Annotated in this window: 47 protein-coding genes and 10 pseudogenes (1 of these 57 cut by a window edge); 27 read left to right on the top strand and 30 right to left on the bottom strand. The window is 69.1% G+C overall.

Going from position 1 to position 55,138, the window contains the following annotated elements; translation table 11 throughout:
• Positions 1–209: the 3' portion of a hypothetical protein gene (locus ACZ7HQ_RS10960; RefSeq protein WP_470987214.1), read on the top strand. Its footprint begins 145 nt before the window's first position; only the last 209 of its 354 coding nucleotides appear in the window; its start codon lies beyond the left edge, outside the window; the stop codon is at positions 207–209.
• Positions 210–317: 108 nt separating this feature from the next.
• On the opposite strand, the gene katG is transcribed toward ACZ7HQ_RS10960, so the two are convergent.
• A complete protein-coding gene (gene katG, locus ACZ7HQ_RS10955) occupies positions 318–2,510 on the bottom strand; it encodes a catalase/peroxidase HPI (RefSeq protein WP_470987213.1) in 2,193 nt (730 codons plus the stop codon).
• 237 nt (positions 2,511–2,747) lie between these two features.
• Between katG and ACZ7HQ_RS10950 the strand changes: the two genes are divergently transcribed.
• Positions 2,748–2,894, top strand: a complete 147-nt coding sequence (locus ACZ7HQ_RS10950; RefSeq protein ID WP_470987211.1) for a hypothetical protein — start codon at positions 2,748–2,750, stop codon at positions 2,892–2,894.
• A 387-nt stretch (positions 2,895–3,281) separates the two neighbouring features.
• Here the strand turns inward: ACZ7HQ_RS10950 and ACZ7HQ_RS10945 are convergent, their stop codons facing one another.
• From ACZ7HQ_RS10945 to ACZ7HQ_RS10930, 4 genes are all read right to left on the bottom strand, one after another.
• Positions 3,282–4,088, bottom strand: a complete 807-nt coding sequence (locus ACZ7HQ_RS10945) for a beta-ketoacyl-[acyl-carrier-protein] synthase family protein (RefSeq protein WP_470988876.1) — start codon at positions 4,086–4,088, stop codon at positions 3,282–3,284.
• Positions 4,088–4,261, bottom strand: coding sequence for a hypothetical protein (locus ACZ7HQ_RS10940; protein WP_470988872.1), 174 nt, complete (start codon positions 4,259–4,261; stop codon positions 4,088–4,090). The genes ACZ7HQ_RS10945 and ACZ7HQ_RS10940 overlap by 1 nt, the downstream gene beginning before the upstream one ends.
• Before the next feature lie 517 nt (positions 4,262–4,778).
• Entirely contained in the window at positions 4,779–5,483 is a 705-nt protein-coding gene (locus ACZ7HQ_RS10935) for a Clp protease N-terminal domain-containing protein (protein ID WP_470987209.1), read from the bottom strand.
• A gap of 507 nt (positions 5,484–5,990) precedes the next feature.
• The gene (locus ACZ7HQ_RS10930) at positions 5,991–6,518 is read right to left on the bottom strand and encodes a DinB family protein (protein WP_470987208.1); all 528 of its coding nucleotides are present in this window, start codon (positions 6,516–6,518) and stop codon (positions 5,991–5,993) included.
• A 222-nt stretch (positions 6,519–6,740) separates the two neighbouring features.
• Between ACZ7HQ_RS10930 and ACZ7HQ_RS10925 the strand changes: the two genes are divergently transcribed.
• The gene (locus tag ACZ7HQ_RS10925) at positions 6,741–7,298 is read left to right on the top strand and encodes a hypothetical protein (RefSeq protein ID WP_470987206.1); all 558 of its coding nucleotides are present in this window, start codon (positions 6,741–6,743) and stop codon (positions 7,296–7,298) included.
• A 71-nt stretch (positions 7,299–7,369) separates the two neighbouring features.
• Here the strand turns inward: ACZ7HQ_RS10925 and ACZ7HQ_RS10920 are convergent.
• Both ACZ7HQ_RS10920 and ACZ7HQ_RS10915 read right to left on the bottom strand, forming a co-directional pair.
• Positions 7,370–7,810: pseudogene (locus ACZ7HQ_RS10920) on the bottom strand (transposase family protein); the annotation flags it as partial.
• Positions 7,811–7,976: 166 nt separating this feature from the next.
• Positions 7,977–8,756, bottom strand: a complete 780-nt coding sequence (locus ACZ7HQ_RS10915) for an NAD(P)H-dependent oxidoreductase (RefSeq protein ID WP_470987204.1) — start codon at positions 8,754–8,756, stop codon at positions 7,977–7,979.
• Positions 8,757–8,898: 142 nt separating this feature from the next.
• On the opposite strand from ACZ7HQ_RS10915, the gene ACZ7HQ_RS10910 reads away from it, so the two are divergent.
• From ACZ7HQ_RS10910 to ACZ7HQ_RS10895, 4 genes and pseudogenes are all read left to right on the top strand, one after another.
• Positions 8,899–9,747 (top strand): helix-turn-helix transcriptional regulator, encoded by an 849-nt coding sequence (locus ACZ7HQ_RS10910; protein WP_470987202.1) that lies wholly within the window; start codon positions 8,899–8,901, stop codon positions 9,745–9,747.
• A 462-nt stretch (positions 9,748–10,209) separates the two neighbouring features.
• Positions 10,210–10,629: a YciI family protein gene (locus ACZ7HQ_RS10905; RefSeq protein WP_470987201.1), complete on the top strand. Its 420-nt coding sequence runs from the start codon at positions 10,210–10,212 to the stop codon at positions 10,627–10,629.
• Positions 10,626–11,771 (top strand): RNA polymerase sigma factor, encoded by a 1,146-nt coding sequence (locus tag ACZ7HQ_RS10900; RefSeq protein ID WP_470987199.1) that lies wholly within the window; start codon positions 10,626–10,628, stop codon positions 11,769–11,771. Before ACZ7HQ_RS10905 ends, ACZ7HQ_RS10900 begins: the two co-directional genes overlap by 4 nt.
• A gap of 139 nt (positions 11,772–11,910) precedes the next feature.
• Positions 11,911–12,003: pseudogene (locus ACZ7HQ_RS10895) on the top strand (IS5/IS1182 family transposase); the annotation flags it as partial.
• Between the two features lie 41 nt (positions 12,004–12,044).
• Here the strand turns inward: ACZ7HQ_RS10895 and ACZ7HQ_RS10890 are convergent.
• Positions 12,045–12,572, bottom strand: coding sequence for an EF-hand domain-containing protein (locus tag ACZ7HQ_RS10890; RefSeq protein ID WP_470987197.1), 528 nt, complete (start codon positions 12,570–12,572; stop codon positions 12,045–12,047).
• Between the two features lie 336 nt (positions 12,573–12,908).
• Here ACZ7HQ_RS10890 and ACZ7HQ_RS10885 point away from each other — a divergent pair, with 336 nt between their 5' ends.
• Together ACZ7HQ_RS10885 and ACZ7HQ_RS10880 are read left to right on the top strand one after the other, a co-directional pair.
• Positions 12,909–13,328: a hypothetical protein gene (locus tag ACZ7HQ_RS10885; RefSeq protein ID WP_470987195.1), complete on the top strand. Its 420-nt coding sequence runs from the start codon at positions 12,909–12,911 to the stop codon at positions 13,326–13,328.
• Positions 13,325–14,404, top strand: a complete 1,080-nt coding sequence (locus ACZ7HQ_RS10880) for a cobalamin-independent methionine synthase II family protein (RefSeq protein ID WP_470987194.1) — start codon at positions 13,325–13,327, stop codon at positions 14,402–14,404. The genes ACZ7HQ_RS10885 and ACZ7HQ_RS10880 overlap by 4 nt, the downstream gene beginning before the upstream one ends.
• A gap of 264 nt (positions 14,405–14,668) precedes the next feature.
• Here the strand turns inward: ACZ7HQ_RS10880 and ACZ7HQ_RS10875 are convergent.
• Positions 14,669–14,880: pseudogene (locus ACZ7HQ_RS10875) on the bottom strand (VOC family protein); the annotation flags it as partial.
• An 865-nt stretch (positions 14,881–15,745) separates the two neighbouring features.
• Between ACZ7HQ_RS10875 and ACZ7HQ_RS10870 the strand changes: the two are divergent.
• On the top strand, positions 15,746–16,483 hold the full coding sequence (locus ACZ7HQ_RS10870; protein WP_470987193.1) for a hypothetical protein: 738 nt from the start codon (positions 15,746–15,748) through the stop codon (positions 16,481–16,483).
• Positions 16,484–16,541: 58 nt separating this feature from the next.
• On the opposite strand, the gene ACZ7HQ_RS10865 is transcribed toward ACZ7HQ_RS10870, so the two are convergent.
• The 5 genes from ACZ7HQ_RS10865 to ACZ7HQ_RS10845 form a co-directional block, all read right to left on the bottom strand.
• A complete protein-coding gene (locus ACZ7HQ_RS10865) occupies positions 16,542–16,874 on the bottom strand; it encodes a helix-turn-helix domain-containing protein (protein ID WP_470987192.1) in 333 nt (110 codons plus the stop codon).
• 248 nt (positions 16,875–17,122) lie between these two features.
• Entirely contained in the window at positions 17,123–17,956 is an 834-nt protein-coding gene (locus tag ACZ7HQ_RS10860; protein WP_470987191.1) for a GNAT family N-acetyltransferase, read from the bottom strand.
• Positions 17,957–18,022: 66 nt separating this feature from the next.
• Positions 18,023–19,195 (bottom strand): bifunctional class I SAM-dependent methyltransferase/NUDIX hydrolase, encoded by a 1,173-nt coding sequence (locus tag ACZ7HQ_RS10855; protein ID WP_470987190.1) that lies wholly within the window; start codon positions 19,193–19,195, stop codon positions 18,023–18,025.
• Between the two features lie 22 nt (positions 19,196–19,217).
• Positions 19,218–19,790: a class I SAM-dependent methyltransferase gene (locus tag ACZ7HQ_RS10850; protein ID WP_470987189.1), complete on the bottom strand. Its 573-nt coding sequence runs from the start codon at positions 19,788–19,790 to the stop codon at positions 19,218–19,220.
• Between the two features lie 176 nt (positions 19,791–19,966).
• The gene (locus ACZ7HQ_RS10845; RefSeq protein ID WP_470987188.1) at positions 19,967–21,958 is read right to left on the bottom strand and encodes an ABC transporter ATP-binding protein; all 1,992 of its coding nucleotides are present in this window, start codon (positions 21,956–21,958) and stop codon (positions 19,967–19,969) included.
• Between the two features lie 654 nt (positions 21,959–22,612).
• On the opposite strand from ACZ7HQ_RS10845, the gene ACZ7HQ_RS10840 reads away from it, so the two are divergent.
• Both ACZ7HQ_RS10840 and ACZ7HQ_RS10835 read left to right on the top strand, forming a co-directional pair.
• Entirely contained in the window at positions 22,613–24,067 is a 1,455-nt protein-coding gene (locus tag ACZ7HQ_RS10840) for an FG-GAP-like repeat-containing protein (protein ID WP_470987186.1), read from the top strand.
• A 452-nt stretch (positions 24,068–24,519) separates the two neighbouring features.
• Positions 24,520–24,816, top strand: a pseudogene (locus tag ACZ7HQ_RS10835) (IS5/IS1182 family transposase); the annotation flags it as partial.
• Between the two features lie 225 nt (positions 24,817–25,041).
• Here ACZ7HQ_RS10835 and ACZ7HQ_RS10830 read toward each other — a convergent pair.
• Positions 25,042–25,692 (bottom strand): response regulator transcription factor, encoded by a 651-nt coding sequence (locus tag ACZ7HQ_RS10830; protein ID WP_067360243.1) that lies wholly within the window; start codon positions 25,690–25,692, stop codon positions 25,042–25,044.
• Entirely contained in the window at positions 25,680–26,954 is a 1,275-nt protein-coding gene (locus tag ACZ7HQ_RS10825; protein ID WP_470987184.1) for a sensor histidine kinase, read from the bottom strand. The genes ACZ7HQ_RS10830 and ACZ7HQ_RS10825 overlap by 13 nt, the downstream gene beginning before the upstream one ends.
• Before the next feature lie 135 nt (positions 26,955–27,089).
• Between ACZ7HQ_RS10825 and ACZ7HQ_RS10820 the strand changes: the two genes are divergently transcribed.
• From ACZ7HQ_RS10820 to ACZ7HQ_RS10810, 3 genes and pseudogenes are all read left to right on the top strand, one after another.
• The gene (locus ACZ7HQ_RS10820; protein ID WP_470987183.1) at positions 27,090–27,605 is read left to right on the top strand and encodes a hypothetical protein; all 516 of its coding nucleotides are present in this window, start codon (positions 27,090–27,092) and stop codon (positions 27,603–27,605) included.
• A 53-nt stretch (positions 27,606–27,658) separates the two neighbouring features.
• Entirely contained in the window at positions 27,659–28,402 is a 744-nt protein-coding gene (locus ACZ7HQ_RS10815; protein ID WP_470987181.1) for a class I SAM-dependent methyltransferase, read from the top strand.
• A gap of 448 nt (positions 28,403–28,850) precedes the next feature.
• A pseudogene (locus ACZ7HQ_RS10810) lies at positions 28,851–29,487 on the top strand (IS5 family transposase); the annotation flags it as partial.
• Positions 29,488–29,501: 14 nt separating this feature from the next.
• Here ACZ7HQ_RS10810 and ACZ7HQ_RS10805 read toward each other — a convergent pair.
• The 4 genes from ACZ7HQ_RS10805 to ACZ7HQ_RS10790 form a co-directional block, all read right to left on the bottom strand.
• Entirely contained in the window at positions 29,502–29,912 is a 411-nt protein-coding gene (locus tag ACZ7HQ_RS10805; protein WP_470988869.1) for a VOC family protein, read from the bottom strand.
• 306 nt (positions 29,913–30,218) lie between these two features.
• Positions 30,219–30,350 (bottom strand): hypothetical protein, encoded by a 132-nt coding sequence (locus ACZ7HQ_RS10800; RefSeq protein WP_470987180.1) that lies wholly within the window; start codon positions 30,348–30,350, stop codon positions 30,219–30,221.
• Between the two features lie 73 nt (positions 30,351–30,423).
• A complete protein-coding gene (locus ACZ7HQ_RS10795; protein ID WP_470987178.1) occupies positions 30,424–31,299 on the bottom strand; it encodes a PhzF family phenazine biosynthesis isomerase in 876 nt (291 codons plus the stop codon).
• A gap of 381 nt (positions 31,300–31,680) precedes the next feature.
• On the bottom strand, positions 31,681–32,538 hold the full coding sequence (locus ACZ7HQ_RS10790) for a LysR family transcriptional regulator (RefSeq protein ID WP_470987176.1): 858 nt from the start codon (positions 32,536–32,538) through the stop codon (positions 31,681–31,683).
• Positions 32,539–32,639: 101 nt separating this feature from the next.
• On the opposite strand from ACZ7HQ_RS10790, the gene ACZ7HQ_RS10785 reads away from it, so the two are divergent.
• From ACZ7HQ_RS10785 to ACZ7HQ_RS10770, 4 genes and pseudogenes are all read left to right on the top strand, one after another.
• Complete coding sequence (locus ACZ7HQ_RS10785; protein WP_470987174.1) at positions 32,640–32,993, top strand: YciI family protein; 354 nt, start codon at positions 32,640–32,642, stop codon at positions 32,991–32,993.
• Between the two features lie 48 nt (positions 32,994–33,041).
• Positions 33,042–34,080 (top strand): annotated as a pseudogene (locus tag ACZ7HQ_RS10780) (DMT family transporter).
• Complete coding sequence (locus tag ACZ7HQ_RS10775) at positions 34,050–34,757, top strand: SDR family oxidoreductase (RefSeq protein WP_470987173.1); 708 nt, start codon at positions 34,050–34,052, stop codon at positions 34,755–34,757. The pseudogene ACZ7HQ_RS10780 and the gene ACZ7HQ_RS10775 overlap by 31 nt, the downstream one beginning before the upstream one ends.
• A gap of 101 nt (positions 34,758–34,858) precedes the next feature.
• On the top strand, positions 34,859–35,386 hold the full coding sequence (locus ACZ7HQ_RS10770; protein ID WP_470987172.1) for a hypothetical protein: 528 nt from the start codon (positions 34,859–34,861) through the stop codon (positions 35,384–35,386).
• A gap of 636 nt (positions 35,387–36,022) precedes the next feature.
• On the opposite strand, the gene ACZ7HQ_RS10765 is transcribed toward ACZ7HQ_RS10770, so the two are convergent.
• Together ACZ7HQ_RS10765 and ACZ7HQ_RS10760 are read right to left on the bottom strand one after the other, a co-directional pair.
• Positions 36,023–37,237, bottom strand: coding sequence for a L,D-transpeptidase (locus tag ACZ7HQ_RS10765; protein ID WP_470988866.1), 1,215 nt, complete (start codon positions 37,235–37,237; stop codon positions 36,023–36,025).
• A gap of 753 nt (positions 37,238–37,990) precedes the next feature.
• Positions 37,991–38,203: pseudogene (locus tag ACZ7HQ_RS10760) on the bottom strand (transposase); the annotation flags it as partial.
• Between the two features lie 902 nt (positions 38,204–39,105).
• On the opposite strand from ACZ7HQ_RS10760, the gene snpA reads away from it, so the two are divergent.
• Positions 39,106–39,915 (top strand): snapalysin, encoded by an 810-nt coding sequence (gene snpA, locus ACZ7HQ_RS10755; protein WP_470987171.1) that lies wholly within the window; start codon positions 39,106–39,108, stop codon positions 39,913–39,915.
• Between the two features lie 536 nt (positions 39,916–40,451).
• Here snpA and ACZ7HQ_RS10750 read toward each other — a convergent pair.
• Together ACZ7HQ_RS10750 and ACZ7HQ_RS10745 are read right to left on the bottom strand one after the other, a co-directional pair.
• Complete coding sequence (locus ACZ7HQ_RS10750) at positions 40,452–40,697, bottom strand: MarR family winged helix-turn-helix transcriptional regulator (RefSeq protein WP_470987170.1); 246 nt, start codon at positions 40,695–40,697, stop codon at positions 40,452–40,454.
• Between the two features lie 321 nt (positions 40,698–41,018).
• Entirely contained in the window at positions 41,019–41,945 is a 927-nt protein-coding gene (locus ACZ7HQ_RS10745) for an aminoglycoside phosphotransferase family protein (protein ID WP_470987168.1), read from the bottom strand.
• Between the two features lie 133 nt (positions 41,946–42,078).
• Here ACZ7HQ_RS10745 and ACZ7HQ_RS10740 point away from each other — a divergent pair.
• Both ACZ7HQ_RS10740 and ACZ7HQ_RS10735 read left to right on the top strand, forming a co-directional pair.
• A pseudogene (locus ACZ7HQ_RS10740) lies at positions 42,079–42,219 on the top strand (XRE family transcriptional regulator); the annotation flags it as partial.
• 140 nt (positions 42,220–42,359) lie between these two features.
• The gene (locus ACZ7HQ_RS10735) at positions 42,360–43,058 is read left to right on the top strand and encodes an SDR family oxidoreductase (RefSeq protein WP_470987167.1); all 699 of its coding nucleotides are present in this window, start codon (positions 42,360–42,362) and stop codon (positions 43,056–43,058) included.
• Positions 43,059–43,544: 486 nt separating this feature from the next.
• Here the strand turns inward: ACZ7HQ_RS10735 and ACZ7HQ_RS10730 are convergent, their stop codons facing one another.
• Positions 43,545–44,213 (bottom strand): response regulator, encoded by a 669-nt coding sequence (locus ACZ7HQ_RS10730; RefSeq protein ID WP_470987165.1) that lies wholly within the window; start codon positions 44,211–44,213, stop codon positions 43,545–43,547.
• Positions 44,210–45,388, bottom strand: coding sequence for a sensor histidine kinase (locus ACZ7HQ_RS10725; protein ID WP_470987164.1), 1,179 nt, complete (start codon positions 45,386–45,388; stop codon positions 44,210–44,212). The genes ACZ7HQ_RS10730 and ACZ7HQ_RS10725 overlap by 4 nt, the downstream gene beginning before the upstream one ends.
• Before the next feature lie 245 nt (positions 45,389–45,633).
• On the opposite strand from ACZ7HQ_RS10725, the gene ACZ7HQ_RS10720 reads away from it, so the two are divergent.
• Together ACZ7HQ_RS10720 and ACZ7HQ_RS10715 are read left to right on the top strand one after the other, a co-directional pair.
• Positions 45,634–46,182 (top strand): rhomboid-like protein, encoded by a 549-nt coding sequence (locus ACZ7HQ_RS10720; RefSeq protein WP_470987162.1) that lies wholly within the window; start codon positions 45,634–45,636, stop codon positions 46,180–46,182.
• A 59-nt stretch (positions 46,183–46,241) separates the two neighbouring features.
• Positions 46,242–46,769: pseudogene (locus ACZ7HQ_RS10715) on the top strand (IS701 family transposase); the annotation flags it as partial.
• Between the two features lie 30 nt (positions 46,770–46,799).
• Here ACZ7HQ_RS10715 and ACZ7HQ_RS10710 read toward each other — a convergent pair.
• The 3 genes from ACZ7HQ_RS10710 to ACZ7HQ_RS10700 all read right to left on the bottom strand — a co-directional run bounded on the left by ACZ7HQ_RS10710 (position 46,800) and on the right by ACZ7HQ_RS10700 (position 48,466).
• Positions 46,800–47,144: an ArsR/SmtB family transcription factor gene (locus ACZ7HQ_RS10710; RefSeq protein ID WP_470987161.1), complete on the bottom strand. Its 345-nt coding sequence runs from the start codon at positions 47,142–47,144 to the stop codon at positions 46,800–46,802.
• Positions 47,141–47,599 carry an SRPBCC domain-containing protein gene (locus tag ACZ7HQ_RS10705; protein ID WP_470987160.1) on the bottom strand — a complete coding sequence of 153 codons (459 nt, stop codon included), beginning with the start codon at positions 47,597–47,599 and terminating at the stop codon, positions 47,141–47,143. The genes ACZ7HQ_RS10710 and ACZ7HQ_RS10705 overlap by 4 nt, the downstream gene beginning before the upstream one ends.
• A 387-nt stretch (positions 47,600–47,986) precedes the next feature.
• Positions 47,987–48,466 carry a hypothetical protein gene (locus ACZ7HQ_RS10700; RefSeq protein ID WP_470987159.1) on the bottom strand — a complete coding sequence of 160 codons (480 nt, stop codon included), beginning with the start codon at positions 48,464–48,466 and terminating at the stop codon, positions 47,987–47,989.
• Between the two features lie 306 nt (positions 48,467–48,772).
• On the opposite strand from ACZ7HQ_RS10700, the gene ACZ7HQ_RS10695 reads away from it, so the two are divergent.
• Entirely contained in the window at positions 48,773–49,135 is a 363-nt protein-coding gene (locus ACZ7HQ_RS10695; RefSeq protein WP_470987158.1) for a hypothetical protein, read from the top strand.
• 601 nt (positions 49,136–49,736) lie between these two features.
• On the opposite strand, the pseudogene ACZ7HQ_RS10690 reads toward ACZ7HQ_RS10695, so the two are convergent.
• Positions 49,737–49,862, bottom strand: a pseudogene (locus tag ACZ7HQ_RS10690) (IS5/IS1182 family transposase); the annotation flags it as partial.
• Positions 49,863–49,983: 121 nt separating this feature from the next.
• Here ACZ7HQ_RS10690 and ACZ7HQ_RS10685 point away from each other — a divergent pair.
• A complete protein-coding gene (locus tag ACZ7HQ_RS10685) occupies positions 49,984–53,541 on the top strand; it encodes an NB-ARC domain-containing protein (RefSeq protein ID WP_470987157.1) in 3,558 nt (1,185 codons plus the stop codon).
• A 1,140-nt stretch (positions 53,542–54,681) separates the two neighbouring features.
• The gene (locus ACZ7HQ_RS10680) at positions 54,682–55,083 is read left to right on the top strand and encodes a pyridoxamine 5'-phosphate oxidase family protein (protein ID WP_470987156.1); all 402 of its coding nucleotides are present in this window, start codon (positions 54,682–54,684) and stop codon (positions 55,081–55,083) included.
• Positions 55,084–55,138: the final 55 nt, after the last annotated feature.

Raw genomic sequence — 55,138 nt, 5'->3', positions numbered from 1 at the left:
AGTACTTCGAGCACGAGCCCCTGACCGCGCTCTACGTCGGGTCCTTCGTACAGTCAATGCTGTTCGGCACGCCGTTCGGCGTCGAGCGGTACGTGCCGGTAACGACACTGAAGTACGGCGCGGCATCCGCCTTGCGACCCCGCATGCTCCAAGACAGCCGCCTCGTCCAAGAAGTCGCTGACCTCTCCCTTCAGCTCTTGCACGACTGACAGAAACTCCGCGACGGCCGCCTCACGCAGGCACCTGGCTCAGCGCCGCAGCGTGCCGCACTCCGCCACGTCCCGGTCGGCCGATGAGGGCCGACCGGGACGCCGGGCTCAGGCGAGGTCGAACCGGTCGAGGTTCATCACCTTGTTCCACGCCGCCACGAAGTCACCTACGAACTTCTCTCCCGCATCATGCGACGCGTAGACCTCCGAGATGGCCCTGAGCTGGGAGTGCGCACCGAAGATCAGGTCGACGGCGGTGGCGGTCCACTTGACCTCGCCGGTGGCGCGGTCCCGGCCTTCGAACACGTTCTCGTCCGTGGCCGACGCCTTCCACTCCGTGCCCATGTCGAGCAGGTTGACGAAGAAGTCGTTGGTCAGGGTTCCCGGCCGGTCGGTGAAGACACCGTGGGGGGACCCCTTGAAGCCGGTGTTCAGGGCCCGCATTCCGCCGATCAGCACCGTCATCTCGGGAGCGGTCAGCGTCAGCAGGTTGGCGCGGTCCAGCATGAGGGTCTCCGGCGACAGCTTCTCGCCCGCCGGAAGGTAGTTGCGGAAGGCATCCGCCTTGGGCTCCAGCACGGCGAACGACGCCGCGTCGGTCTGCTCCTGCGAGGCGTCCGTACGCCCCGGTGCGAACGGAACCGTGATGTCGTGCCCGGCGTTCCTCGCGGCCTGCTCGACGGCCGCGCACCCGCCGAGGACGATCAGGTCGGCGAGGGAGACCCGCGTTCCGCCGGTCTGGGAGAGGTTGAAGTCCTGCTGGATCCGCTCGAGCGTGTGCAGTACCTCCGTCACCTCGGGGAGGTTGTTGAGTTCCCAGTCCTTCTGCGGCGCGAGCCGGATCCGTGCTCCGTTCGCCCCGCCGCGCTTGTCGGTGCCGCGGAAGCTTGCCGCCGACGCCCAGGCGGTGGTGACCAGCTGGGAGGCGGAAAGGCCCGAGGCGAGGATCGTGCTCTTGAGAGCAGCGATGTCCGCGTCCCCGACCAGTTCGTGATCGACGTCGGGAACGGGGTCCTGCCACAGCTGCGGCTCGGGAATCCACGGGCCGAGGTAGCGCGAGAGGGGCCCCATGTCGCGGTGCAGCAGTTTGTACCACGCCTTGCCGAACGCCACCGCGAGCTCGTCCGGGTTCTCGTGGAACCTCTTCGTGATCGGGCCGTAAACCGGGTCCACCTTCAGCGCGAGGTCCGTCGTCAGCATCATGGGGGCGTGCCGCTTCGACGGATCATGTGCGTCGCGTACGGTGTTCCGGGCCGCGGGATCCGAGGGAGTCCACTGGTGGGCGCCGGCGGGGCTGCTCGTCAGCTCCCACTCGTACCCGTAGAGATTGTCCAGGTAGCCGTTGTCCCACTTGGTCGGCTCGGTTGTCCATGCGCCCTCCAGTCCACTGGTGAGCGTGTGGGGACCGGTGCCGCTGTCGTATGTGTTCCGCCAGCCGAGGCCCTGCTGCTCGATGGGGGCGGCCTCGGGTTCCGGGCCGATGTAACTGGCGTCGACCGCGCCATGACACTTGCCGAAGGTGTGGCCGCCGACGATGAGTGCGACCGTCTCCTCGTCATTCATCGCCATGCGACCGAACGTCTCCCGAACGTCCCGTGCGGCGGCCATGGGGTCCGGGTTTCCGTTGGGCCCCTCCGGATTGACGTAGATCAGTCCCATCTGTACGGCGGCGAAAGGACCGGTGAGTTCCCTGTCGCCGCTGTAGCGCTCATCTCCGAGCCACGTGTCCTCGGGCCCCCAGAAGATCTCCTCGGGTTCCCAGATGTCATGTCGTCCGAAACCGAACCCGAACGTCTTGAACCCCATGGATTCCATGGCGCAGTTTCCGGCGAAGACCAGAAGATCGGCCCAGGAGATCTTCCGGCCGTACTTCTGTTTGACCGGCCACAGCAGACGGCGCGCCTTGTCGAGGCTCGCGTTGTCCGGCCAGCTGTTGAGGGGGGCGAAGCGCTGTGCGCCGCTGCCGCCACCGCCGCGGCCGTCCTCGATGCGGTACGTTCCCGCGGCATGCCAGCTCATCCGGATGAAGAGCGGACCGTAGTGACCGTAGTCGGCAGGCCACCAGTCCTGGGAGGTCGTCATCACCTCGAAGACGTCACGCTTCAGCGCGTCGACGTCGAGGGTCGCGAACTCTTCCGCGTAGTCGAAGTCCTCGTCCATCGGGTTGGATCGGGGTGAGTGCTGATGGAGCACCTGAAGGTCCAGCTGATTCGGCCACCAGTCCCGGTTCGTCCTGGGCCGCCGAGTCGGCGTGGGCGTCGGTGAAGGGATTGCAGGATTCTCGCTTTCACTGCCGGACATGCCCGTCCTTCTTCCTGTCTCGATTTTCCTTCTGCCGGCTGCCGCTCTCGACGTCGTTGGCTTTGCTGGGGAGAGCACCTCGACCCACACAATCAGCGCGCCATGGCGCCCACCGGCTGGAAAATGTGCTGTCTCGTGTCCGTATGGTGACGCACCGCGGACCACACCTCTGTGAAACACGCAGAGCACCCCGCGTGACAGACGTGAGAGAGGGGTCGGCTTTTCTGCTTCTGCGCCGTGACGAACGGCCTGAGTGAGCAGTTGTCGATCCCGATCGTCATCTGTGGACCGGTGGCGGGCTACGACGTGTCGTTCGGTGCCCCGGACGTACCGTCGACACCTGCCGGGCCGTCCCTCACGCCGATCGTGGTCGAGCGCGGCTGACCCCGATGGGGTCAGGGACAAGCAGACGAGCCACAGCGTCGTCGGCGCCCGGGGGACCACATCGCCGGCCAGATCCGGACCGGCGAGGAGCCCGTCTGCGCACACTTACGCAGAAGGGGGACCTTGACGCCCCGTGTCATCGCGTGCTCATCCTGCCCTGTTCACCCAGCGGACTCCACCGTCTGACCGTCTGGGGCCGTCTCGAGCGAGTGCCGGCGCAGGGCGCGAGCTGTGGTCCTGGGCGTCTTTGGTGATCGGCTGATCGAGCACTGAGGGCCCGTCAGCGAGCCGACGGGCCCCGGAAGCGGCGAGTCCGGACATCACGAGTGGGCGGCAACCGGGCCTGAGGGGCCCATGCCGCTCAGCGTGGCGGTCAGGGCCTCGTCGTCACTTGGTGAAGACGAGACTGACGTTGTGTCCGCCGAACCCGAACGAGTTCGCCAGCGCAGCAGACCACTGACCGGTGCGCCGCTCGCCACGCACCATGTCCAGTTCCACGCGCGGGTCGAGTTCGTCGAGGTTGCGCGTGGCCGGCGCCGTGCCGTCCTTGAGTGCGAACAGAGCCGCCATAGCGCCAACCGTTCCGGAAGCGCCCATCATGTGACCCGTCATCGACTTCGTGGCCGTCACCGCAGCGTGGCTGCCGATCACCCGGCCGATCGCCTCGGCCTCCGCCAGGTCACCGGACTCCGTCGAGGTGGCGTGGGCGTGCACGATCCCCATGTCCGCCGGGGTCAGGCCGGCGTCGCGCAGCGCCAGTTCCATGGCGACGGCCTGGCCTTCCGCGTCCGAGGCCGTGATGTGGTTCGCGCTCGGACCCACGGCTCTGCCGGCCAGCGTGCCCTGGGCACGTGCTCCACGGGCCCGGGCGAACTCGGGGCGTTCGAGGACCATCATTGCCCCGCCTTCGCCCATGACGAACCCGGACCGCTTGACGTCGAACGGGCGGGATATGGTCTCCGGGTCCACGGACCGCGTCGACAGGGCCTTCATCTGGGCGAATGCCGCGATGGTGAAGGGATGCAGGCATGCCTCCACCCCGCCTGCGACGACCACGTCCGCCCGCCCGCTGCGGATCAGATCCTGCCCCAGGGCGAGTGCCTCTGCCCCGGACGCACAGGCACTCACCGGAGTCCTGGCGCCTCCCTTCGCCCCCAGGTCCATGCTCACCCAAGCAGCCGGCCCGTTGGGCATCAGCATGGGGACCGTGAACTGGGACAACCGGCGAATCCCGGTGCGTTCGAAGACGTCGTCCTGCCCAGCGTGGTGAGGACACCACCGGTGCCGGTGCCAATGACGACGGCGAATCGTTCCGGCTCGACCTGCGGAGCGCCGGCGTCCTGCCAAGCTTCCCGCGCACTGAGGATGGCGACCTGCTCACCGCGGTCCAGCTTCCTGGCCTCGGCGCAACCTGGACTTCCGGGGAGGCGATCTGCGTGAGGCAGATCCGCGGGCTGCGGACTTGAGGGAGGCTAGGTTCGACCAGCGTGAGCACCCCGAGAACCGGTCACACCAGTCCCCTGACATACGTCTTCAAGTTGGCGGAGGCTCAGTGGACGGATCACGCGCCCGCGCGACGCACTGTCGCCTGGTCAAGCCGCTGAGCTTGAACAAGCCCGCCCTGCATGCCCGGACATCGCCCGGGCATGCAACCTCGCCCGCCCCGTCACCGGCACGGTCCGATATCGCCGCGGCTTTCTGCTCGCCCCATGGATCCGCCAGGCGGAACCGCGTAACCAGGCACCCATGAGGTCCTTGGCCGGCTTCCTCCGGCAGGACTTCGATCCGTTACCACCGGCCTCTCCCTCGCCTCAGTCCTGGCGTAGTCGAAGGCCCCTGGGGTGGCTGTGCCGGTCCATTCCTTCGCAGCGGCTGCTCGTATCGTTACCGCATGTCGCGCGCGGTCAGCCGCTTGGTGATCTCGGTCTTGACCGTCTCGTACAGTTCGTCTGCCGTGAAGCCGAGGTTGCGCAGGATCTGCGCGGCCGGGCTCTCCTCGGTGCGGATCAGGCCGAGCAGCGTGTGTTCTGTGCCGACCCAGTCGTGCCCGAGGTCGGCCGATGAGCGGCGTGCCTGCTCGATGGCCTCCTTGCTCTCCGGCCGGAACGCGATGTGACCGCGCAGCGCCTTTTTTCCGGCCGGCGGCAGCGCTTCCTCGATCGCGGCACGGATGCGTTGCTCCGATTCCGTTTTCGCCACCAGCACCTCGTACGCAAGGCCCCGCGGTTCGCCGAGCAGGCCGAGCAGCATGTGTTCGGTGCCAATGAAGTCGTGCTTGTGTGTTCGGGCGGCCTCCTGCGCCAGCACGATGCTGTGACGGTTCAGGTTGGTGAACCGCTCGAAGGCGGCGGGCGCGTGGCGTTGCTGGGCGGCCTGCTTGGACACCCCGATGGCGTCGCCGATCTCGGTCCATGACGCGCCGGTCTGCTTGGCCTTGCTGACGTAGTGGTCGATGAGCTGGTCACCGAGGTCGGACAGGGTCTGGGCCCGCAGTCGTGCTTCGCTGATGCGGGCCAGTTCGCTGGCGTCGGGGAGTTCCTCGTCGAGCCGGGCGATCAGGTCGGCGAGGCTGATGTCGAGTGGGCTCATGCGTCAAGTTTAAGTTGACGACCGCCCGTCGTCAACTTGTAATTGACGCCCACTTCTTGGTGCGCCCCGTAGTGGCGTGCGATGGTCCGGTGCAGCAGCTGGGCCCGATCGCGACCGACTAGATGGCTTTGGAATTGGGCTGTGAGGCTTGACGGTTGAACGCCGATTCGCCACGACTTGTCGCGATCTGTTGGAGTGCGTGGCGCAGTTGCTGCCTGTCCGTCCGCCGAAGGTGATATCGGCATCAAGCCCGACTGCCCGCCGGTGACCGTGCTGCGGCCCGTTCCCGCCGACCAGTGGGGCCACTGGCGGACTTGCGCGGCGCGAGATGGGTGGGGGGCGGGGTGTTCTGCAGCCGCACTCCGAGGAGGACGCCTCACCAGGCGGCGTGAACGTAGCGACATGACACACGCGGGAGAACTCCACAATCACGAGGAACTCATGCCCGAATCCGATGGTCATCCCATTGCCAGGGCACCTGTTGCCGGACCAGTCTCAGAGCGAAGCTCAGTCACCCGTCCTCCCGTCGGTCCGCTCCCGCAGGAAGTCGGCGTGGCCGTTGTGGCGGGCGTACTCCTGGATCATCAACACGTAGACCCAGCGCAGGCTGAGAGGAACTCCACGGGAGGACGCGAAGACCTCGTCGAGGTCGCGCCCGGCCGCCGCCGCATCGCACGCTTTGATCTCGGCCCGGAACAATCCGAAGTCCCTCTCCGCATCTGCTGCGTGAACTCCGTCGAGTCCCTCGTTGCCGTCCGACGGACCGGTGAAGACATCGCCGATGGCCTCACCTGCGAAGCTTCGCCGGAACCACCATCGTTCTATCTCCGCCATGTGCCGGACCAAGCCAAGCAGGGTGAGGTTCGAGGGTTCCACGGTCGTCCGCGCCAATTGGGTCGGTTCAAGCCCGGCGCACTTGGCCAGCAACGTTTGCCGGTGCCAGTTCAGCCAACCCTCCAGCATCTGGCGCTCAGTTACGGTGCCCAGATCACCCAACTGCTGGGTACGCTCGACCGATGGGGCTGTCCATGTCATAGATCCACTCTGCACCGCCAGGGTTTGAGCTGGCAAAAGGGCGCCGCGGTCAGGCCGTCCTTCGTGAGGGCTGTCCCATACTGATCTTTCTGTCGGCGGTGGTGAGGCGTTGCCTCAGCCGCATCGGGCTTGGTGCCCTCGCGCGCCGGGTATCGCAGGCACATGCAGGCATGGGGAGAGGCCGTGGGGGCGGGACCCCGGTGGGAGACTTTTCTGCGGGGCGTGGAGAAGCGGGCGCTGGCGGGAAATGAGCCGCAACCGTGGTGGATGCCGCGGCGCCTGCTGACCGTGGTGTCAGCCGATGTCGACGACACTGCCGGTGTCGGAGCGATCTGGATCCTGTGGCGTCCGAAGTCATCACGGATGCGTGAGCACATTGCGCTTCTGGAGTGGTTCGGCGAGCAGTGGAGGTACGTGGGGGGCAGCATTGGCTCCGGAGACGATCCTGTCGACGTCGATGTGCTCGACGTGAGCAGCGGCGGAGCCGTGCTCAGCCTCACCCGCAGCCTTGACCCTCCGCACTCCATCACCGCGGCCCCATGGATCAGTTGCGTCAAAGTGCGACTCGGGCGGGATGTGAGGCAGGTTCTCATCGGTGTCCGCCGGATCGAGGTTCCCGAGCAGCGCAGTCTCATCGCTGTTTGGAAGTCTCCCCATATCAGCCGCGGAGTCCGTCCCGTGATCGTGGCCCTGGGACACGACGGCGCCGAACTCTCCCGCATGGGACCCCATGACAGTCTGGACACTCATACGTGGGCGCGATTGGGAGAGGAGTTATAGCCGGCCTGCTTCCTGGTCTCTGTCGTACTGGCTGTCCTGGCTGTTGCCTGCCGGTCACCCAGTGAGGCGCCCTGACCTGGTTCCCGTCGGTGCGGGATGATCAGGCCGGTGCCTCGGTCGCCGCCGTTGGCTATCACCGTGAGGTGGCCGACAGCTGCCTTGGCGCCGGACAGGTGGGGATCAGGGTGCCGTCCACGATCAGCACGGTCTCCTTGCGGAACCGCTTGCGTGGTCGCAGGGCGAGTAGCGGCCCGAGATGATCGACGACCGGGCGGCAGCAGACTTTGACACCCCGAACAGCGGGGCGAGCTGCCGCAGCGTCAGGTTCGTCCGCCAGTATGCGGTGACCAGCAGAACCCGGTCCTGCAGCGGCGGGCTCCACGGCCTGCCCTTGCAGGTCGGGGCCACACCTTCGCGGTGTAGCGCGGTGACCAACTTGCCGAACTGCTGGGGGCTCAATCCAGTGAACGGGGCTATCCAGACGGCTCCGACGCCGCGATCACACCAGACATGGCAAGCTCATGGCACCCGACCAGCGGTTACGGGACAACCCTTGGTGAGAGCAGAGAACCCGAGGACGACGCGGCCAACTACGCTCCTCGGGCCGCCCCTCGGGTTGCTCCCCGGGCTGCGTGCGCCTCGGGTTCGCGCCCCGGGTCGCACGTCCGTCGTCGTTGGTCAGCCTCGCACGTGCAGTCCGAAACCCGTACGGCCCGCGGGCTCCAGTCCCTCCTTCAGGTGCAGCGAGGGAATCTCGTAGTCGCCGAAGTTCTGCCGCCGGAACGCGATCGGCTCGGTCGACTCCAGGGTGAGCAGCCGCTGCTGCCAGGCCCTCGCGACGTTCGGGTAGTCCTCGCCGGTCATCCGGTCGGCGCCGTACAGCACGAACGGCGGCAGCACCTCGATGCCCGGGTAGTAGAGGATGCCGTGGTGGATCGGGAACAGCAGATCGTCGATGGGCCCATTGATCCCGCGAGCGGCATAGTGCGACTCCGGGCCGCCGACGGTCACCGACAGCAGGGCCTTCCTGCCCGCCAGGGTGCCCTCGCCGAAGCGCTCGCCATACCTGGTGTCGCTGTGCTCGCCGACGCCGTACGCGAAGTGGTAGGTGAACACCCGGTCCACCCAGCCCTTGAGGATCGCGGGCATCGTGTACCACCACAGCGGGAACTGGAAGATGATCGTGTCGGCCCACAGGAGCTTCCGCTGCTCGGCGAGGACGTCCGGGGTGAGCGTCCCGGCGTCGAAGGCCCGGCCCGAGTCCAGGGCGACCTTCAGCGGACTTGAGGCGGCGGGACCGTAGTCCGCGGCGTCCACGACCGCCTTCCAGTTCATCGCGTACAGGTCACTGACCCGTACGTCGTGCCCGGCGGTCTCCAATGTGGACACCGCGAGGTCCTTCAGCGAGCTGTTGAGTGACTTCGGCTCCGGGTGGGCGTAGACGATCAGCGTCTTCATGGGAACGAACTCCTTCGGATCGGGTGCCTTCGATCCTGGGTGCCGCGGCGCCCGGCGTTCAGGGGCGCCTCTTCCGTAGGACGGGACTTCCTGGTAACGGCAGGACCACCTTCACGGGCGCCACCGAGGCCATACTGGGGGTATGGACGATCTTGCGAGCTTCCTGCGGACCCGGCGTTCCCGGGTCGACCCGGCGGCCGTTGGAATCCCCACCGACAGCCGCCGCCGGGTCGCAGGGCTGCGCCGCGAAGAGGTCGCACACCTGTCCGGAGTCAGCGTCGACTACTACGTACGCCTGGAGCAGGGCCGCGCGACCCAGCCCTCCGAGCAGGTCCTCGACGCCCTTGCCCGCGTTCTCGGTCTCGACGACACCGAACGCGGGCACCTCTACCGGCTCGGCCGCCAGCGCCGCCGACGCGCGAAGGTGCCGGGCGGGCGAGTTCGGCCGGAGGTGCTGCGCGTCCTCGACCTGGTCGCCGACGCACCCGCGCTGATCATGGACCATCGCCTGGACGTGCTCGCCGGAAACCGCCTTGCGGGGCTCCTCTACGGCCGGCCGGTGCCGGGCATGAACACCGCCCGGCACATCTTCCTCGAGGAGGCTGAGCGCGGGCTCTACGCGGACTGGGAGCAATGCACCCTCGACGTGGTCGGGCACCTGCGCCTGGCCGCCGGCAAATACCCCGAGGACCCCCGTCTGGCGTCGCTCATCGGCGAGTTGGCGATGGGCAGCGAGCGCTTCCGGCGCCTCTGGGCCCGCGCGGACGTGCGCGCCCGCACACACGGACGCAAGGCGTACCGGCACCCGCTGGTCGGACTGCTGGAACTGCACCAGGAGAACTTCGCCCTACCGGACGGCTCGGGCATGGAGCTGCTGGTGCTGTCCGCAGCCCCCGGCAGCCCCGCCGAGGACGGGCTGCGCCTGCTCGCGGGCCTGGGCGCGGACAGCGGTGACATGCATCCCACAGTGAACGCTCAGGGCCGCGAGTAAGGGCCCGCTCGAGCTCCAGCCTGGCGGTGACCGTCAATGGTCTCCCGAGGCACGTCGGCTCGAGGCGCCTCCGGCTTCGGATTCCGGCTCGGCCGGCCGTGGCGACCCGGTGGTGGTGGCCCAGAGCCGCTGCGACGACCGGGACGGGCATATCCGGCACGTGCTGCCGGATCGCGGCGGTGCGGCCGGCCGCGGTGGGGACACCGATCGGTGGGGACACCGATATCGTCGAGGAGGGCCGCAAGGACGTCGGCGGTGCTGCGGCTGCCCGGCTCGGCGGCCGGGGAACAGCCACCGGGAGGCGTGGTGGGCTGCGGAACCGGACACCGGGAGGCGGCTCACCCGGGCTCATCCACGAAAGCCCAAAAAAAATCGGACGGCGATGTCGAGAACCCGCGTCCGGCTCCGTCCCCGGGGTGAACGCGACCACAATGGGTCGCACGAGAACCGAGGAGAACCACGATGGCCAAGTACCTGCTGCTGAAGCACTACCGCGGCGCCCCGGCTCCGGTCAACAACGTGCCGATGGACCAGTGGAGCCCGGAGGAGATCTCGGCGCATGTGCAGTACATGAACGACTTCGCGGCCCGGCTGGAGAAGACCGGCGAGTTCATCGACGGTCAGGCGCTCGCCCCCGAGGGAACGTGGGTCCGCTACGACGGCGAGGGGCGCCCGCCGGTCACCGACGGCCCCTTCGCCGAGACCAAGGACGTCATCGCCGGCTGGATGGTGATCGACGTGGACAGCTACGAGCGCGCCGTCGAACTGGCCGGGGAGCTTTCGGCCGCCCCTGGAGCGGGCGGCAAGCCGATCCACGAGTGGCTGGAGCTGCGCCCCTTCCTGACCGCGACGCCCACCGTCACGGAGTGCCCTCATCGATGAATGAGGCCCTGCTGAGGAGTCTCACGCCGAGCGTGCTCGCCATCCTCGTCCGCCGCGGAGCCGACTTCGCGGCGGCCGAGGACGCCGTGCAGGACGCGCTGGTCGAGGCGGTCCGCGTCTGGCCGAACGAGCCGCCGCGGGACCCGAAGGGCTGGCTGGTCACCGTGGCCTGGCGCAAGTTCCTCGACGCGACCCGGGCGGACGCCGCCCGCCGCCGGCGTGAGGACCGCGTCGACGAGGAGCCGACGCCCGGGCCCGCACCCGCGGTGGACGACACGCTCCAGCTCTACTTCCTGTGCGCCCACCCGTCGCTGACCCCGGCGTCAGCGGTCGCGCTCACGCTGCGCGCCGTCGGCGGGCTGACCACCCGGCAGATCGCCGAGGCCTACCTGGTGCCCGAGGCGACCATGGCGCAGCGCATCAGCCGGGCCAAGCGCACCGTCTCCGGCGTACGCTTCGACCAGCCCGGCGACGTCGCCACCGTGCTGCGCGTCCTCTACCTCGTCTTCAACGAGGGCTACTCGGGCGACGTCGACCTCGTCGGCGAGGCCATCCGGCTCACCCGGCAGCTCGCGGCCCACATCGACCACCCCGAGGTGGCCGGGCTGCTCGCCCTCATGCTGCTCCACCACGCCAGGCGCGCCGCGCGGACCGCGGCCGACGGCAGCCTGGTGCCGCTCGCCGAGCAGGACCGCGGCCGGTGGGACACGGCGTTGATCGCCGAGGGCGTCGGGATCCTCCAGGCCGCCCTCGCCCGCGACCGGCTGGGCGAGTTCCAGGCCCAGGCCGCCATCGCGGCACTCCACGCCGACGCGCCCACCGCCGAGGAGACCGACTGGGTGCAGATCGTCGAGTGGTACGACGAGCTCACGCGCCTCACCGACAGCCCGGTCGTCCGGCTCAACCGTGCCGTCGCGGTCGGGGAGGCCGACGGACCGCGCGCCGGCCTGGCGGCGCTCGCGGCGCTGGACGCCTCACTGCCCCGCCACGCCGCGGTGGCGGCGTACCTCCACGAGCGCGACGGCGACCTGGAGACGGCGGCACGGCTGTACAGCGAGGCGGCCCACAAGGCACCCAACCTTGCCGAGCGCGACCACCTGACGCGCCAGGCCGCCCGGATCAACGCCCGCGAAGGTGCCTGACGGGGCGCGCTCGGGGGCGAAGGAGTCAGCTCGGCCGTCCAGACCGTCCGGACCGTCCAGACCGTCCGGGGCAGGCACGCCCTGATCCCTCTCTCGTGACGTGAGGGAACACTGCCCATCCGCCGATCCGGTCCCGCCGCGGCCGCGGGGTATCGGTCCCTACAACGCCCGCAAGGGCGTCGAGCCCTCGCAGCGACTCGGACGACACCGGTGGACGATCGAACGAAACCACGGCCTTCGCGCTGTTCCCCTGTCCAGCCGTACGGACGTTTGTCACTTCGCTGGGGTGTCCGAGAGTGGCCTGCTGTACAGCGCCGTGCCCATGGAGGAGCCTTCGCCGGTTACATGGGCGCGGATCGACGCAATGTAGTCGTCGCGGTTGATGCGTCCGTCGCCATCGGCGTCCAGGGCCTCGAACGCTGCTTCGGCGTTGGTGGCCGGGTTGTTCAGTGCTGTGCGCAGGGCTGTGAACTCGGGCATGTCGAGGGTGCCGTCCTGATCGGTGTCGGCGAGGTCGAAGAGGGCGCCGAGGACGGGTGCGCAGACGGTGTCGAACGCCTCGGCGCCCGCCCAGGCCGCGTATTCGTCGAAGGTCATCCCTCCGTCGCCATCGGCGTCCATCGATGCCCACGCCCGCTCGCCGAGTGTGCGTGCGGTGACGACGAGCGGGTCGTCCTCCTTGCGCCCCGTTGCCAGCGCCACGTTCCTGGTGCGTGCCATGTATTCGTCCCTGGAGACGACTCCGTCTCCGTCCGCGTCCAGCATGGCGAAGACGAGTCTCTGCGCGGCTGCCTGGTCCATCGGGATCCCTTCTGACGGGGACGTTCGGTGTGAGTGCTGTGTTCCGGTTGGGCTTACCCCTCGGCATCAGGCTCAAGGCACCCATTGGGTGTGCGCGGGGCGCGTCCCGCGTGCAGTGCGGGTCGTACGCGGGTGGTGTGCGGCAACGCGCCTGGGTGGCAGGAGTGGCCCGGGGTAGTCACGGCCTGTAGGCAGAGCGGATTCGCTGGAGGGTGGATGTTCGGTAGAGGTGGCGCGGCAGTGGCGCTGAGTTCCTTGGCCCTGGTGGGCTCGTCGGTGGTGTGGGCTCCGGCGAGCCAGGCCCATGTGCCCGAGCACAGAGATGGTGTCCTGTGCATGGGTTCCAGCACCAGCATGTATGACCCGCCATTGACTCTGCTGCCCCGCCCGACCCGCGTTCGCACACGCGCCAGTTACGGATGCGCGGTCGCTCCCGGCCGGACGGTGTCGGCCACCGGGTACCTGGAAGGTGAGTCGCCCTCAGCGTCCTGCATCACGGTAGACAGCCCCCGCCTCAGGGAAGTCGTCAGCTATGCCGACGGCAAACGGTCGTTGATCTCCTACGACAGCGGCACCAGCATCCGCGTCGCCGGCGTCCTCGTCGTCCGGCTGTCGGGCCGGGTCGTCGAGGGCCGCGGCGAAGGGCTGGCGGCGCATCGGACCGTGCCCGCGCTCCCCGGCCAGCTGCCCACGGAGTGCCTCTTGTCCGGGCTGACGGGAAGCACCGGTGAGGCGCTGTTGGAGATCGGAGCGTGACCCCGGCCGTGGTAGGGATTCCCACCGAACCCATCGGCAGCATTCCCCGGCCCGCCGAGCTCCTCGTAGCCGTGGCAGACCATGCCGCGGGCCGGATCAGCAACGAGGAACTCGCAGCTGCCCAGGAGCGCGCGGTCGCCGACACCATTCGATGCCTGGAGGAAATCGGCTCCCCGGTCGTCACCGACGGCGAACAGGCCAAACCCAGCTTCGCCACCTACCCCCTGTCCGGCCTGGACCGGCTGTCACCCGACGGCGTCGTCATTCCCTTCGCCGATGGACACCAGCGACAGCTACCCCGCCTGACGGCCGGGCCGCTGCGCTACGGCGTCCACGCCGACGGCTATCTCCGCACGGCCCTCCGGTACGCGACCGTACCGGTGAAGCAGGCCGTCATCGCGCCCTCGGCTCTCAGCCTGCTCTACCCGCCCGACGGCATCGACGGATATCCCCACGATGCCTTCCTCGACGACCTCACCAGTGAGGCCGAGACCGACATCCGACGGTGCCTGGACGCCGGCGCGCACCGCGTCCAGCTGGACTTCACCGAGGCCCGCCTTGCACTGAAACTCGACCCGGGCGGCGGACTGCTGGACCAGTTCATCGCGCTCAACAACCGGGTCCTGGAACGCTTCTCCGCCGCCGAGCAGGCCAGGATCGGCGTACACACCTGCCCCGGCGGTGACCAGGACTCCACGCACAGTCTTGACGTGGACTACACGGCCCTGTTGCCCGTCTTGCTCCGGCTCAAGGCCGGCGCCTTCTACGTGCAGCTCGCCAGCGAGCCCGAACCGGACAAGGTCCTCGCCGTCCTCGCCGATCACCTTCCCGACCAGGCCCGCGCCTTCATCGGCGTCACCGACCCGATCGATCCCCGCGTCGAGCCCCCCGAAGTGGTCCGCGACCGCGTCCTGGCCGCTGCCCGTCACTTGCCCGTCGACCGCCTGGGCACCTGCGACGACTGTGGCTTCTCACCCTTCGCCGACGACACCTCCACCTCCCGGGACACCGCCTTCGCCAAGATCCGCGCCCGCATCGAAGGCACCGCCCTGGCAGCCCACGAGCTGGGCGGCTGAATCCTAGGCGGAGGATGTGACAACACTGCGCGGGCTGAACGGCCGTGCCTGCCCACTCCGCAGGCGAATACTGCAACTCTCGAGTACCGACACTTCACCAGTGCACCATGGCCTGGCTCGCCGGCTGCCGCCGCCTCCAGCGCCGTAACCGGGCCTTCGGGTTGAGAAGGCCACCTGTCAGGCCGGCGCCTCGTTCGCCGAGCCCGTACGACTCGACGAGCGGCCCCCCCGCGGCTGCGGCGCTGGCCGGCTTGTCGACGCCGGGGTGGACTCGTACTGCGCTACCTCGCCGAGGAGTTCGGCGCCGTGGGCGCGCCAGCGGGCGATGGTGTCGGCGCTGTCGTCGACGGCGAACATGACGCGATGCAGGCCCAGCGGGTTGGCGGAGCGTTACGCGGCTCGGTGTCGGACACGGCGGGGGTGTGGTACTTCGTCGGCTCCAGCTTGCTGTGGCCGTCCGGGGCCCGCATAAAGGCCCTCGCTGTGTGCCGTGCCTTCCAGCTCCGCTGAAGAGTCACGTCTGTGAGCCCAACGACCCGATACGCGGTGGCGCTGGGTCGGCCGTGACATGACGACGGTCGCGAAGGTTGAGTGGATCGTGACGCGTCCTTCTCGGACCGTGCGCATCTCGGCGACTTGATCGAGGAAGCGGCCGACCCGTGGGCGGCACAGAGTGAGTCTGCGCTCCTGGAACGGCGCGGCCACGACCGTCAGCGGGCGGCCGGCGCCGAGCCCGATCACCAGCTGGTCTTCGTCGACCGGGGTGATCAGCACGGAGAGACACGGCCCGTCACCCGTGCAATCCCCGAGATGCGTCCTCTGCTGGCCCGGCCTGGCATTGCCGTCCCACAATGGCCCGGTGCGCGGCTCCACACGTGGTCGGCAAGGAGAAGCAGCACGCGCACTGAGGGCATCGCCGAGCAGCTCCGCCTGCACCCGAAGGTGAAAGCCGAGGCCGACGAGGGCTACCGAGGACTGGCCAAACGACCTTCGGCGGCGAAATGGCCGCCTTGGGCCCCTGGTCGCGGCCGCCTACTGTCTCAGTTCGCTGGGCGGCCCGACGGGATTCCTGAAACGGGGCGGACACGCTGGCCGATTACCGCTCGAAGTGACGGCGTGGTATCACGTTGGCTGACATCATCAGCTCCACTCGCTGCAGTTTTCAAGGCGTCAAGTGGGCGGCGAGAGGACTGGGTGCTGGTGTGAGATGTGCCGTGAGGGAGGCCTTTCGGCACGCGCACGCTGAAGGCGGTCCGCTCTGTTCGTGGAATGTCTTGGGGGCTGCTGTCGATGGGTTGGCTTCACCACACCTGGTTGGTTGATTACGTGTTACCCGCTGGTGTGAGCGCGGCCATCGCCTGGGTGGGTCTGGTGAGGGAGTTCTCCGGTAAGGGACGGCTTCTGGGCAGTTGGGCGTCGTCCGCTCTGATGCTGGTTGTGCTGGCGCTGATGGGTGCGGTCGCCGCCGGCGCGGTGGCGCTGCTGCCGCACGCGGCGTCGATTCCTCCGGTGGTTGCGGGTGCCGCGACTGGGGTCACCGCATTGCCCCGACGGAAGCAGGACGAGACCACACAGCCATACGTCAAGTTCATGACGCTGGGCATCGCCCTGGTCAGGGAGCGGTTGGCGCAGCGTGTGCACTTCGACGCCTGCGCCTGGTCGGACCGCTTCCTACGCGGTATTGAAACCTCTGCCCAGTTGATGGTGTTCGTGCACGATCTCAAGCTGTACCTGCTGGAGCGGCATCCGATCGCCGCCGAGACCAAGACGATCAACGCGATCTACGCGGACGTGGAGACGGCGATCGACACGGCGCTGGACGTGCAGGCAGGCATTGACGAGGTGTGCCGCCAGTGCGAGCGTGAGCCGACCGGTGATGAACTCATCGCCCGCCGCCAGGCGTTCGGCACCGCTCTCGCACAGTGCGGGCACCTGCTGCGCTTTGCCTACGTTCACGGCCGCCGCAGCGAGAACGAAGAGCTCCGGATCCTGCGCGCCAAGGCGATGTCCGACGACGCGTTCCACAACCCGGCGCTGCCACCACAGCGCCGCTGGCTCGACCGCTGGCTCATCCGCTGAGGAAGGCGAGGGCAGCTGCAGGCGGTCGACTTCACGACACAGCTGATGCCGAAGGGGCTCAACGGTGGGCCGACAGCCCGCTGCTCCGAAGGGACGACGAGTCCGTGCTGCTGCGGGCTTTGGTGTCCGTCGCCTGCGGTCGGGCACAGAAGGTGATCTGGATGTCGGCATCCAGCGCCTCCGCCACGGCGGCGAGCGTCCGGACCGTCAGGTTCGCGTCGCCGGACATGATCTGGCTGACGCGGCCTGGGCTGACGCCCATGGCCGCCGCCAGATCGGAGCGGGTCTTGCCCTGCCCTGCCAGTAGGCCGGCCAGCGAGGCCGTAGCCTGCCGAGCTATCCGGGAAGCCGCTAGGGTGGTCCGGCTCTCGTCACGGGCAAAAATGCCCATGATTCACCCCCAACTCATGAAGAGACAACGCTCGTTGCCACTCCATCAGCATGCCACCTTTAGCTATACCTAAAAACTCAGTTGGTGAAAAATCTACGCCGGAGACATCCCATCCGGGGCGCTGACCTGCGGGAGTACACCGGGAAAGTGGCGCAAAGTCACTCTGATGGGTCAATGGTCGGCGTTGCTGCCGTCTTGCTGTAGCCCTGTGCAGGGCCGTCTGGGAGATCGACGGCATACGTGCCGCCTCAGCGAGACACCTCGTCGGAGGAGTGCGGGGAAAGGAACTTCCTGGCCTTGCGGGCCAGGGTTGCAGTGAAGTACTCACGTGGGTCGGGCCGCAACCGAGCCAGGGTGACCATGCCCGTGATGATGGCGTCTGCCACCTCGTCCTGGACGTCCCCCCATGTGTGACTGTGGCCCTTTCGGGGGTTGGTGCCCCGGGCGCCGATGACGGCCTGCGCGGCCTCGCCCACCTCTTCGGCGAGCTTGAGGACCTGCAGGGACCATTGCTCCTCTGGCTGGAGTCCCCTCTCGGCGTCGAGGCCCGTGAACGTGTCGGCCAGACGGCGGATCGTGTCCCACACGTCGGTGGTGGTGGCGCGCGCGTGGTGACCGCGGGTTTGTGGGTGCACTGCGGTTTTGCGCATGAGCGCCGAATCGCTGACGAATCCCAGTCCCTCGTACAGGGACCTGGATTCGTCACTGGCGTGCAGTTCGAAGAGGGTGACGCCCTCCTGCCCCAGATCGTCGAGGAGCGTGGTGAGGGCGGCCCTGGCGTAGCCACGGCGTCGGTGGCTGGGTTGCGTGGCCACAGCCTGGATGCGTGCGGACAGTCCCTCCGGGTACCGGGGGGCGGGCAGTACGGGGCTGACCAGAGCCAGGGCGCAGGTCGCGACCCCTCCCTCCGGTGCGTCTACGACGTAGGCCCGGGCGTCGCCACCCGGCTGGAGCCGTTCGGCCAGCTGGTCTCGGCAGAGGGACAGCCAGGCCGAGTCGAGCGGTTCGGAGAGGATCAGCTCGGATCGCAGGCGGGTGATGCCTTCGGCGTCGGCGGGCGTGGCTCGGCGTGGAGTGGTCATGGGATCGGTCCTTGTAGGGGGCCACGGTGTGGCCGTCCGGGCGTTCCTGCCCGTTCAGGGTTCGGGTCACGCGGACGGGGTCGTGGGCGGGTCGGTGATGGGGGTGAAGTGGGCGGGGGTGTGGTCGATCGGCAGGCCCGGACGCCAGGCGGTGAGGATCTGGGCGCTGCACTCGAACAGGTCCGGGGGCAGGGCGTCCAGCGGCCACCAGCGCCAGTCACCGACGCTCTCGCCGGGCTGGTCGGCCGGCTCGCCTTGCCAGTGGGTGACGAGCGCGCCCCAGGTGATGCGGACGACGCCGCCGACCTGGTCGAGGAGCATGCCCAGGAGGCGGACGCCGGCGGGGTCGGCGGACAGGCCGGTCTCCTCGGCGAGTTCGCGTACGACGGCCTCCTGCAACGACTCGCCCGGCTCCACGGTCCCGCCGGGCAGCTCTCGTGTACCCAGCCGGTGCCGGCCCAGGAGGATGCCCTTGGGCCCGAACAGCACGGCGCCGACGCCGACGGCCGCGTGGGCGACGGGTGGTTTCGGGGTGCGGGGACGGGCCGTGATCCGGGCCGGCCGGTGGACCTGGAAGAGCCGGTAGGAGGCGTGGTTGTTCTTCTCCGGCGCGTCGAGGACGGTGACGCCCCGCACGCGGAGCCCGTATCGCACGAGCAGGTCTTCCCACAGCTCGGCTGTGAGTACCCACATGTGCACCGTGAGATCGTCGCCACCGGCCAAGTGCAGGATCTCCGGGCGCGGGGTGACGGTCGAGGTGGGCCCATCACCAGTGGAGTTGGTGTGCAGCACGGTGAAGCACAGCCGTCCGCCCGGTCGGAGAGCGGTCACGAGGGCGGGCAGGAGCCGGTGCGGGTCGAGGAAGTGGAAGGTGCTGAGGGAGTAGATCACGTCGTACGGCGCCGCCGTGCCCAGGTGCTCGACAACGTCGGAGTGGACCAGCCGTAGTCCCGGTGCATCGGGGTATCGGATGCGCGCTCTCTCGATCTGGCTGCGAGAACCATCGACGCCGTCCACCTGCGCACCGTAGGTGCGGGCCAGGTGTGCGGCCTGCCGACCAGGGCCGCAGCCGATGTCCAGGACGCGCAGGCCCCTGAGGTCCCCGAGCATGGCATCCCCCGGCCCATGCGCGGCAGGGCCCCAGGTGATCTGGTCCACTTCCGTCAGGGGCGTACCGCGCCCCAGGTGGTGTGTTCCGTAGGCTTCCCAGGCGAGGCGGTTCTGAAGTTCGAAGTCCAACGTGTAGACCTCCAAGCTGAGTTCAGGGGCGGAGTGCGTAGCAGCGCAGCACGTCGAGATCGGCGCTGCGTACGACGGACCAGCCCGCGGTGAGTGTCTCGGCCTCGGCGGGTGTGATCCCGAGGTGCCTGTACGGATCGTTCTCCTGGTGTCGGCCCACGAGTACGGTGACGACCCAGAAGGTCCCGCCGGGCGCCAGGACCTGCCGGACGCGGTCGAGGAAGGCCGTTTTGTCGTCCATCCACCGGTAGACCAGGCGGCAGGTGACGACCGCGTACGCGGGGTCCGGCAGGGAGCTGAGGTCATCGGAGGCGAAGTCCATCAGGCGCCAGGTCGGCCCCTCGCCCTGCTGGGCCTTCCGGGCGGCCGCGATGGCGGTGGGTGCGAAGTCGATGCCGGTGGTGCGGTAACCGAGCTGGTGGAGGTGGCGGGCGACGGAGCCCTCGCCGGTGCCGATGTCGAGTGCCGGGCGTCCGCGGCCCGGTCCGACATGGTCGGCCAGCAGCGAGGCCTCGGTGCTGGTGACCTCCCGATACCGGCGTCCGCCGGCCCAGAGCGGCTCCCAGTAGTCGGCGGTGCCTGGGGTGGTCGCCATGCGGCTCCTTTGCTGGCGGGCGGGACGGCCGGGATCTTGGTCCTGGTTCCTTGGGCCGGGCGGTGATGCGCGGGCAGGGCGTGGCGCGGTGCGTGCGCTGCCGGTGCTGGACGTGTGCCGGGATCCAGTTCCGTGATGGCTGGGGGGAGTCGTCACGCTGGGGCCTTCCGAGCGGGTCATGCGGGATCTGCGACGGTGGGGGAGGCGGGGCGGGGGATGATGGTGCCGGCAGGGGCGTACTGGGCGGCTTGCGCGTCGAACATCGAGGCGTAGCGCCCTTGGGCCGCCATGAGTTCGTCGTGGTTGCCGTGCTCGACGAGCCGTCCGTGGTGCAGGACGTAGATGCGGTCGGCGTAGCGGACGCCGGACATACGGTGAGTGACCAGGACGACGGCCCGGTTCGGGGCGGCGAGCCGGCGGATGCGGTCGAAAGCGGCGATCTCGGCTTCCGGGTCGAGGGCGGAGGTGGGCTCGTCCACGATGAGGATGCTGTCGGCATCCGAGGTGGAGCTGCGCCAGTGGGTCCGGGCGAGCCCGATCTTCTGCCACTCGCCGCCGGACAGTTCGCTCGCGCCGCGGAACATCCGGGCCAACAGGCTGTGCAGGCCGTCGGGAAGTTTCGCGATGACCGGTCCGGCACCCGCGTAGTCGACGGACGGCTGAAGGTCCTCCGGACCGGCTTCCCGGGTGGGCCGGCCGATCCGGATGTTCAACGCCGCTGTCACGGGCCAGCGTTGAAAGTCCTGGGTGAGCAGCGCGACGCGGGCGAAGACCTCGGAGCGGTCGAGGGAGGCGACGTCGGCATCGCCCCACAACACCGTCCCGCTCTGCGGCAGCAGCAGGCCCGACAACACCTTCATCAGAGTGCTCTTGCCGGAGCCGTTCTCGCCGACCACGGCGGTGACCGAGCCCATGGGCAGGGTGAGAGACACCCCGTCGAGGGCGGGGGCTTCCCGGTCCGGGTAGCGGTAGATGACCTGGTCGAGGACGACCTGCTTCACCTCGGCCGGAACGGAACCGCCCCCGCTGGGAATGGTGCGGCGTGCCGCCTCGTCCAGGAACCGGGCGTGGTCGCGGACGTAGAGGGACTCCTCGTGCAACTGGTTGACGTTCATCACCAGCGCGCCCAGGCTCGCCGAGCCGGACCTGACGGCGATGACGGCGGTCCCGGCCACGGCCAGACCCATGTGCCCACTCATGATCAGCCAGAACATGGCCGCGTACGTCGCGGCCATGGCGAGGCCGGACAGCGCGGCGGCCACCCACTCGGTGACGGCCTTGCCGGAGGCCAGCCGCTCCTGCTCGGCCTCGGCGCTCTCGGCCATCCGCTCGTAACGGCTGAGCAGGAACGGCCCGACGGCGTGGATGCGCACCTCCTGCGCGGCGGTGCGCTCCGTGAGCAGGTTGCCGATGAGGCGGCTGGCCCGCACGTGCTCGACCCAGTTCATCACCGACACGTACCGCTCCTGCGCCACCCGCATCGCGCCCCAGCCGCGCGGCGCCGCGATCAGGATCAGCATCGGCAGCAGCACGGGGTGGAGGATGGTGAGCACGCCGGCCGTGGAGATCAGGGAGATGGTCCCGTTCAGCGCGGCCACACAGGCGCTGATCATGCGGCGGGCGGATCCGGCGCCGTACTGGGCGACGTCGATCAGCCGCCGGAACTCCGGGTCCTCGATGGCCTCCAGCTCCACGGACGCGGCGGCGGCCAGGTACTGGGTCGTGGCGATCCGCTCGACCAGCGGCTCCAGTCGGCCCGCCCGCGAGGTGGACCATCCGGCCAGGCCCGAGTTGACCACGGCAGCTCCGGCGGCGGCGAGCAGGCCCGGCAGAACTGCGTGCAGCCGCTGGCCGGGCGTGCCCGAGCCGAGCAGCGCGTGCATGACGGCGTTGACAGCGAGCAATCCGACGGCCGCTGTGACACCCTGGCCGATCTCGCTGATGGCGACCGTGAGCAGTGCGCGGCGGTCCGCCTGCCACGCCATCCGCAAGGTCGCCCCGACCAGCCTCGGCATGGAGCGCAGAGCCGACACCATCGTCAAGTCGAGCCAGGCACGCTCGTGTTCCGACCAGCCCGAGTCATAGCGCAGAGGACCGCCGAAAAGCTCCTGCTCGGCGTCGGAGACCTCCGGCTCGGCCATCCGCACGCGTCCGAAGAACCTCTTCACAGCGCGCCTCCTCGCACGGGCCGGTTCAGCGCCCGGAGAGTCGGCGTGGGCAGCCACCGCGTCCTGGTGACCGTGATCATCCGCACGGCGGGCCTGCGGCCGGACCCCTCGCGGCACGAGCACTCCTCGCTCCGGGCCACGTCAGGGGGAGTCGCATGTGCTTGTGTCCTGGCCGAAGTCAACGTGGTCCCCCTTGACGGTTGCGTGGCTGGCAGCTCGTACGGTTCAACGAGCCGACCGGAATTTCGAACACATGTGTTTCGGTCGTGTTGGTAACCCCGGGATTGAGCGCGCGCCGGAGCTTGCGGGTTGCATCGACCCTTGCGGCCCCTGGGCCGGGCGCTGGAGCGGCGGTGGCCAAAACGCCGAGCGTGCCGCTGCTCGGGCGCCCGGGGCGTCTGCAGGCCTTGCGCCCGAGGAGCAGTTGGTTGCGGCCGAGGGCGGCGAGGTCCTCGAAGATTCTTCGCGCGGTGGCCTTCTGACGTTCCACACCCTGCTCTGGGGCGGCCCCGCCGGCCTCAAGGGCGGCACCCGCACGACGGGCGCGGATGCCGGACCGCCGGGAGGCGCGACACAAAGATCAGCACAACCGTTCGTGCCCGTCAGTGGTCTTGGTGGGGGCAATCTATCGAGATCTTCTATGGGGGAACGGACATGCGCAGCCATATCCGTCACGCCGTCGTGATCGCCGCGGCGGCCACGACGATCACCGCTGTCACGGGGGGCCTGGTGGTCTCCACCGGTGCCCGGGCCGACGCCGTCGGCACGGGTCCCGCGCCGACCCGGTACGCCGACGATTTCAACGGTGACGGGTACCACGACCTGGCGATCGGCGCCCCGGACGGCACGGTGAACATCACCGGTCCGGACGGGAACCCCGCTCAGGCCCCGAGCGCGGGGTACGTCACCGTCTCGTACGGCTCGAAGTACGGCGCCCAGAAGACGGGCCTGAAGGCCATCACCCGGAACAGCCCAGGCGTTCCGGGGGACGCGGGGCAGGACCAGCGGTTCGGCCGGACGCTCGCCAGCGGCGACTTCAACGCCGACGGCTACGCGGACCTCGCAGTCGCCTCGCACGACGGGGTCCGCGACGAGGTCACCCTGCTCTGGGGCGGCCCCGCCGGCCTCAAGGGCGGCACCCGCATGACCGGCGCGGATGCCGGACCCGGTTTCGGCGCGGTGCTCAAGGCGGGTGACTTCACCGGGGACGGGAAGACCGATCTGATCGTCGGCTACTCCACGGCGATCCGCCTGTTCCGGGGTCCGTTCAAGGCGGACGGTTCGCCCACCTCGGTCCAACCGGTGGACGTGGGTGCCGCGTTCACCTACAGGGACGCCCAGAAGCGGTTGGCCGTCGGCCGGATCAACAAGGGCGCCGTCGACGACCTGGTGGTGCTGGGCGAGGACCGCCGGCAGGGCCGGGTGCTGCTCGGCGGCGCGTCCGGGCTGCGCCGGACGGCGGTCACCGTCCCGGGCGGCAACAGCGTCGTGGTCGCCGACTTCGACAAGGACGGGTACGGCGACATCGCGGTGGGCGACTGGACGTACCAGAAGGATTCCGAGCGCAACGCGGGCCGGGTCCGGATCAGCTACGGCGCCTCCGGCGGCGTGGACGAGAACCGTGCCACCAAGGTGTTCACCGAGGACAGCACCGGCGTTCCGGGCGGAGTGGAGGCTGGGGACGTCTTCGGCGCCGACATCGCCGCGGGAGACCTCAACCGCGACGGCTACTCCGATCTGATCGTCGGCGCTCCCGGCGAGCGGCACGCCACCTGCGAGTGCTACATCAGCGGGGGCGGCATGTACGTGCTCAAGGGCTCGGCCAAGGGGGTGACCGGCACCGGTGCCGCGTTCTACGGCTACGACGCGGCCGGCCTGCCCCGCCCCGCCGGTGTCTACCGCATCCCCGACCTGCTCAAGACCACGGACCTGAACGGGGACGGGCAGCCCGAGATCGCCCTGCCGGTCCGGGCGAACACGTCGGAAGTCTGGTCGGTCGGGACGAAAGACGGCAAGGTCGCCGGAACCACGCCCACCCGCGTGGTGAAGCCTCCGGTCGACCCCCAGCTCGCTGGGCCCGGGAACGAGTTCGGCGTGCTCACCCGCTGACCGGCCCCTGACCTGCTCATCGACGCTCCAAACCCCCAGGGCCCCTCGCTCGCCCGGCTGGCGACATGGTCCCTCGGGGGCGGGCCACCAGCAACGGTCCCCGTCAGCCGCGGTTGGCGCCGTACCGGACCACCACGGCCGGCCTGCTTGTTCCGCCCCGCCGGACGGCAGCTTCTCCAGGCCCAGGCGGATGACGGGGCCGTCCATGACAAGTAGGCGGCCCATCGTGCTCGAGCCAGGCCGGGCGCGTGGAGCCGACCGGGGGCGCGGCGCAGCCGCTCCCGCGCCTGCCCGTTGGCCATCCCCTGGAAGCGGGCGGAGGGTGCCGAACAAGGCTGTCAGCACGTGGGGTTTGACCAGCACGGAGTCCGGACGTGCATGCTGGCCGTGTTGCAGGCCAGGGCCGATGCGGCGGGGCTGGTCGACCGGCAGGTGAGTGTGGGTTCCACCATCACGCGCTGGGCCGCTCCCGCGGCGGGCTGTCGACCCCGCTGCACCTGGCCTGGGAGCACGGGCAAAGGCCCTCGTCGCTGGTCCTGAGCGCCGGGCAGGCCGGGGAAGCCCCGCACTTCGAGACGGTGATGGCCGGTATCCGCATCGCCCGGCCGGATGGTGGCCGACCGCGGACCGGGCCGCAGCGGGTCCACGCCGACAAGGCGTGTTCCTCCCGCGCCATCCGCGCCCACCCGCGGCGGCGCCAGATCCCCGCACCATTCCCGAGCCTGCTGACCATGCACCGCCATCAACGAATGGCTCCACCTGCTTCGAAACACGGCCTACCAGGCGGTTTCGTTCGGATCACCTGGCTGACCGGAGGAGGATGCTCGCAACTGGAGTCCGGCCAGGTAGATGGCTGCTGTCTTCTCGTAGCAAGCTCACGGATGGCCTGGAGAGCACCTGTCCGAAGGCGCCGCATTCCCCACTAAGTGCTGCTCAGCACCGTTGTCGACTGGGAAAGCGGGCGTGATCGCGCACTATGCGGTCGCCACGCCCAGGAAGCGCAGCACCGCCAGGACGCGGCGGTGGTCGGCGTCGGCCTTGGGCAGGTCGAGCTTGGTGAAGATGCTGTTGATGTGCTTGGCGACCGCGCTCTCGCTCACCACCAGCTCGGCGGCGACGCCGGAGTTGGACCGGCCGCCCGCCATCAGCTCCAGCACCTCCCGCTCGCGCGGTGTCAGCCGGTCGAGCGGATCGCTGTGCCGGCGCACCAGCAGCTGCGCGACGACCTGCGGGTCGAGCGCGGTGCCGCCGGCCGCCACCCGGCGTACCGCCTCGGCGAACTCCTCGACGTCGGCGACCCGTTGCTTGAGCAGATAGCCGACGCCCGAGGTGTTGGCGGCGAGCAGATCGGCGGCGTACCGCTCCTCCACGTACTGCGACAGCAGGAGCACGGCGGTACGCGGGTACTGGCGGCGGATCACCAGCGCGGCGCGTACTCCCTCGTCGGTGAAGCCGGGCGGCATGCGCACGTCGACCACGGCGATGTCGGGCCGGTGCTCCTCGACGGCCGCCAGCAGCCCTTCTGCGTCGGCGACTTGCGCGCACATCTCGAAGCCGGCCGCCTCCAGCACCTTGACCACGCCGATGCGCAGCAAGAGGGAATCCTCGGCGATCACGGCGCGCACGGCAGCTCCACGGTGATGACGGTCGGGCCCCCGGCGGGGCTGCGGCAGGAGAACGTGCCGTCTACGGACGCGACGCGTTTGGCGAGCCCGGCGAGCCCGGTGCCACCGCCGGACACCGCGAGATCCGCGCCGCCCGCGCCGTCGTCCGCGACGACCACCAGCAGTGTCTCCCCGATCCGCTCCACGGTCACGTCCGCCCGGGTCGCCTGGGCGTGTTTGACCACGTTCGTCAGGGCTTCGGAGACCACGAAGTACGCGACGGCCTCGACCGTGGGTGAGGGGCGCTGCGGCAGGTCCACCGCCACGCGCACCGGGATCGGGAGGCGGGCGGCGACCCCGGACAGCGCGGCGTCGAGGCCGCGGTCCTCAAGGACGGCCGGATGCAGGCCGCGCACCAGGTTGTTCAGCTCGGCGATCGCCTCCTTCGCCTCGCGGTGCGCCTCGTCGATCACCTTGCGGGCGTCCTCCGGCAGGTCGCCGAGGGTGGCCCTGGCCAGGCCCAGGTTGACGGCGAGTGAGACGAGGCGCTGCTGCGCGCCGTCGTGCAGGTCGCGCTCGATCCGCCGCCGCTCGGCGTCGGCGGCGTCGAGCACGCCGGCGCGGCTCTCGGCGAGGTCGGCGACCCGGCGGGCCAGCTTCTCCGTGCGACTGGGGCCGAGCAGGACCTCGGCCGCCCGGGTCTCCAGCCGCACCAGAGCGCCGGTCAGGCGGGGCCCGAGGAACAGCAGGGCGAGGCCGCCGGCGGTGATGTACGCGGCCTGCGTGGTGTACCCGAGGTCGGTGACCCGCCACTGCGGGGGCAGCGCCCAGATCCACACGTAGATGGAGGCGGCCACGAGAGCGGCGGCCCAGACGGCGAGGACGGCGAGGTCCAGGACGGCGAGCAGCGGACCCGCCACGGCGTGGTAGCAGACCTGCCGCCACAAGGCCCGGCCGGTCAGCCGGCGCACCACCGACTTCCAGTTGCGTCCGGGCCCGGGTACGGCGGGGCGCGGGAGGTCCTTGCCGACGAGCGCCTGGTAGCGCCGCCGCTGCCCGGCGGTCAGCAGGGGTGTCACCATGAGCGTGAGCAGCACGGGCAGCGGAGTCACGGCCACCGCGCCGGGCGCGCGCACCAACGCCGCCATCGTGCCGAGCAGCCAGAGCCACAGTGGCACCACGGCGAGATGGAGCGGCAGGCCGGCGGCGACGAGCGCGGTCCGGTGTCCCGCCCTGCGGAAAGGCCGGCCCAGCACCAGCCGCAGCCACGTCGTGAGTTGCATGCGTCAAACCGTAAAGCCGCAGGCCATCCCCGTGCCATGACGCTCGTGCCCGGTTCGGGGGTGCACTTGTCTCCACCCCGGGTCGGAACCCTGCGTGACTGACGGCGCCCTGGTGTGCGGCGGAGGGTGGAGCACGTGAAGGGAAGAGCCGGCGGGGAGCGGGGGAAGACGATGCGTCAACTGGCCTTGTGCGATGAGGAAGTGGCCGGTGCCGAGGGCTTCGACGGCGCCGAGGTCATCCCGCTCCACGAAGAGGCGGAGGAGCCGCGCCCGGCGCGGGGCATGCGGCGGGCCGGGTGGCTGCTGGCCGCCGGCGGGCTCGCCCTGCTGCCGTGGCTGTACGTGCTGGCCACCGGCCTGCCGGCCACCGCGACCGCGGCGCACTGGCCGGTCGCCTGGGTCGGGCTCGACGCTCTGGAGGCGCTCGGCCTGATCGCCACCGGCCTCCTCGCCGCCCGCGGCGACCGACGGCACGCCCTGGCAGCCGCCGCGACCGCGACGCTGCTTGTGGTGGACGCCTGGTTCGACACCACGACCGCGGCCCCGGGCGGCGACTTCGCCACCGCGGTCGCCATGGCGCTCGGCGCCGAACTGCCGCTCGCCGCGCTGTGCGGCCGGCTGGCGCTGCGGGCGCTGGGCCGGCGCGCGTGACGCCGACCCCCCGACTACGCACTACGGACCAAATCAATCCACCGGAGAACACCATGCACCGCATCACCACCGCCCCCGTCGCCCCGATCCCGGCCCGGACCCGCTGGGCGGTCGCCGCCGGCGTCGGCGCCGCGTTGGCCGCCGCCTGGTGGCTGGGCGACACGGCGCCCTATCCGTACGCCCAACGCGGCCTCCTTGACGTGCCGTTGCCGTTCCTGACAACCGACCGGATGGACGCCGTACTGCAACCGCGGCCGGGGGAACGGATCCTGGAGATCGGCCCGGGGACGGGCCTGCAGTCCCTGCACGTCGCCCCGCAGCTCGGGCCGGAGGGACGGCTCGATGTGCTCGACATCCAGCAGGAGATGCTCGACCACGTGATGTGCCGCGCCGAGCGCGACGGCCTGGCGACGATCAGGCCCACCCGCTCGGACGCACGTGAACTGCCCTACGCCGACGGGACATTCGACGCCGTATACGCCGTGACCGCGCTCGGCGAGATCCCCGAGCCGGATCGGGTACTGCGCGAGGCGGCACGGGTGCTGGCACCAGGCGGGCGGCTGGTGATCGGCGAGTTCTTCGACCGGCACTGGATCCCCTTCGGCCGGCTGCACCGGCTCGCCGACGCCGCCGGCCTCCACCTGACCGAGCGCCGCGGCCCAAGCCCGGCATACCTCGCCCGTTTCCGACCCTGCAGAGCCGACGCGCAAGGCCACCAGAGCGAGCGCCTCGCCCACAGCGACCGGGACACCAACGACGGGGAAGCGCACCGAGATGAACAACCTGGCGCGCGGTAGGCCGCTCCAGGAGGCGAGGAGGCTCCGCCCCCACCGCGGCCGGCCACGAAAACTGCGGCGCCCCCGCAAGGTGAGAGGGGAGTCCTCCGGCTTGTGCTGCGTGATGCCGGTCTCCGATCGTGCTGGGTCCTCTCCGGCAGCAAGCCCGGGCGGCGGCGATAGGGCGGGTGCGTCGGTACGACTGCATGCTCGTCCCTCTCCTTCAGCGGCTCCGGGGGGCGCCGACCAGGCGGAGAACGGTGAGTTCCTGCGGCATGAGCTGGAAGACCACTTCGGTCTCACCCCTCTTCCGTCAGAGCCGGAAGCGATGGCTGCCCGGGTGATGTCCTGGTGGACAGCTGCCGGGATAACCGATGACACCGGCTGCGTGTAGTCGCTCCCTTCGGATCGTCTGCTCGTTTGTCCACCGAGAGGTGATCGACGCCATCGCCTGGACGTTTCAGACCGGGGCACAGGGGAGCGGGTGTTCACCGCACTTGTGGGACAGGCCGACGCCGACGAGGAGCTGAACTGGGTCGTCTCGGTGGACTCCACGACCGTGCGAGCCCATCAGCACGCGGCCGGAGCCCGCACAAGGGGCCCCGGCCGACGAGCCGTACGACCACGCCATCGGCCGGTCCCGTGGCGGACTGCCCGCGAAGATCCATCTCGCGGCCGATGGCAACTGCCGGCCCCTGGCCTTCCATCTCACCGCCGGACAGGCCGGTGACGCGCCTGCCTTCGCTGACGTGATGGCGCGGCTGAGTGTTCCCCGACGGCGTGGACGGCCCCGGACCCGGCCAGCGGCAGTCCTCGCAGACAAGGCGTATTCGTCGCGGGCCATCCGTGAGCACCTCAGTCGGCGCGGCATCCGGGTGGTCATCCCCGTGCCGGCCGATCAACGCGGCCACCGTCTGCGACGCGGCAGCCGGGGTGGCAGGCCACCCGCCTTCGACCGCGAGACCTACAAGCAACGCAACACGGTCGAACGCTGCATCAACCGCCTGAAACAGTGGCGAAGCATCGCCACCCGCTACGAGACGACAGCAGCCATCTACCTGGCCGGACTCCAGGTTGCGAGCGTCCTCCTCCGGTCAGCCAGGTGATCCGAACGAAACCCCTAGTCGCGCTTGGGCCAGATGAGGCCCTGATCGGTCCAGATGACACCCTTGTTGCGGCAGAGGCAGAAGGGGTGGCCGATGGGGTCGGCGTAGACGCGGAAGCCGTAGCCGTTGGGGCCGATGCAGTCCCGCTGCAGGGTCGCGCCGAGGGCCAGAACGCGGCGCTGTTCGGCCTCGATGTCGTCGACCTCGAAGTCGAGGTGGAACTGCTTGGGGTGCTCGCTGTCCGGCCACCGCGGGGCGCGGTAGTCCTCCACCTGGATGAAGGCCAGTTCGACCTCGCCGAACTGGATACCGGCCCAGTTCTCGTTACTGCCCTCCTTGACCGGGAGCCCCATCACCTCAGAGTAGAAGGCTGCAAGCTTCATCGTGTCCGGGCAATCGATGATGAAGTCGGTTAGTCGTAGCATCCCGCGATCTTGCCACAAGATCAGATGAGCCGGACTTTGAGACGGGCCCCAGGTCGGCTGTCGAGTCGTGGTCGACAGACCGTACGGCAAGGTGAGGGCTTCCCGTAGCAGCCCCTCGTCATCGGCCAGCGGCTGGGTCGACGCCCGGATGACGGTCTCGACGAACAGCCGCCAAGCCACCTGCCTGGCCTCATTGTTCACCACGAACGTGAGCTCGCTGAGCCGCGGCACCGTGACAGGTACACCAGAAGTGGCTTCCTGCGCGGCATCCTGGGCGCAGGAGCGCCGACGGGCACACGCGAACGATCAGGGTGTTCCCACATCGCCGATCGCCTCTTCAGGCAGCTCCAGCCGACAGAAGGCCGACAAGGGTCCGGCGGACTGGCTGCCCGTATCGCCGTACCGCTGCCAGTACGTGACGGTCTGGGTCGCGATCAAGCTGCCAGGCGCTCCTTGAGTGCCTAGAGGGGCGGGTGGTGATTTACCAGTCAGCGATCGCGCAGCCGGTGCTTCAGCTGATGCGGGCTCCCGTGCCGCTGACACGGACGTGCGGGTCGCCCGAGCGCAGCGTCACCGTGAGTTCGCCAGGGCGGCCCAGGTCCTCGCCCTGATGCAGGGTGAGGACGGCTTCCTCGGGGACCAGGCCGAGCTCACGGGCGTACGCACCAAATGCGGCGGCCGCGGCGCCGGTTGCAGGGTCCTCGACGACGCCGCCGACGGGGGAGGGATTTCGGACATGGAAGACGGTGGCCGACTCGCGCCACACCAACTGGACCGTGATCAGGTCCAAGCGGTGCATCAGGGCTTCGAGGCGCGCGAAGTCGTACGCGAGATCCGCGAGGCGCGCGCGTGTTGCCGCCGCGAGAACGAGATGGCGGGCACCGGCGAACGCGACGTGGGGCGGGAAGGCCGGGTCGAGATCGGCAGCAGGCCAGCCGAGCGCGGCGAGCGCCTCCGTGAGGTCGGCCGCGGCGATCTCCTCGATGTGCGGCTCGACACTGGTGAGTGTGGCCCTGATGGTTCCGCCCTCCTCGGCCACCTCCACCGGCACGGTGCCGGCGCGCGTCGCGAACAACAACTCCCCGGGGCCTATCCGCTCAGCGAGCGCGACGGCGGTCGCGACAGTGGCGTGGCCGCAGAACGGCACCTCGGCCTTCGGACTGAAGTAGCGGATGCTGAACGCCCGTCCCGCCTGGCCACCGAGGGCCTCTGGTGGCGCGGTCAGGAACGCGGACTCGGAGTATCCGAGGTCCGCGGCGATGGCCAGCATGTCGCTGTCGCCCAGGTCAGTGGCATCCAGAACAACGCCGGCGGGGTTTCCGCCGTCGGGGGTGCTGGAGAAGGCGGTGTATCGCAGCACCTCGGGCCGCGGCGCATTCGTCGTCATACTTGCGGCAACGCGGGGCGGCCCTGTGGCCATTCCCGGACGCGGTGGAGGAGTGGACGGCCACAGCAGGCGAGCCGCACATCGATACATAGCCTCAGGCGGTTGTTCCAGCTGTGCGTGGTCCACACCTGTCGGATGGGAACGGGTAATGAGGGTGGCGAACTCGTCCTGGGCGGTGAGGCGGACAATGACCGACCGCGTCAACGTGACAGGTCCCGGTCTGTTCCCTGAGGGCCGCGCCGATCTGATCGCCTGGGACCGGCCTTGTCTCGATACAAGGCCCCGATACCCGCGGACATCACCTACTCACTCCACGCCGCACGAAATGCCGAGACCACGTCGCCATGGCGTCTGATCACCATCGCATGACCGACACACGGGTTACGTGACACCACCTCGCTCCCCGTTCACGGTAGCTGTGGCCAGCACCAGACGTTCGTGAGGCGGTTCCGGCCCGACCGGGCGCCAGACGAGGTCGGGATCACCGGTCGAACTGCTTCGGGGCCGGAGCGCGACCAGAGTGTCCTCGCCGATGAGGCGGTGGCGGAAGAGCGTATGGCTGCCGTGATCGTCGAGAACCGTGTCCGGGGTCCAGCCTTGCTCACGCAGGTGCGTGAGCATGGTGCACGCGTAGCCGGGGGCGCGTTCCGAGGGAAACCACAGCAACCGCTGATCACGCAGTTCGGACCAGGTCAGCTCCGGTCGGTCGGCGAGGGGATGGCCGGCGTGCAGTACAACGCCGAGCGGCTCGTCGTTGACCGTGCGGAGGTGGAGCCCCGAGGTGTCGACGGGCATGCGCAGGATGCCGAAGGCGAGGGTGCCCGCGCGCAGCAGATCGCCTTGGAGGCGGGAGTCGACCCGCTCGTAGGCGAGCCGCAGCCGTCGGCCGCACCTGATGGCCTGCTCCGCTGTGGCCAGCACGGTCTGCGGCACGCCCCGGCACACTCCGACGGTCACCGTCGGGGCTGTGGCGCGTGCCGCCGAGATCGACGAACTCAGCTCGCCGAAAGCGCGGTTGACGCCGCCCAGCAGCAGCTGTCCCGCCTCGGTCAGCTCCATCCCCTGGGGCAGGCGGCGGAAGAGCTGCGCGCCGATGCGTCGCTCCAGGAGCCGGATCTGCTGGCTGAGGCTGGGCTGGGCGATGCGCAGACGCCGGGCCGCCTCGGTGACGGTGCCGGCCTCGGCGACAGCGGCGAAGTACCGCAGATGCCGCAACTCCATGCCGGAGAACTCGTCCATGTCCGGTCCACCCCCCTCATCACCGCCCATAGGTCCCAGCCTATAGGCCCGTGACGAACCGGTCTTGGCGCTGTGGGGGCGGCCCGCGTTTGACTTGGGGCATGTACGTGATCGTGCTCAACTACCACGCGTCCCTGGACACCATCGATGCGCTCAAGGACGCCCACTACACCAACCCCGACGGTGTGTTCGCCAAGGGCATGGTGCGCTACGCGGGCCCGCTGGAGCCCCGCACCGGCGGGTTGATCATCGCGGACGGCGAGCCGTCGGCGATCGAGGCAGCCGTCGCGTCCGACCCGTTCATAACCCAGGGCGCCGCCACCGCCGACATCCTCCGGTTCGAACCGACCTGGACGCCGGCAGGGGCCGCCGCGCCGCCGATGCCGGTGCAGCCAGAACACCGTGCGCTCGACCACGTCCGCCCCGAACCACCCAACGCCCCGACGACACCGTAGGTGAAGAACGACACCGTAGGTGAAGCGCGTCTTGACTTCGGGAGCACGATGAACGCCACGCGGACCCATCCGCGGATGCTCGCCACCGGCGCCGCCGCCGTCACCGTCGTGCTGTGGTCCTCCGCCTTCGTGGCGATCCGCAGCGCGGGAACCGCGTACTCGCCGGGTGCGCTCGCGCTGGGGCGGCTTGCTTCGGGGGCTCTGGCGCTGGGGCTGATCTCGGTGGTGCGGCAGAAGGGCTGCCGCCGAGAGTCGCCTGGCGCGGGATCCTGCTGTCCGGCCTGCTGTGGTTCGGGTTGTACATGGTGGCCCTGAACTGGGGCGGGCAACGGGTGGACGCGGGCACCGCCGCGTTTGTCGTGAACGTGGGCCCACTGCTCATAGCGCTGCTCGGCGCTCGTCTCCTCGGTGATCCGATGCCGCCGCGCCTCGTCGCCGGCCTGGCCGTGTCCTTCGCCGGTGCGGTGACAGTCGGGCTGTCGATGTCGTCCGGTGGTGGGTCCTCGGTGCTCGGAGTCGTCCTGTGTCTGCTCGCGGCCGTCGCCTACGCTGCCGGGGCCGTCGCGCAGAAGCCCGCGCTGGGGAGGGCGAGTGCCCTGCAGGTGACGACGTTCGGGTGTCTGATCGGCGCCGTGGCCTGTACGCCGTTCGCCGGGCAGCTGGTGCACGAGGCCGCCCAAGCGCCGGCGTCGGCCACCCTCGACATGGTGTACCTGGGCGTCTTCCCGACCGCGCTCGCCTTCACCACCTGGGCTTACGCCCCCGCCCGTACGACCGCGAGCCGGATGGGGCAACGACGTACGCCGTGCCCGCGCTGGTGGTGCTGATGTCATGGCTGCTGCTCGGCGAGGCGCCGGGGGCGCTGACCCTCATGGGTGGCGTGCTGTGTCTCGCCGGCGTGGCGGTGTCGCGGTCCCGGGCGCGCGGCGCCCGGTCGGCTCCGGTCACAGCCGGGGAGCCGCGACCCGAGACAGCCGGGCGGCCGGCTTCTGTCGCGGTCTGGAAGTGTACGAGACCGCCGTCCACCTCAAGTGGTCCACTACGTAGGGTTGATGCATGCAGATCGATGGGGCGACTGCGCTGGTGACCGGCGCCAATCGCGGGCTCGGGCAGGTGATGGCCCGGACGCTCCTGCAACGCGGCGCCCGGCGCGTCTACGGCGGGGCCCGGGACCCACGCTCGGTCGTGGAGCCCGGAGTGATTCCGGTCCGCCTCGACATCACCGATCCCGCACAGGTGGCCGCCGCGGCCAAGAAGTGCTCCGACGTGACCTTGCTCGTCAACAACGCCGGAGTCCTCACCGACAGCCCCCTGCTGGCCGCACCCTGCATGGATGCGGCCCGCACGGAGATGGAGGTCAACTACTTCGGCACGCTCACCATGTGCCGCGCCTTCGCGCCGCTGCTCATCGACAACACGCCCGGCGCCATCGTCAACGTGCTGTCCATCGCGAGCTGGCTCACCAACCCGGCGATGGGCTCCTACAGTGCCTCCAAGGCCGCCGCCTGGGCCCTGACCAACGGGATCCGCTGCGAACTCCACGCCACCGGCGTCCTCGTCGTCGGCGTCCACTGCGGCTACATCGACACCGACATGGCCGCCCATGTCACCAGCCCCAAGAACACACCGAAAGCGATCGCCGAACAAACCCTCGACGCCGTCGAAGCGGGCCGGACGGAGGTACTCGCCGACGAACGCACCCGACAGACCAAGGCGGCTCTGGGACTCCTCCCCGGCACAACAGCCACCACACGGCACCCGTAACACCCCTCCACGCCGGCGACCTATGCTCCAATGGCCGTAATCTCCCGCCGTCGAGGGCGGGCCGCGGTATGCCACCGGTAGCCGAACGGGGAGGGGTCGCCATGGGGGAACTGGCGGAGCTGGAGGAATGGGTCGCGGTGATCGATGCGTGCATCAAGCCCATCGCGACGAGGCCGGTGGATCACACCGACCCCGACTGGCTGCGGAAGCTGCGGGAGGGCCCGCGTCCGCTGGACGAGGCGGGGGTTCGGCCGGAGGCCGAGGCGGCGCTGCGGGACGTGCTTTCCCGTTACGAGGAGGGCGACGACGACGTTCGGACTGTCCTGCGCGCGCTCTTGGCGCGGTGTCACTCGTTCATTTGGGCGACGACGCTGCCCTTCGAGCCCACGCTCCAAGGCTTCCGGCAGCGACTGCTGGAGATGTCGGTCGAGGACCAGGGCCGCGACGCACGGGACATGATGGTCGAACTGCACGGTCTGTGCGAGCAGGCGCGGGACGCCGGTGTCGATATCCGGCCGCTCCTGCTCGAGGTGGCCGAACTCTCCAGTGGCGTCGACAAGTACAGGATGGGTTCCACGCGAGACATCCTGCTCCGGGCGGCCGCAAGGGAGCCCATCGGGCTCTGGTGAGAGGGCGGCACTGATCCTTACGACGCGAGCCACCTCCCCCGCAGGCCAGCGAATTCCCCTGGGCCCCCGCGCCGGACGGTCCCTGCGCCGGAGGCCTGGTACGCGCGAGAGCGGCTCACGGAGACGGCCACGCGAGTGGAACAGCCACGTGCCTCAGGCACCGGTGGATGTGCGGTTCCGCCCGATAGAGCAGGGCGCCGACGTCACGGCGCGCGTCGGAGGACAGCGGCGCGGTGCGCGCGACGAGCCGGCGGCGCCCTGCTTGGCCGTAGCGGCCGATCACAGGCGTGCCGGTACGTGTACGGCACCGGTGAGCCGCCCACCAGCCGTCCGCGCTCTCGCGCGCGTACCTTGATCCGGCGAGCCCGAACCCGGCGGGGGTAGGACGTCCGTGGACGGGCCGGCGCCGTCAGCCGGAGGCGTCGCCGGACCATACCAGCGTCGGCTCCGGGACCCAGCGGTCCCGCGTGCGCAGGGGCGCTGGTACAGCCATAGGAGGATGATCTCCTGCAGTCGGAAGGACGACTCGATGGTTCAGCTGCTCGAGCGCCCTGATGCGGCAGGCAGCGGCCGACACGGTGTCGGCCGCCTGGCGGAGGGGATGCATGTTCCTGTGCGTGGAGTGACGCGGCGGCGTCAGCTGGTCGCGCTGCCCGCGACCCACTCGGTCCACGGCATGTTCCAGTCGCTGAGGCCGTTGTCCGGGGCCAACACGGTCTTGTCCTCGGAGTTCTTGACGATCACGACGTCACCGATCATCGAGTTGTCGAAGAACCATGCGGCGGGCTGCCTGCCGTCGCTGCCGCCCACGACGTCCTTCAGGCCCACGCAGCCGTGGCTGGTGTTGACCTTGCCGAACACCGAGTCCGCGCCCCAGTAGTTGCCGTGGATGAACGTGCCCGAGTCGGTCAGGCGCATGGCGTGCGGTACGGCCTTGATGTCGTAGGCGGGCTTGCCGTCCTTCTTCTTGAGGCCGACGCTCGCACCGTTCATATGGATCCGGCTGAACTTCTCGGAGATGACCATCTGACCGTTGTACGTCGGGTGCTCGGGGCTGCCGGACGAGATCGGGACGGTCTTGATCGTCTTGCCGTCCCGTACGACGGTCATCTGCTTCGTCGCCGCGTCGACGGTGCTGATCTGGCTTCGGCCGATCTTGAACGTGACCGTCTTCTGGATGCCGCGGTGGGTCAGCTTGACGGTGACGGTGGAGCCGGGCTTCCAGTAGTTCTCGGGGCGGAAGTCCAGGCGGTCGTCGTTGAACCAGTGACCGACGACCTGCTGGCCGCTGCTGGAGCTCACGTGGATCTCCGACTCGACGGCGGCCTTGTTGCTGATCGCCTTGTCGAAGTTGACCGTCACCGGCATGCCCACGCCGACGGTCGAGCCGTCCTCGGGGGAGAGGTGTCCGATGAAGTCGTTGGCGGGGGAGACCGTGGTGATCGTGGCGTTCCCGGTGACGGGGCGGCCCTTGGCGTCCTCGGCTTCTGCGGCCACCTGGTACTTGGTGGCTCGCTCCAGTCGGCCGTTCGGCTTCCAGGAGGTGCCGTCCGCGGCGAGTGTGCCCGGGATCTCGGTACCGGTCGCGACGGCGGTCATGGTCACCTTGGTGAGCTTTCCGTTACTGACGGTGACGCCGACGGGGTCATTGATCCCGATGCTATAGGCACCTTGCCCGGGGGTGATCTTTATGCGGGCGTCGGAAGTGTCCTGGGCGCCCGGCTGGTCTGCCTGCGCCTGCGCCTGCGGTTTCGGGTGATCCCCGGTGCCGTTTCCGCTGGTGGCAGCGTTGCTGGTACCGCTGAGGGCCGTGAGTGCGCATACGCCGCCGAGTACGCCGGCCGTGGCCATCAGTCCGGTGCGTCGCTTACGTGCCGTGATCAAACGCTTCTCCAAGCCACTGATCGTTGATACCTGGAGCTGGTTACCAGAGGAGTGCAACCAGCCGTAAATAACCATCTTTATGCATTCATCCATCTTGAAGGGAGTGATTGTGGTGAATTCCACGCGCCGCGAGAGCGTCGCCGAGGCTCTGCCCGACGGCCGGATGGCCTGTAGCCGATCTGCGCTCGCCGCTCCCGTGCAGCCCATGCCCTGCACGCTCGGGAGCAGTGGCAACGCGTTCATGGGTCGCATGATCCACGAGGTGATCTTGCGAGGGCTCGGAATGTCGGCCCGGACCGGTTCGGCGGTGCCCGCGCGGAGCGCGGCGGGGTGTTTGCGGACGACCTGGCGGCTGCCGCCATAGCCGCCAGCATGGATCTCCAGGAACAGCCGGGTGCCGCTGACCTGGCCTTGTGCTTCGGTGAAGCGGACGTTGAGGTATCCCTTGAACGGCTCCAAAACGCCGTTGGAGCGGCGCTCGCGGGCGGAGGCCAGCAACTCGTCGAGGTCGGTGTCGCGAAAGCGGCGGACCGTCTTGCGGTCGAGGTTCAAACGGCGGGCGATGGCGCTGATCGTCCCGGGTTTCTCCAGCAGGCGGTGGATGTCCTCGAAGCGCTGGCGGGTGCGTTCGATGATCTGGGTGCGGGGCAGTTCCGCGGGCGGTAACAGCATCGGGGGCGGCTCGGGCACCTCGGTCACTGTCTCCTCCTCGGCACGTTTGCGCAGACAGTCGCGGCGTTGGTGGCAGGTCTTCTCCACCGCGTCGGACAGGTTCCGCAATAGGTGCCGGCGATCTGCTACTCCCAGGGCATGAGGGGCTGCTTCCTTGACCGCCTTGGTGTAGGCGCTGGCCCGGTCCCGGCCGATGCTCTCGGCTCCAGGATGCTCGGGGAGCCAGGCCGCGAACGTCTCGGAGGTGAGGTCGGGCAGCACGTCCACGCCCCGGCCGGCCGCGCGGCCGGACGGCCGCCGAGTTCGACCGCATTCGACCGCAGCCAGCCTGTGAACCGGTGCTGGAGCGGCGATGCTGCTCGGACAGGCCCGGCACCTGCTCGAGCAACGTCTTGCGGAAACAACTCTTCTGGTCACAGAAGTACCGGGCGCACCCGCAGCCGAACTACGACCGGGCGAGAGGCTAACGGCCGTTCGTCCAGGGTGCGTTGGCACGTGCCGTGTATGCGCCTCGCCTGTTCCCGGCAGTCCGGGCACCGGCCCGGGCGAGCGGTGGATACTGCCTCGACCGTCTTGCTCGCCATGGCAGGAAACACCCTGCCGAAACGATCCCTGTTCCCGCCCCTGACCTGGGGATTCACGGAACTGCGGCCAGAGCCCCCGAATTCCCCAGGGTCTGGTCGACTTCCCACTTGGTTGAGCGATAAACGACTAGGTCTCCAGCGGGCGGGGCGCCAAAAGAGCGGAAGCTCATGTTCTATGACGTCTGTCACAGCTCCCCGCCAACCAACCGGCATGCTTAGTAGAGACGATATAGAAGATATCTAAGCAGTTGTCCGTCTTGGTCCGGATGTGGATTCCGTCGCGTGCCCTGGATTCTCCTCGGCCGGTCCGCACGCTCGTTGCCTGGTGGGTCAAGGCTTCTGACATCGCGACAGCTCCCTGTCCTGCCGGCCATCTGGGGACTGGTGACTCGTGCACTGCCCTGGCGAGGTCCCGGGAACTACGAGGCGACGTAGTGGCGAGGACCCTTTGCGCTCTCTGTCGAGCCGTTCTAAGAATGACGACCCACAGGACGTCGCCGCAGTTCGGAACGGGTGTTCAGGCAGAGTCGACCGCGCACCGGGCGCTCGGCGTCACCGAGTGAGTAGGAGTCCCCATACATGAACTCGTCCCGAACGTCTGCGAGACTCCTCACCCTCGCTCTAGGCCTGGGTCTGGCCTCCAGCGCGGTGGGGGCGGCGGTGCCGGCCAGCGCCAAGACAGCCGACACCCCGTCCGCTGCCACCGCTAGCTCCGTGGCCCGGTACGTCGGGTCGGCTGAGGAGGCGGCGAACAACAAGGCGTTCTTCGACGCCGTGCTCAAGTCCGTCGCCGAGAAGCGCGCCACCCAGCCGAACGCTCAGGCGGTGACTGTCTACTACGACGTCTCCCAGGCGCCGAGCTTTCGTTCGCAGATAGCGAGCGCGGCCTCGATCTGGAACAGCTCCGAGTCCCACGTCAAGCTCCAGGCGGCGTCGAGCGGTCGTGCCGACTTCTCCTACCGTGAGGGCAACGACTCGCGCGGGTCCTACACCTCCACCAACGGCCACGGGAGTGGCTACGTCTTCCTCGACCGCACCCAGAATCAGCAGTACGACTCGGTCCGCGTCGTCGCTCACGAGACCGGGCACATGCTGGGCTTGCCAGACGACTACGGCGGACCCTGCAGCGAGCTGATGTCGGGCGGCAGCGCCGGCCCGTCCTGCACCAATCGCTATCCGAGCGTCGCCGAGCGCTCGCGCGTCGACCAGATGTGGACCAACGGACTCGCGCAGGCCCCGGGCACGGCACAATCACCCGAAACCGCCGGCCCGCTCGGCGGCGGTGCCGCCGGTGGGGGCGAGGCCCCGAACACGGGCGATGGCCAGACTCCCGGCACGCCCGCGATCACCGCGCCGGTACCCGCACCCGTTCTGATCCGTATTGGCTGATCCCACGGTGCGAGCTCTCGGGGCTGGTCAGTGGGTGTGTGTGGGTGGGTGGGCCGCTGTCATGAGATGAGAGATTGATGGGTGGCGTCGCTGTCACGGGGCTTCGTCGCGTGGCAGCTGATGTTGTCTCAGGTTCGAGAGTTCTTATGCGGTGAGGTGGGTCCGGTCGGTGTGATCGCGAAGTGGACCAAGAGGTAAGGGCCGGTCGTGGCGCTGTGCTGCCCAGGGGGTTGGTGGTGCGTCGTCTGCTGGAGCGGCAGCAGGCGGGGGAGCTGTCGGCCCGGCATGTGCGTGCGGTCGCCCCTTCGAGATCCATCCGGGTGGACCTGCATGGTCGTTCGTGCAGGCAGTGAGGTAGTCCATCGAGCGGTCCTGGGCGCACCCCACCCATCTGCGGGCGCTGGTTGTGCTGACTCCCAAGAGGTCACTGATCACGATGGGAGGAAGGTCGGCCACGGGTTCGAGCATGGCTGTGCTGCGCGCTGATGACTTGCATGCTGTGTCTTCGCAGCTTGTTCATGATCCTGTGCGCCGTGTCAGTCGGGCGCGATGCCGTTGATGTGGTCGGACGGCAGTTCGGGCAGGAATCGGACGGCGTTGAGGAAGCCGCGGCGGTCGGTGGGTGGCAGTTTGGCCGGCAAGCGGTTCTCGTTGGCTTGGATGGTTGCCCGGACGGACCGGCGGAGTCTGCGCCCGTCGTCGGTGATGGACAGGACGCGGGCGCGGCGGTCGCCCGGATCAGGCAGGCGGGAGATGAGACCGCCGGACTGGAGCTTGTCCAAGGCGGCGTGGGGGTGACCCCGACGCACCGGCCCCCGACCGGCAGTCACCGGGATGGCTGCCGTCGTTCCACCACCGCGGCCTCAAGACGCTCCCGGTGACTTGGTGACTGCGGGCCTCGTCGGCTTCTTCTAGTGATGGGCTTGTGACTCGCATGGTTCGGGCATGAGCCACCCGTCCCGTTCACCTGGAACAGACGCTGGCCCTGGCCCAAAATCCCCGGTGCGGCGCCTTGTTCACCAAAGAGCGGCAGGTGCGGCTGGGCTGCGGTTGCAGTCCGGCGGGAAGACGTTGCAATGGTCTGCCTCCCTCCGAGATGGGAGCTATGCGCGAGAGCGCCAGCCCAGGCTGGACGTCAGAACACGATCGAGCGCCGCCCGTCCTGCGGGTCCCCATGTCGGCTTGCCGCCAGGAAGGCCCCGCTCCCCGTTCTGGCCCATGAGGATGAGGAAAAGACTTTTCAGAGCAGCCAACCCTCGGGCGCGCCGGATGGTCGCCTCGTCCGCACGCTCGTACACCTCGAAGAATCGTGAGTCCGCGCCCGGGGGAAGGAGCAGCCACGCAGCCATGAGGTCCCACGCCGGATCGCCGGCGAACACGGCACCGAAGTCGACCACGCCCGAGAGCGTTCCGTCCGAGACGACGACATTCGCGGGATGGAGGTCACCATGCAGCCATACAGGCGGGCCCTCCCACTCGGGAGCCGTAACAGCATCGGCCCAGACGTTCCAGACGGCACGAACGTCGGCGGCGATGCCGCCGGGGGCAATGGCATGCAAGAACTGTTCGAAGCCGGCCGTGCACTCCTTGGGGTGAGCGCCGCGGTCCGAACTGGCCGGCGCCTCGGCGGGCGCCTCGGCATGAAGCGCCTTGAGGAAGCCCGCCAGGGTGTCGGCCGCGTGGTCGCTGCGGCTGATCGAGGTGCAGTCGAGTGGCTCGCCGGGAACCCACGTCATGATGGTCCAGGGCTTCGGGAAGCGAGCGGACGGTTCACCGATCCGCACAGGAGTCGGAACCGGGAGCGGAAGGCGTGGGGCCAGGACGGGCAGCCACCGGCACTCCTTGCGCTGGAGCTCCGGGGCATCTTCCGTGCGCGGCATGCGCACGGCCAACTCCTCCCCGAGGCGCCACATTTGGTTGTCCCAACCGCCCGCTACTTCGCGGATGGCCAGCCCCGCAAGGTCCGGATGCTGGTTCTTGAGGAGGTCGTGCACCAGCTCTGCAGTGATCTCGATCTCGGCATCGGTCATGCGAAGTCACAGTACGTGAGGCGGCACCGATCCCGACGCCGGCCACCGGGACGATGGGACCTCCACCCCACTCTGGGACGTCCCGAACTATGTACAACGTCCCTGGGGCCGTCTGAGAGGAGGGGGGAGACTCGTGCCGAACGAGGGACTACGAGCCGTCACGGCGAAAGCAGGCTGGACGTACCCCGCACTCGCTCACCAGGTCGAGGTCGACCCCAAGTCGGTCGAGCGCTGGGTTGACCTCGGGCGTAGCCCACGTCCTGCACCTGACCTGCTCCAACTGGGGTTGAGAAAGGCTCACTGCCCTCTAGGTGGAGCGGAGCCGTCGGAGAAAGCCGGGAGCGAGCGTCGGAGATCGCTGGCTATAGTGCAGGCGCTTTGCCCCGATGACCCCGTCGCCGAGGAGGCCGTCCCATGGAACCCGTCACGCTGATCACCGGTGGCTCGACCGGAATCGGCGCCGCCACCGCCCGCGCCCTGCTCAAGCAGGGCCACCGCGTGGCCGTCACCGGGCGCGACGCGGACAAGCTGGCCGCCTTCGCCACCACCGCGGGGGCGGGCGAGCGGCTGCTGACGATCACCGGCGACGCCAGCGAAGCGGATGACGTCGGCGCCGCCGTCCGCCACGTGCTGGACATCTGGGGCCAGCTGGACAACGTCATAGCCAACGCTGGTTTCTCCCTGCCCGGCAACCTGGAGACCCACGCCCCTGAGGACATGCGCGCCATGATCCTCACCAACGTCCTGGGCCCCGCCCTGCTGATCCAGGAGACCCTGCCCCACCTGAGGACCTCCAAGGGCCGAATCGTGATCATCGGCTCGGTCGCCGGCGTCCGCCACACCCCCGGCAACCTCTACTCCGTCACCAAGTGGGCCGCCCACGCCCTCGCCGAGAACACCCGCCTCCTGGTCGGCCAGGACGGAGTCGGCGTCACCGTTGTCGCCCCCGGCATCGTGGACACCCCCTTCTGGCACGCCCGCGGTGGCACCCCCGAGGCAGCCGCCACGATGACCGCCGAGCAGATCGCGGACACCGTTGTGTTCGCCATCAACCAGCCCGCAGGCGTGGACATCAACCACATCACGGTGCGGCCGACGGGGCAGGTTGGCTGAGGTAGAGCCCCCAAGGGCCGCACACGGAAGCGTCGTTGGCACCGCCAAGCATGGTGTTGCGCGGGCCGGGGGCGCCTTCGGATCTGGGCCGCCACCCCGCGGCGTTCCTAAGGACCGTTACCGCCGTTGCCTTGGTCATCTGGCTTTGGACCTGAGGTCATCTCACAACGCAAGGGGACGGTAGGCCAGAGCCTGATCGACCCCCTCTGCCGCTGCCGGATTCCGGCTCTTGGGCCAGAAGATCAAGTCGCTCACATAGCCGCTGGGACAGGCAAGGGGCCGGTCAAGCGCCTCCAATATGCCGCTGGCCCGGCATCGTCGGCGTAGTCTCCGTCCGTGCTCTTCTGTACGTCCGGCTCGCCAGGACGGACGTCAAACCGAGTGACCCATCCGCGGGTGGTCGCTGGGCTGTGTCGTGCCCCGCGCGGATCGCACCGGCCGAGGCGTGAACCTCCTGCCTGACAACCGGGTCCTGCTCGTCCTGCTTCAACGACGTGCGGGCCCTGCCAGTCCGCTTTCGTAGGCGGCGATGACGAGTTGGGCCCGGTCCCTGGCTCCCAGCTTCGCCAGCAGGTGGCTGACGTGGGTCTTGACCGTGCCGACGGTCAGATACAGTTCGGCCGCGATCTCGTGGTTGGACAGGCCACGTGCGATCAGGCCCAGCACGTCCCGCTCGCGGCCGGTCACACCGTCCAGGGTGCGGGTGACCGGGCCGGGGTAGCCGGGGCGGCGGACGTAGGTCTCGATGAGCTTGCGGGTGACGCCGGGTGACAGCAACGACTCCCCGGTGGCGATCACCCGCACGGCGTCGATCAAGCGAGCGGGTGGAGTGTCCTTCAGGAGGAAGCCCGCGGCGCCTGCGCGGAGCGCCTCGAAGACGTACTCGTCCAGGTCGAAGGTGGTGAGCACCAGGACGTGGACGGGCACCGGAGACGGGCCGCCGAGCAGCGCACGGATGGCCTCGATGCCATTGAGCCCGGGCATCCGGATGTCCATCAGGGCAACGTCGGGGCGCTGTTCGCGAATCACCCTGACCGCCTGGGTTCCATCGGCCGCCTCACCCACGACCTGGAGATCCTCTTCTGACTCGATCAGCACCCGGAACCCGGCACGCACCAGCGTCTCGTCGTCCACCACGACGACCCGCACCGTCATGCACTCTCCAGGTCGGCCCGCACGGGGAACTGGGCCGTTCGCTCGTCCGTGGCGTACGGCAGCCGGGCGGCGACGCGAAAGCCATGCGGCGAGATCGGGCCCGCGTGAACCTCGCCGCCGTAGAGGGCGGCACGTTCCTTCATGCCGGTCAGGCCGTGGCCATCGGTGATCGGGGTGGCCGTGCGGCCGGCTCCGGCGTCGACGACTGTGAGGGCGACCTCGCCCGGCGCATAGGCGACCGTCGCCCGGGCATGGCCGGTGCGGGCGTGTTTGACGACGTTGGTCAGGGCTTCCTGCACGATGCGGTAGGCGGCGCGGTCCACGCTTCGGGGCAGGGCGTGCGGGTGACCGCTGGTCGTCAAGTCGACCTGCACGCCGGCTCGTCGGGTCTGTGCGATGAGTGTGTTCAGGTCGTCGAGGCCGCCGGGCAGCCATTCGGCGCCGTCGTCGTCGCGCAGGACACCCAGGAGGGAGCGCAGTTCCCCCAGCGCGGCCCTGCTGGTGGTTTCGATCGCGGAGAGGGACTTCGCGGCCTCGTCGGGTCGGCTGCCGATCACGTGGTGGCCGACGCCCGCCTGGACCGCGATGACGCTCAGGCTGTGCGCGACGACGTCGTGCAACTCCCGGGCGATGCGTATGCGTTCCTCGACGAGCGTGCGCCGTGCCCGCTCCTCGGCCTGCTCGACCAGGCCCTGGGAATAGGCGCGGCCCCGTCTCGTGGACCACCCGATCGCCCAGGCGGCGGCCTCAACGATGAGGCTTTGGCTCATTCCCGGCCACCCCCAGTAGTCGCGCCCTGTTATGCCCTGCATAGGGATCATCAAGGCGAGTTGTGCGGCGCCTGCCACCGCGCTCGCGTACGCCGCGACGCGTGCGGGTCGGGCGACCGCCACCCCGTACACCAGCAATGCAGTCGCCAGCACCCCCGTCAGGCTGAGCGCGCCGTCGGTGGCCATCACCACCGACGCCACCGCCAGTGCAGGCAGTGGCAGCAGCCGCCGGACGGCGACGGCCACGCCCAACGAGCACGTCAGCACGGTCTGCCATGCCGGCCAGCCCGTGCGGTGCGTGCCAAGTGTCCACCACAAGACGTTCGACGCCATCAGAGCCATGGCCAAAAGCACATCCAGCCCGATCAGCTGATTCGGCCTCAGTCCCCTGGTGAAGGACGCCACGTTGTGCCTCACCATCATGCCTCGCACGCATCCGACCCTAGCCAGGAGGGCGATCATCCGCCTCTGTCCAGGGACAGAGATCAGCCGGTCAATCCGTGGCCAGATCCGCGGGGCGGACACCCTCTGCCAGGGTCGGCCGCATGGATCTCTCCAGGACGCCCGCCCGCCGATGGCCTTCCCCTGTGCCCTGGGGCTTCGCTCTGCTCGCCGCCGCGTCGTCCCTGACGTACGGCGGTGATCACGCGGTGAACGCCTGGGCATCGACCAACCTGGCCAATATGGGTGATCATCCTGTGGAGGCGCTCATCGCCTCCGCCTTCCTTTTCGGCGCCGATCCGTGGGCCTGTCTGCGCAGCATCGCCCTCGCCGGGGCCATACTGGCGTTCCTCGTCATCCGGTTCGGCAACATGCGGGCGGTCGCGCTGATCGCGGCCGGTCAAGTCCTCGGCACACTGGCGAGCGAAGGGCTGCTGGCAGCGCGGATCGCGGCGGGCCAAGCAGACCCGGCGCTGCGTGCGACGCTGGACGTCGGCCCGTCCTACGTGATCGTCTCGGCCCTGGCCGCCGTGGTGGCAGCGGGGGCCCGGCGCTGGCACCGATGGACCGCGCTCGCCGTGCTCGTGGTGCGTGCACCGCACATCACGAGCGGCCTGACCACGTTGGGGGTCACTCCCGTCGGCCACGTGGCAGCACTGTTCACCGGCATGCTGCTCGCATGGGGTCTGCGGTCGTCCGGCGCCCGCCACCGCTACCTGCACCGACTGACGTTAAAGCCGTGTCTCCATCGGTCATGAGGACGGTTGTGATCGAACATGGTCCTGGCCTCGGCCAGCTCCACGCGCGCAACCACCCCCCGGCGCAGCGGCTGCCACGAAGCACCCGCTGGGATGCCGACTGCGGTCCGCGACGACATCCGCGCCTACGTCCTCGAGCACCTCGGCGCCTACGACGGCGTCCTGATCGTGGACGAGACCGGCTTCCTGAAGAAGGGCACCGCCTCGGCCGACGTGCACCGCCAATACACCGGCACCGCAGGCTGGATCGAGAACACCCGGGTCGGCGTCTTCCTCGCCTACGCCTCCAGCAGAGAACGGGCGTTGATCGACCGCCGCCTCTACCTGCCGGACGCCTCGTGGTGCCAGGACGCCGAGCGCCGAACCCGTGCCGGGGTGCCCGGCCCGGTGGAGTTCGCGACCAAGCCCACGCTGGCCGGACAGATGATCACGGCAGCACTGGACGCCGGGATCGGCGTCTCCTGGGTGACGGCGACGAGGCATACGGCCAAGGCCCCAGTCTGCGCGCCCTGCTGGAGTCCCGCGCGATCGGCTACGTGCTGGCCGTCGCCTGCAGCAGGCGGGTGCAGATCAACGAAGGGCGGACCAGGCGGACCTTTGAGGCGGCACTGCCGAATTCAAGGCGGAGTGGCCCCCTCCGACAGATCCTTGATCGCGGTCAGGCGGTGTTCCCACTGGGTGGCAAGGGCGTCCATCCAGCGTGTGGTCTGCTTCAGTGGTTGCAGGTCGGCTTCATAGCGGACCTCCCGTCCCGCTCGGCGGGCGCGTACCAGTCCGGCGCGCTCAAGGACGGCCAGGTGTTTGGCCACCGCCTGGCGGGTGACGGGAAGGCCCGCTGCCAGAGATGTTGAGGTCGCGCCGCCTTCGCGGACGAGGACAGCCAGCACCTCTTGGCGGATCGGGTCGGCCAGGGCCACCAGGACGTCCTCGGGGGCCGGTTCGCCCTCGTTGGTGCGGGTCATGCCGTGGTCTGTTCACAGTCCGCGCGCAGTTGATCAAGCTTGCCAGGCCAGTTCTGACCGTTGGCGCGGTGCCGGTCGGCGGCCTCGACGGCGGGCAGCCCGAGGTGCGCGAAGCCACTCTCGATCATGGTGAGCCGGGTGCCTCCCGTGGAGTCGTCCGAGGTCAGGGTGAACTCGACCAGGGTGGCGTTGGTGTCGTCCGGCTCTTCGCCGGCGGCACCTTGTGACCACCGCCAGGACAAGACGCGCGGTGGTTCGACCGTCTGGATGCGGGCGGGAATGACGCCGTGGATGCCGTGGTCGAAGACCAGAAGGCCGCCGGGACGCAGGTCGATCTTGACCGGCTCTCCGCTGCCGAACCAGCGGCCGAGGAAAGCGGGTTCCGTCAGAACGGACCAGACCCGTTCCCTTGAAGCATTGATCACAATCGTGCGTTCGATCGTGTCGGGGATCATCGGCAACCTCATCTCGTCCGGATGTGCAACCTAAAGGTTGCACATCCTGGACCTCATGCGCAACCAGATGGTTGCGCATGAGGTCAGTGACCGTACGGACAGCTCGCCAAGCGTCGAACGCCGATCACTCTTTCCGTCAGGAGTTCCAAGTGGGCCGCTGGCCGCAACGGGATGCCCCGCCGGCCCTCATGCCGAGGAGCCGAGGGCGGACCGGCGCCCGTACGTGCCCAGGCGGCCGGTGACATCCCAAGGCCGGGCTCCGGCTACCCGACCGCAACGGTGTGACCGGGCGACCCGGTTGGCACTGCTCGCCGACTACGCGCCGACCACGTTGCTCAGTTCGGCGAGAAGACGGCGACGTACACGTCGCCGGAGCGGTCGGGTCCATCAGGAGCTGCTCCATGCGTAGGCGTCCCAGTAGCCGTCGTGGCGGACGCAGCCACCGTCGGCGACGACCAGTCCCTCGCCGGTACGACGGCCGGGGCTCAGCGACAGCGCGACGCCGTGGTCGTCAGTCGTGTGGATCTCCTGCAGGCCGGTCGCCTTGCCGGTGACCGGGTCGGTCCCCGGCTCCGTCGTCACCTTCCACCCCCGCTCGGACCACCGCCCGCGAAGGGCGGCGACCGCCGCACGATACCCGGCGTCACCGTGCTTGAAGTCCGGAGCCCAGGAGACGGACGGCTGGTCCCGGTGGGTGCCATCCCGGTCGACGCCGAGGTCGTCCACGCATGATGCGCTGTCCGTGGACTTTCCCAGGATCACGGAGCCCGGATCCGAACCCAGGAAGAGAACCGTGTCCTCGCCTGCGGCCTGCGTGTCGTGTACGTGCTCCAGGAACTGCGCCTCGGTACGGACTGGACCACCCACCGCGGCGGTGCATCCCACGAGCAGGGACACCGCAACGGGCCCGGCAACGGACAGCCCCAAGACCCTGAACCGGCGGCGGAAAGCGGACGCCGCGGGCGCGGCGCAAGGAGGCGGCGTCATGAAGCCATCCGAACACCACCACCCAGGCCGACGGCACCGTCGCCCTACTCAGTTCTCGTACGCACGCCTCCCTGAGGCTCTGAGCACCAGTTGTCGCCTGGAGCAGCCGAGGATGAGTACCTCTATGCGCTGGGTTGAGTAGAGCGCCTCATGAAATGCACGGGGGCCGCCGACGATCATCGGCTCATGAATCCTCAGACCTATGCGAGGCTCTACGGCCCCTGGAAGCCGACCCCTTCGTCCACAGCCCCTCCAGGGGTCACGTTGCTGACGGCTCTGCTCGGCGTTGCCACGGCCCTGTCGATGGCATGGCTGACCTTCCTGGTCGGCATGGTCGCACTATGGGGCGCGGCGGAAGGGGCGGCCGTCGGGGGTCTTCTCGCGGAGTACGCGGCGGGCGTGGCCGGCGGTGCCGCACTGCTCGCCGCGCTCGCCTTTGTGCCCGCGGTGCGTCGCATGACGTCGGCCGCACGTCGGCTGTTGCTGACCGGGGTGGCGTGTCCTGTCCCACTCGTTCTGGCTGCCGTGACCTGGTGGGGCGTTGGCTGACCACCTCTCCTGTCTCGCATCGAACCGTTCACGGGGCGGATCACCGTGACGACGGCCATGCCAAGCGGTTCCGATCCAGATTATGGCTGAGGAAACCAACGGCTGGCTCACCCTGGCCGACGATCCCACCCGTCTCACCGGCACCCCCCATCGTGCCCACCGACGTCGGCCCCGTCGCCAGCCCCGACACAGTCTTCTGCCGTACCAACGTCGGTGCCACGGCCCACGTCATGGCACTCATGACCACCGGATTCCAGGTCGCCTTGGCCGGGGGAGTAGACGGCCTACGCGCCCTCGCCCAGGCTGCACGCGATCCAAAAGGAAGGCAGCCGTCCCCACCGGCCCCAGGTGCTCATCACCGGGCATTTCGCCCGCCCCAAAGATCACCAGGGTGAAGGCCTGGACAGCCCGGCGACGCCCCTCGATGAACCGCGACTGCCCAACGACCACCAGCTGACCTGAACAAGCGGGCCTGGGCCGTCATGCCGGTCACCGCGGGCGGTAGGACCCCGCGACGCATCCGGCACAGGCAAGCGCCAGGACGGGCTGTTGTCGTGGGACCGGACGCGTTGGCCTCTGCTTGCCGATTCCGAAGCCTGCCCTTACGAAAGGCGCTTTGCCGGGCGTGGGTGCGTTCGACATGCCAACGTTGACCAGCCTGGCTGGCCGCCGTCTCGCCCTTGTGCGCGATACGGCCGCGTGAGCCGCGCTCACTGAGCAGCGGGCGGTTCAATGTTCGACACGGGAACGGCTGGCCGCCGCATGCATTCTACGTCCGCTCCGGGAAACGCTTCCAAAGAGGCGGATGTGGCTGTGCCCGACCGCCTTGGTCTGATCGTCCCAATTCGATGTCAGGGGACCGGAAGCGAAGACGGACAGCATGGACGACGGCGAAGCTCACTCCCATGGTGAATTGGCGAGGCTGGCTGGCGCAGGCTGCGGTCGCGCTGTGCGTGGCTTCTGGGGTTTGGCTGTTGGTGACGGCGGTGCGCGGGGGCTGGGACGCGGCTAATCCGATCGCGAGTGTCCTTGGCGGTGGCGCGGGCATCGCCTCTTTGCTGGTCTCTTTAGGGATCAGCCCGAGTGCGGCAGGGGCGGGGGATCCGCCGGTCCCTCCTCCGCCGGCTGTCCCTGAGTGGGTCGTTGACCGTGGCGAGGTGGAGGAGATCGTCGCGGCTGTGTGTGCACAAGCCCGGGCGGGAAGGCTGCGCCGGTCTCGCCGTGCAGGCCGACGGGGCAACGCTGCGGTGGGAATCACCACTGGGTTGCATGGGGCAGGCGGCTTCGGTAAGACGACGCTGGCGTCCATGGTGTGTGCCCACCCGCAGGTGCGCCGGGCGTTCCGCGGACGTGTGTACGTGATCAGTGTCGGACGCAATGTACGCGGTCGGGCGGCGATCGCAGCGAAGGTGGCAGAAGCGACTCGTTTTATCACCGGCGACACTCTCGAGTCCGGTGACGATCCCGGTCGGGCAGGTGACCACCTCGGCCGCTTGCTGGCTCAGCGCCCGTGCACCCTCCTGGTGATCGATGATGTGTGGGAGGCGGAGCAACTGGAGCCGTTCCTGCGCGGTGCTGAGGAAACGTGTGTGCGGCTGGTGACAACGCGCAAGCCTGCTGCGTTGCCTCCTGAGGCGTTCCGGGCTGTGGTGGACCGGATGTCGCCGGCGCAGGCTCGGACTGTGCTGACGTACCGCCTGGGCGCAGCGGTCCCGGAACCGCTTGTTGAGGCCCTGGTGAAGGCGACCGGTCGGTGGGCGTTGCTACTGCGTCTGGTCAACCAGCTGATCGCGGTGCAGGCGGCCACCGGCACAGATCCCGCCACGGCCGCGCAGGCAATGCTCGATCGGCTACGTGTTCTCGGCCCGGCGGGCGTGGACCCCGACATGCCTCTGGAACTCGATGACCCGGTCCGAAGAAACACGGCAGTGCGCGCCAGCGTTCAGGCTGCCACCGACCTACTGCCGAGCGACGGCGGCCGCAGATTCTCCGAGCTCGGGATCTTCGCGGAGGACGAAGTGATTCCGCTTCCTCTGGTGGCGTTGCTGTGGCAGGAAACCGGCGATCTCACCGACAGCGAGGCGCGGGGCCTGTGCATGCAGATGGCCGACCTGTCGCTGCTCACCCTCGACGGCTCCGTCACCGGAGGCACCATCACCCTCCATGACGTTGTACGCGACTACCTGCGGGCTGAACTCGCAGGCAGTGTGGTGGCAATCAACACAGCCTTGCTCGACGCGGTCGCGGACGGACTGCCGCACACTGACGGCACCGCGACCCGGACGGCGTGGTGGCGGACGACTGACGGCTACCTGCGGGACCACCTCATCGAGCACCTCCTCGACGCGGGGCGGGACACAGAAGCTGAGGCCCTGGCCGGCGACCCGCGGTGGGTGCAGATGCGTCTGCACCAGCGCGGTCCCACGGCACCCTGGCGCGATCTCGACCTCATCAACAGCCCGACGGCCCACGCGCTTGCCATGGACCTCGCCCGCGCTGCCCACCTCCTCTCTCCCACTGATCCACCCCACGCCCTCGACTCGGTGCTCCATAGCCGACTGGGTGACTTGCCGCACTGGAACGACCCGCCGCACGTCGCACTTCATCCCACGCTCGCCAACCGGTGGCCGCCCCCCGACCTGCCCGATCTCTCCCGACTTCGCACCCTCACCGGCAGCACCGACGAAGTACGTGCAGCGGCCTTCAGCCCGGATGGCTCACTGCTTGCCACCGCAGGCGACGACGGACACGTGCGGTTGTGGAACCCGGTCACAGGATCTGCCCTGCGTACGCTCACCACCGATTCAACGGTGCGGACCGTTGACTTCAGCCCGGACGGCACCATGCTGGCCACTGTCGGCGGCAATGGGCGGGTGGCGCTGTGGAACCCGGCTACCGGCGTGCCCCTGGGCACGATCCCTGACCATGCAAACCAGGTGAACGCCCTGGCCTTCAGCCCTGACGGCGCCGCTGTCGCCACAGCGACCGACCGGGGACAGGTATGGCTCTGGCACCCGGTCACCGGCGATGCCCTGCCCGGCAGCCCGCTCATCGCCGAGGGCCGAATACGCGCGATTGCCTTCAGCCCGGACGGTGCCGTGCTGGCCATGGCCGCCGACGACGGGCGGGTGCACTTGTTCAACACGGCGACTCGACAACTGCGATGCGTTTTACCGGAGCGTGTCCACGGAATTCGAGCAATGGCTTTCAGCCCTGACGGAAGGCTGCTTGCCACCACAGGTGCCGACCGGCGCATACGGCTGTGGGAGACGGCTGCCTGCAACTGCCACCGAGCCCTGGCCGGCCATCACGGCTACGTCAACGCGGTGGCTTTCAGCCCCGATGGCACACTGATTGCTTCCGCGGGCTACGACGACGCCGTGCGCCTGTGGGATCCGGCTTCCGGTGTGACCGTGCGGGCCCTGACGGGTCACGAAGGCTACGTGAATGCGGTTGCCTTCAGCCCCGACGGTGCATTGCTCGCCACGGTGGGCTCCGACCGGGCCGTGCGGCTTCGGGATCCGGGAGCCAGTACTCCTGCCGGCGAGGGCGCAGGAGTAATGCAGGTGGCCTTCGCCGCGGGCACGCTCGCCACCGCGGACGACGACGGTTGTGTGCGGCTCTGGAATCCGGACACCGGGGCACCTCTGCGCCAACTGACCAACTACATCAGAGGGGTTTCGCAGTTGGCCCTCCGACCCGACGGCACCATGCTTGCCACCGTCGGGGACGACGGGCAGATGTGGATATGGTCCCCCGCCACGGGTTCCCCTGCCCACCCATTCACCGGCGAGGCCATCCGCGGGGTGAGGGCCGTTGCCTTCCATCCCGGAGGAACCATCCTTGCCACCGCCAACGACCTGGGAATCGACCTGTGGAATGCGGCAGAGGGCAACGTCCAACGAACCCTCACCGGGACGGGACTGCAAGGCGTGCAGGCAATGGCATTCAGCCTGGACGGATCTACTTTCGTCACCGCCGACGAACAAGGAGCTCTACGTCTCTGGGACCCGGCTACGGGTACAGCCCGATGCACCCTCGCCGATGAGAAAATCCGAGGGGTACGAGCGATAGCCGTAGACACAGACGGGTCCACGCTGGCCACGATCAGCAGCGACGGACTCGCCCATGTCTGGAGTGTGGCCGCGGGCACTGTCCAAGGCGCGCTGACCGGCCATGAAGGCCGCGTCACCGCAGCGGCGTTCAACGGCGGGCGGCTCGCCACAGCCGGCGAGGACGGAGCCGTACGGATCTGGGATTCTCGTTCCAGACAGCCACTGACGGTGATGCGCACCGACACCCCCTTGCGCTGCTGCGGATGGAGACCGGACGGCCGGGCCTTGTTCGCTGGCGGCCGGGGAGGGCTGTTCGGCTACGACTACCATCCTGGCGTTGGCAACCCCTGAACCAGTGCAGGTCCATGCCGGGCTGCATCAACTCCGCCTCGATCGGCGGGGCCTTCAGCTCGGGCTTCTCAGGAGGTTCCGGCTGCTGGAAAGGACAATCGCAAGATCTACGTGCCCCACCAGCTCTGGACCGCGAACGCAAGCGAAACCAGCAGTGCCCGAAAACCTTGCCTGGATCGCCGACGCCTTGAGCGGGACCACCCACCTGAACGCCAGCGACCTCTCCATCACCTTCGCCCGCGGCCTCAGCCGCACCAGCTCGCCGAACGCATATCCGACCATGAACCTGTCGAGACCGGCGCTGCCCTCACCGGCCAGGAGGCATCCGCTCTGGTCGACCTCACGCAGATCTACTGCGTTGGCCGACTGGGCCGAAGCGACCCGCGGCCGGACGACCCAGCCTCCTTCTTCCGATACCTCGCCGACGGTGAGCTACGCACTTCGAGCCGTCAGACGGCGTCTCAATACCTGTGCCAATCGCCCGGGGCGGGGGAAGCCGTCCCTGGAACGGGTGACGTAGAGCGTGCGCGGACCTGGCGGGTGGGAAGTCTCTTGCCTGTCCGTATGTCCAGTGTCTTCTCCTCACCGAGAGGGAATCACCGTGCTGTCTGTCCGCCGCATCGTGACCGTTGCAGCAGTGAGCGCTCTGCTTTCCCTCGGAGCGATCGTCCCAGCTGCAGCCGCCCAGGCACCGAGCCCCGAAGACATCACTGACGGTCTTCTCGAACATCCGGTCAGCACTCTTGTGGGCTCCCCTCTCGGCCTTGCCCTCGGCATCTGAAACCGTCGGCCGGTAGGGGCCGGTAGCACCCGCCGGGACCCGATACCAACTCATCAGCCCCGGCCCCAAGCGGCGTCGGTCCCGGGCTCCCAAGCCCAAGAGCTTTCAGCATCGGCCGGATACAGAAGACGCCTGAAAGCAGCGGAACGCCCGGCTCAGCTGATCCGCCTGGCGGCGCGGTCAGCAGGCGGATCACGAGTCGGCCGTTACCGAAGCAAGCGTGACCGAGCACCTCCGCTGGCCACTGCGAGGACCGAAGCCGGTTGCCCCGCGCCAAAAGCTGAGGAGTTCATCGGTCGCTGGGAGTAGGTCCTGCGCCTCAGGCGCGCTTCGCGTCCGCTTGGCTAGGGTCGGTCCGCATGGAGACCACAGGAATGGTTCGTCGCCAGAGAGCGGAGCGCGTGCGCGACGCCCTGGAGCGGCTCGTTACCGAGCGGGATGTATGGGTGTCGACGGCCCACCCTGATCACGGGCCGCACCAGGTACCGCTGTGGTTCCTGTGGGATGGGCGAGCGGTGTGGATGTGCACCAGCGCCACTTCCGTGACTGCGCGGAACGTCCGCAAAGAGCCGCGCGTGCGCCTGGCGCTACCGGACACCTTTGACGTGGTGCTCCTTCAAGGGGAGGCGGAGTGCTTCCCGGACCACGAGGTGCCCGGAAGCGCAGCGGAGGCGTTCGCCGACAAGTTCGGATGGGATCCACGTGGGGAAGAGGGCTCCTTGATCGTGCCCCTCTTCGTGGTGTTGGCGATCAATCGGTAGGCGTGTTCGGGTTGTTGGGTAGCGCGGGGGCGCTTTCGGGGCGGTCGTGGTAGAG

The organism is Streptomyces sp. NPDC037290 (assembly GCF_055603245.1).
This window is presented reverse-complemented; position numbering and strand designations above follow the sequence as displayed.

Coding starts and splice junctions, on each gene's coding strand:
- katG (WP_470987213.1), bottom strand. CDS start 2,510: ATGTCCGGCAGTGAAAGCGAGAATCCTGCAATCCCTTCACCGACGCCC.
- ACZ7HQ_RS10945 (WP_470988876.1), bottom strand. CDS start 4,088: ATGCCCAACGGGCCGGCTGCTTGGGTGAGCATGGACCTGGGGGCGAAG.
- ACZ7HQ_RS10935 (WP_470987209.1), bottom strand. CDS start 5,483: ATGAGCCCACTCGACATCAGCCTCGCCGACCTGATCGCCCGGCTCGAC.
- ACZ7HQ_RS10930 (WP_470987208.1), bottom strand. CDS start 6,518: ATGACATGGACAGCCCCATCGGTCGAGCGTACCCAGCAGTTGGGTGAT.
- ACZ7HQ_RS10915 (WP_470987204.1), bottom strand. CDS start 8,756: ATGAAGACGCTGATCGTCTACGCCCACCCGGAGCCGAAGTCACTCAAC.
- ACZ7HQ_RS10910 (WP_470987202.1), top strand. CDS start 8,899: ATGGACGATCTTGCGAGCTTCCTGCGGACCCGGCGTTCCCGGGTCGAC.
- ACZ7HQ_RS10905 (WP_470987201.1), top strand. CDS start 10,210: ATGGCCAAGTACCTGCTGCTGAAGCACTACCGCGGCGCCCCGGCTCCG.
- ACZ7HQ_RS10900 (WP_470987199.1), top strand. CDS start 10,626: ATGAATGAGGCCCTGCTGAGGAGTCTCACGCCGAGCGTGCTCGCCATC.
- ACZ7HQ_RS10890 (WP_470987197.1), bottom strand. CDS start 12,572: ATGGACCAGGCAGCCGCGCAGAGACTCGTCTTCGCCATGCTGGACGCG.
- ACZ7HQ_RS10885 (WP_470987195.1), top strand. CDS start 12,909: ATGGGTTCCAGCACCAGCATGTATGACCCGCCATTGACTCTGCTGCCC.
- ACZ7HQ_RS10865 (WP_470987192.1), bottom strand. CDS start 16,874: ATGGGCATTTTTGCCCGTGACGAGAGCCGGACCACCCTAGCGGCTTCC.
- ACZ7HQ_RS10860 (WP_470987191.1), bottom strand. CDS start 17,956: ATGACCACTCCACGCCGAGCCACGCCCGCCGACGCCGAAGGCATCACC.
- ACZ7HQ_RS10850 (WP_470987189.1), bottom strand. CDS start 19,790: ATGGCGACCACCCCAGGCACCGCCGACTACTGGGAGCCGCTCTGGGCC.
- ACZ7HQ_RS10840 (WP_470987186.1), top strand. CDS start 22,613: ATGCGCAGCCATATCCGTCACGCCGTCGTGATCGCCGCGGCGGCCACG.
- ACZ7HQ_RS10825 (WP_470987184.1), bottom strand. CDS start 26,954: ATGCAACTCACGACGTGGCTGCGGCTGGTGCTGGGCCGGCCTTTCCGC.
- ACZ7HQ_RS10815 (WP_470987181.1), top strand. CDS start 27,659: ATGCACCGCATCACCACCGCCCCCGTCGCCCCGATCCCGGCCCGGACC.
- ACZ7HQ_RS10805 (WP_470988869.1), bottom strand. CDS start 29,912: ATGCTACGACTAACCGACTTCATCATCGATTGCCCGGACACGATGAAG.
- ACZ7HQ_RS10795 (WP_470987178.1), bottom strand. CDS start 31,299: ATGACGACGAATGCGCCGCGGCCCGAGGTGCTGCGATACACCGCCTTC.
- ACZ7HQ_RS10790 (WP_470987176.1), bottom strand. CDS start 32,538: ATGGACGAGTTCTCCGGCATGGAGTTGCGGCATCTGCGGTACTTCGCC.
- ACZ7HQ_RS10785 (WP_470987174.1), top strand. CDS start 32,640: ATGTACGTGATCGTGCTCAACTACCACGCGTCCCTGGACACCATCGAT.
- ACZ7HQ_RS10775 (WP_470987173.1), top strand. CDS start 34,050: ATGCAGATCGATGGGGCGACTGCGCTGGTGACCGGCGCCAATCGCGGG.
- ACZ7HQ_RS10770 (WP_470987172.1), top strand. CDS start 34,859: ATGGGGGAACTGGCGGAGCTGGAGGAATGGGTCGCGGTGATCGATGCG.
- ACZ7HQ_RS10765 (WP_470988866.1), bottom strand. CDS start 37,237: ATGGCCACGGCCGGCGTACTCGGCGGCGTATGCGCACTCACGGCCCTC.
- snpA (WP_470987171.1), top strand. CDS start 39,106: ATGAACTCGTCCCGAACGTCTGCGAGACTCCTCACCCTCGCTCTAGGC.
- ACZ7HQ_RS10745 (WP_470987168.1), bottom strand. CDS start 41,945: ATGACCGATGCCGAGATCGAGATCACTGCAGAGCTGGTGCACGACCTC.
- ACZ7HQ_RS10735 (WP_470987167.1), top strand. CDS start 42,360: ATGGAACCCGTCACGCTGATCACCGGTGGCTCGACCGGAATCGGCGCC.
- ACZ7HQ_RS10730 (WP_470987165.1), bottom strand. CDS start 44,213: ATGACGGTGCGGGTCGTCGTGGTGGACGACGAGACGCTGGTGCGTGCC.
- ACZ7HQ_RS10710 (WP_470987161.1), bottom strand. CDS start 47,144: ATGACCCGCACCAACGAGGGCGAACCGGCCCCCGAGGACGTCCTGGTG.
- ACZ7HQ_RS10705 (WP_470987160.1), bottom strand. CDS start 47,599: ATGATCCCCGACACGATCGAACGCACGATTGTGATCAATGCTTCAAGG.
- ACZ7HQ_RS10695 (WP_470987158.1), top strand. CDS start 48,773: ATGAATCCTCAGACCTATGCGAGGCTCTACGGCCCCTGGAAGCCGACC.
- ACZ7HQ_RS10685 (WP_470987157.1), top strand. CDS start 49,984: ATGTCAGGGGACCGGAAGCGAAGACGGACAGCATGGACGACGGCGAAG.
- ACZ7HQ_RS10680 (WP_470987156.1), top strand. CDS start 54,682: ATGGAGACCACAGGAATGGTTCGTCGCCAGAGAGCGGAGCGCGTGCGC.